General features: G+C 39.2%; 41 protein-coding genes and 2 pseudogenes. 13 read left to right on the top strand and 30 right to left on the bottom strand.

The features are described from left to right. The 12 genes and pseudogenes from A3GS_RS13370 to A3GS_RS0103660 form a co-directional block, all read right to left on the bottom strand. The coding region (locus tag A3GS_RS13370) for an Mbeg1-like protein (RefSeq protein ID WP_476712957.1) at positions 1–563 on the bottom strand (563 nt) is incomplete at its 3' end. Positions 564–961: 398 nt separating this feature from the next. Then, positions 962–1,360 (bottom strand): DUF1310 family protein, encoded by a 399-nt coding sequence (locus tag A3GS_RS0103710; RefSeq protein ID WP_018364078.1) that lies wholly within the window; start codon positions 1,358–1,360, stop codon positions 962–964. Positions 1,361–1,413: 53 nt separating this feature from the next. Then, entirely contained in the window at positions 1,414–1,833 is a 420-nt protein-coding gene (locus A3GS_RS0103705) for a hypothetical protein (protein WP_018364077.1), read from the bottom strand. Further along, a complete protein-coding gene (locus A3GS_RS0103700) occupies positions 1,826–2,242 on the bottom strand; it encodes a DUF1310 family protein (RefSeq protein ID WP_026216258.1) in 417 nt (138 codons plus the stop codon). Before A3GS_RS0103700 ends, A3GS_RS0103705 begins: the two co-directional genes overlap by 8 nt. 81 nt (positions 2,243–2,323) lie before the next feature. Then, a pseudogene (locus A3GS_RS11450) lies at positions 2,324–2,692 on the bottom strand (triacylglycerol lipase); the annotation flags it as partial. Continuing rightward, positions 2,692–3,078, bottom strand: a complete 387-nt coding sequence (locus tag A3GS_RS0103690; RefSeq protein WP_018364074.1) for a DUF1310 family protein — start codon at positions 3,076–3,078, stop codon at positions 2,692–2,694. The gene A3GS_RS0103690 and the pseudogene A3GS_RS11450, both read right to left, overlap by 1 nt. Positions 3,079–3,347: 269 nt before the next feature. After that, entirely contained in the window at positions 3,348–4,127 is a 780-nt protein-coding gene (locus A3GS_RS0103685; protein WP_018364073.1) for a DUF4037 domain-containing protein, read from the bottom strand. An 11-nt stretch (positions 4,128–4,138) separates the two neighbouring features. Further along, complete coding sequence (locus tag A3GS_RS0103680) at positions 4,139–4,975, bottom strand: NAD(P)H-hydrate dehydratase (RefSeq protein ID WP_018364072.1); 837 nt, start codon at positions 4,973–4,975, stop codon at positions 4,139–4,141. Then, positions 4,965–5,828 carry a bifunctional methylenetetrahydrofolate dehydrogenase/methenyltetrahydrofolate cyclohydrolase gene (locus A3GS_RS0103675; RefSeq protein ID WP_018364071.1) on the bottom strand — a complete coding sequence of 288 codons (864 nt, stop codon included), beginning with the start codon at positions 5,826–5,828 and terminating at the stop codon, positions 4,965–4,967. The genes A3GS_RS0103680 and A3GS_RS0103675 overlap by 11 nt, the downstream gene beginning before the upstream one ends. A 64-nt stretch (positions 5,829–5,892) precedes the next feature. Further along, the gene (locus tag A3GS_RS0103670) at positions 5,893–6,630 is read right to left on the bottom strand and encodes an ABC transporter permease (RefSeq protein ID WP_018364070.1); all 738 of its coding nucleotides are present in this window, start codon (positions 6,628–6,630) and stop codon (positions 5,893–5,895) included. A gap of 1 nt (position 6,631) precedes the next feature. Continuing rightward, the gene (locus A3GS_RS0103665; protein ID WP_018364069.1) at positions 6,632–7,384 is read right to left on the bottom strand and encodes an ABC transporter permease; all 753 of its coding nucleotides are present in this window, start codon (positions 7,382–7,384) and stop codon (positions 6,632–6,634) included. 9 nt (positions 7,385–7,393) lie between these two features. After that, on the bottom strand, positions 7,394–8,305 hold the full coding sequence (locus tag A3GS_RS0103660; protein ID WP_018364068.1) for an ABC transporter ATP-binding protein: 912 nt from the start codon (positions 8,303–8,305) through the stop codon (positions 7,394–7,396). 146 nt (positions 8,306–8,451) lie between these two features. On the opposite strand from A3GS_RS0103660, the gene A3GS_RS0103655 reads away from it, so the two are divergent. From A3GS_RS0103655 to A3GS_RS0103645, 3 genes are all read left to right on the top strand, one after another. After that, positions 8,452–9,141: a response regulator transcription factor gene (locus A3GS_RS0103655; protein ID WP_018364067.1), complete on the top strand. Its 690-nt coding sequence runs from the start codon at positions 8,452–8,454 to the stop codon at positions 9,139–9,141. Continuing rightward, positions 9,142–10,446, top strand: a complete 1,305-nt coding sequence (locus A3GS_RS0103650; RefSeq protein WP_018364066.1) for a sensor histidine kinase — start codon at positions 9,142–9,144, stop codon at positions 10,444–10,446. Between the two features lie 350 nt (positions 10,447–10,796). Further along, on the top strand, positions 10,797–12,098 hold the full coding sequence (locus A3GS_RS0103645; protein ID WP_018364065.1) for an HD domain-containing protein: 1,302 nt from the start codon (positions 10,797–10,799) through the stop codon (positions 12,096–12,098). A gap of 63 nt (positions 12,099–12,161) precedes the next feature. Here A3GS_RS0103645 and A3GS_RS0103640 read toward each other — a convergent pair whose 3' ends face one another. Beyond that, the gene (locus A3GS_RS0103640; RefSeq protein WP_018364064.1) at positions 12,162–12,707 is read right to left on the bottom strand and encodes a GNAT family N-acetyltransferase; all 546 of its coding nucleotides are present in this window, start codon (positions 12,705–12,707) and stop codon (positions 12,162–12,164) included. 261 nt (positions 12,708–12,968) lie between these two features. Here A3GS_RS0103640 and yidA point away from each other — a divergent pair, with 261 nt between their 5' ends. The 3 genes from yidA to A3GS_RS0103625 are packed head-to-tail and all read left to right on the top strand — an operon-like array spanning position 12,969 to position 16,227. Further along, the gene (yidA, locus tag A3GS_RS0103635) at positions 12,969–13,778 is read left to right on the top strand and encodes a sugar-phosphatase (protein ID WP_018364063.1); all 810 of its coding nucleotides are present in this window, start codon (positions 12,969–12,971) and stop codon (positions 13,776–13,778) included. Next, positions 13,778–14,992, top strand: coding sequence for an aminoacyltransferase (locus tag A3GS_RS0103630; protein ID WP_018364062.1), 1,215 nt, complete (start codon positions 13,778–13,780; stop codon positions 14,990–14,992). Before yidA ends, A3GS_RS0103630 begins: the two co-directional genes overlap by 1 nt. Further along, positions 14,992–16,227, top strand: coding sequence for an aminoacyltransferase (locus A3GS_RS0103625; protein WP_018364061.1), 1,236 nt, complete (start codon positions 14,992–14,994; stop codon positions 16,225–16,227). The genes A3GS_RS0103630 and A3GS_RS0103625 overlap by 1 nt, the downstream gene beginning before the upstream one ends. 93 nt (positions 16,228–16,320) lie before the next feature. Here the strand turns inward: A3GS_RS0103625 and tpiA are convergent, their stop codons facing one another. From tpiA to ppc, 6 genes are all read right to left on the bottom strand, one after another. Then, on the bottom strand, positions 16,321–17,079 hold the full coding sequence (gene tpiA / locus A3GS_RS0103620) for a triose-phosphate isomerase (protein WP_018364060.1): 759 nt from the start codon (positions 17,077–17,079) through the stop codon (positions 16,321–16,323). 174 nt (positions 17,080–17,253) lie between these two features. Further along, complete coding sequence (gene tuf / locus A3GS_RS0103615) at positions 17,254–18,450, bottom strand: elongation factor Tu (protein ID WP_018364059.1); 1,197 nt, start codon at positions 18,448–18,450, stop codon at positions 17,254–17,256. A 127-nt stretch (positions 18,451–18,577) separates the two neighbouring features. After that, positions 18,578–19,669 (bottom strand): anti sigma factor C-terminal domain-containing protein, encoded by a 1,092-nt coding sequence (locus tag A3GS_RS0103610; protein ID WP_018364058.1) that lies wholly within the window; start codon positions 19,667–19,669, stop codon positions 18,578–18,580. After that, positions 19,653–20,171: an RNA polymerase sigma factor gene (locus tag A3GS_RS0103605; protein ID WP_018364057.1), complete on the bottom strand. Its 519-nt coding sequence runs from the start codon at positions 20,169–20,171 to the stop codon at positions 19,653–19,655. The genes A3GS_RS0103610 and A3GS_RS0103605 overlap by 17 nt, the downstream gene beginning before the upstream one ends. Positions 20,172–20,258: 87 nt before the next feature. Continuing rightward, the gene (ftsW, locus tag A3GS_RS0103600) at positions 20,259–21,539 is read right to left on the bottom strand and encodes a cell division peptidoglycan polymerase FtsW (protein ID WP_018364056.1); all 1,281 of its coding nucleotides are present in this window, start codon (positions 21,537–21,539) and stop codon (positions 20,259–20,261) included. Between the two features lie 98 nt (positions 21,540–21,637). After that, positions 21,638–24,463 (bottom strand): phosphoenolpyruvate carboxylase, encoded by a 2,826-nt coding sequence (gene ppc / locus A3GS_RS0103595; RefSeq protein ID WP_018364055.1) that lies wholly within the window; start codon positions 24,461–24,463, stop codon positions 21,638–21,640. A 177-nt stretch (positions 24,464–24,640) separates the two neighbouring features. Here ppc and pepF point away from each other — a divergent pair, with 177 nt between their 5' ends. Continuing rightward, complete coding sequence (gene pepF / locus A3GS_RS0103590) at positions 24,641–26,440, top strand: oligoendopeptidase F (protein WP_018364054.1); 1,800 nt, start codon at positions 24,641–24,643, stop codon at positions 26,438–26,440. Then, complete coding sequence (locus tag A3GS_RS0103585) at positions 26,433–26,909, top strand: glutathione peroxidase (protein ID WP_018364053.1); 477 nt, start codon at positions 26,433–26,435, stop codon at positions 26,907–26,909. Before pepF ends, A3GS_RS0103585 begins: the two co-directional genes overlap by 8 nt. Positions 26,910–27,258: 349 nt before the next feature. On the opposite strand, the gene A3GS_RS0103580 is transcribed toward A3GS_RS0103585, so the two are convergent. From A3GS_RS0103580 to A3GS_RS0103565, 4 genes are all read right to left on the bottom strand, one after another. Continuing rightward, positions 27,259–27,645, bottom strand: coding sequence for a DUF4430 domain-containing protein (locus A3GS_RS0103580; RefSeq protein ID WP_018364052.1), 387 nt, complete (start codon positions 27,643–27,645; stop codon positions 27,259–27,261). After that, positions 27,642–28,160: an ECF transporter S component gene (locus tag A3GS_RS0103575; RefSeq protein WP_026216257.1), complete on the bottom strand. Its 519-nt coding sequence runs from the start codon at positions 28,158–28,160 to the stop codon at positions 27,642–27,644. The genes A3GS_RS0103580 and A3GS_RS0103575 overlap by 4 nt, the downstream gene beginning before the upstream one ends. 69 nt (positions 28,161–28,229) lie before the next feature. Beyond that, a complete protein-coding gene (locus tag A3GS_RS0103570) occupies positions 28,230–29,360 on the bottom strand; it encodes a 5-methyltetrahydropteroyltriglutamate--homocysteine S-methyltransferase (RefSeq protein WP_018364050.1) in 1,131 nt (376 codons plus the stop codon). A gap of 156 nt (positions 29,361–29,516) precedes the next feature. After that, positions 29,517–30,629 (bottom strand): vitamin B12 independent methionine synthase, encoded by a 1,113-nt coding sequence (locus tag A3GS_RS0103565; RefSeq protein WP_018364049.1) that lies wholly within the window; start codon positions 30,627–30,629, stop codon positions 29,517–29,519. Between the two features lie 316 nt (positions 30,630–30,945). Here A3GS_RS0103565 and A3GS_RS0103560 point away from each other — a divergent pair, with 316 nt between their 5' ends. The 3 genes from A3GS_RS0103560 (at position 30,946) to A3GS_RS0103550 (ending at position 33,045) form a co-directional block, all read left to right on the top strand. Continuing rightward, positions 30,946–31,791 carry a glycoside hydrolase family 25 protein gene (locus A3GS_RS0103560; RefSeq protein WP_018364048.1) on the top strand — a complete coding sequence of 282 codons (846 nt, stop codon included), beginning with the start codon at positions 30,946–30,948 and terminating at the stop codon, positions 31,789–31,791. A gap of 99 nt (positions 31,792–31,890) precedes the next feature. Next, positions 31,891–32,370: an aminoacyl-tRNA deacylase gene (locus tag A3GS_RS0103555; protein WP_018364047.1), complete on the top strand. Its 480-nt coding sequence runs from the start codon at positions 31,891–31,893 to the stop codon at positions 32,368–32,370. Between the two features lie 18 nt (positions 32,371–32,388). Further along, on the top strand, positions 32,389–33,045 hold the full coding sequence (locus A3GS_RS0103550) for a histidine phosphatase family protein (protein WP_018364046.1): 657 nt from the start codon (positions 32,389–32,391) through the stop codon (positions 33,043–33,045). 29 nt (positions 33,046–33,074) lie between these two features. On the opposite strand, the gene A3GS_RS0103545 is transcribed toward A3GS_RS0103550, so the two are convergent. After that, a complete protein-coding gene (locus tag A3GS_RS0103545) occupies positions 33,075–33,977 on the bottom strand; it encodes an HAD family hydrolase (RefSeq protein ID WP_018364045.1) in 903 nt (300 codons plus the stop codon). A gap of 387 nt (positions 33,978–34,364) precedes the next feature. Then, positions 34,365–35,015, bottom strand: a complete 651-nt coding sequence (locus tag A3GS_RS0103540) for a nitroreductase family protein (RefSeq protein ID WP_018364044.1) — start codon at positions 35,013–35,015, stop codon at positions 34,365–34,367. A 233-nt stretch (positions 35,016–35,248) separates the two neighbouring features. Between A3GS_RS0103540 and lysS the strand changes: the two genes are divergently transcribed. Further along, positions 35,249–36,739 carry a lysine--tRNA ligase gene (gene lysS, locus A3GS_RS0103535; RefSeq protein ID WP_026216256.1) on the top strand — a complete coding sequence of 497 codons (1,491 nt, stop codon included), beginning with the start codon at positions 35,249–35,251 and terminating at the stop codon, positions 36,737–36,739. A 187-nt stretch (positions 36,740–36,926) separates the two neighbouring features. Here the strand turns inward: lysS and A3GS_RS12960 are convergent, their stop codons facing one another. The 5 genes from A3GS_RS12960 to A3GS_RS0103515 form a co-directional block, all read right to left on the bottom strand. Continuing rightward, complete coding sequence (locus A3GS_RS12960; protein ID WP_051069773.1) at positions 36,927–37,271, bottom strand: hypothetical protein; 345 nt, start codon at positions 37,269–37,271, stop codon at positions 36,927–36,929. Continuing rightward, entirely contained in the window at positions 37,249–37,593 is a 345-nt protein-coding gene (locus A3GS_RS12955; protein ID WP_205617699.1) for an SMODS domain-containing nucleotidyltransferase, read from the bottom strand. The genes A3GS_RS12960 and A3GS_RS12955 overlap by 23 nt, the downstream gene beginning before the upstream one ends. Positions 37,594–37,967: 374 nt before the next feature. Then, complete coding sequence (locus A3GS_RS0103525) at positions 37,968–38,831, bottom strand: helix-turn-helix domain-containing protein (protein ID WP_018364042.1); 864 nt, start codon at positions 38,829–38,831, stop codon at positions 37,968–37,970. A gap of 39 nt (positions 38,832–38,870) precedes the next feature. Beyond that, positions 38,871–40,067, bottom strand: coding sequence for an MFS transporter (locus A3GS_RS0103520; protein ID WP_026216255.1), 1,197 nt, complete (start codon positions 40,065–40,067; stop codon positions 38,871–38,873). Continuing rightward, positions 40,048–41,067, bottom strand: a complete 1,020-nt coding sequence (locus tag A3GS_RS0103515; RefSeq protein ID WP_018364040.1) for a hypothetical protein — start codon at positions 41,065–41,067, stop codon at positions 40,048–40,050. The genes A3GS_RS0103520 and A3GS_RS0103515 overlap by 20 nt, the downstream gene beginning before the upstream one ends. 362 nt (positions 41,068–41,429) lie before the next feature. Between A3GS_RS0103515 and A3GS_RS11440 the strand changes: the two are divergent. Continuing rightward, positions 41,430–42,453 (top strand): annotated as a pseudogene (locus A3GS_RS11440) (IS110 family RNA-guided transposase); the annotation flags it as partial.

Genomic DNA, 42,453 nt, shown 5'->3' with positions numbered 1-42,453 from the left:
TCTTCGTTGCTCGTCAGACCATGCTTTTCACGCTCTGTTTTGAGGCTATAGTATGCGGACATGCCTGACACAACGAGATTCAGACTCGCTGTCGCTGGATTGGTATTGACAATTTTGATTTGTCCATTTTTATCCAGCTGATAGCCATAGGTCATGTGTTGNTTAACCAANCCAACTTTGTTACTTTTTACTTGATAAACAGTACCAATAGCAGGCAACGGTTTCCCTTGGACATCCGTATAGGCTAAACCAACGATATCCTTAGGGTCGTAATAAATCTGTAGTTTTCCTTTTAGGCTAGTAGCCATCAGCTTTTTCTGCTTTTCAGACAACTCCGTATAGATGTTTGGTCCGTTATAGGCCCAGCCTCCCATAATGCGGTGAGTATCTTTTTCAGGCATATTTGCCAGAGCATACTGGGTATTCATTGCCCCCAACGAGTGACCATAAACTTTTACTTTAGCATTAGGATACTGCTTCAAAATAGCATTAAAATCAGCTGAGGCATCCTCTAATTGAGCGGTGACATCTGTTTTAGAAGGGTTAAGGATGTTATAAGCCATCCCCGCATCAGCCTTTAGCCAATCATTAAGAACATCGGTATTAGTTATTTGTTCAGATTGGGAGAGGGAAGACTGTGTTTGGTCTGGCAGCCCAATTGGAGTGGTACCAGAGGTTAAGATACGAGTCCANTCTATCTTATAATTGCCAAACCCAGTTGACCCACGAAAGAGAACAGTAACCTCTGAAACTTCTTTGGGATCTTTGCCATATTCCTGTTCAGGGACAACCGCATAAACTTGCTCACCATTGCCATGTTCGTTATCGTAAATCTGAGACGTGTATCCGATACTTCTATCATATTGATCAAATAGTTCACGACCGAGAGAGACCTTTCTATACTCCGCCATAGCTATTTGAAGATTTTGTTCATTTAAATACTTTTTAGTGGACAAATTATTTACTCCTTTAATTGTTTCGATAGCTTAGCTGAGATAGTATAGCCGGATGTGGTTAGTATTTCATCATCTTCTCTGATAAGTCCAAATTGAAAATCTAAATCTTTATCACCATTTACGTAGATTGTAACCTCTATTCCCCCCATTGGATTGTAATAAAGACTCTTGGTATCAATCTGATAGGATTTAATGACACCATCTGGAGTTAATGCTTTTGGATCGTGAGCTTTCATATGCTCTTCATAAACTTTCTTTGCTTCCTTACTTGTCGCAATCTTGACCATCTTCTGATATTCTTGTTCTTTTTTGACTTGGTGTTGATGTACCATATAAAATATTCCTCCACTAATGAGACAAACTAAAGTGATTGGCAATAGCGTCTTCCAGATGTTCTTTTTCATTTGTTCTCCCTTATAGTTGGTTTTGTTATTAAATTAGAAATAAGTTACTAACATTATAGCATAATGTCGCGTAGAAGAACCGTATTCGCATCAGCCTTTAGCCAATCATTAAGAACATCGGTATTAGTTATTTGTTCAGATTGAGAGAGGGAGGACCTTGTTTGGTCTGGCAGCCCAATTGGAGTGGTCCCAGAGGTCAAGATACGAGTCCAGTCTATCTTATAATTGCCAAACCCAGTTGACCCACGAAAGAGAACAGTAACCTCTGAGACTTCTTTGGGATCTTTGCCATATTCCTGTTCAGGGACAACCGCGAATATCTGTTCCCCACTGCCGTATTCATTGTCGTAGACTTTGGAGACAATACCTACTGTGTCATCATACTGGGTTTTAACAATTTTATCTTCATGTAAATCTTTATATTCCGTCATTGCAATTTGAAGATTATCTTCGTCAATATATTTTTTACTCATCGCTTTTACTTTCTTCTTTTATCATTCTATAAAGTTTTCCTGATAATGTGTAGGTGCCTGACTTAAGTTTTCCATCATCATCTTCAATGATGGAGAATTGAAAGTCCAAGTCTTTGTTGCCATTTACATAGACTGTAACCTCCATTCCTCCCATAGGATTGTAGTAAAGGCTTTTTGTATCAACATGATAGGATTTGATGACACCTCTTGGAGTCAATGCTCGGGGATCATTTGCTTTCATATGCTCTTCATAAATCCTCTTCGCTTCCTTACTTGTCGCAATCTTGACCATCTTCTGGTGTTCTTGTTCTTTTTTGACTTGATGTTGGTGTACCATATAAAATATTCCTCCACTGATGAGGCAAATCAAAACTATTGACAGTAAAACGAATAGTCGTCTTTTCTTCATTTTCATACCCCCTATTACGTTATATTATAAATAAATTAGATTCTATAATTAACTTATAATATAACATAAAATTGACTCTTCCTCAGTATTTGGATAATCTTTTAAGACCTGATTAAGTGTCTTAGCAGCTGACTTCAACTGTGGCGTCGCTTCCTTACGCCCTGTCACAATATTTTTGGCCATGGGGAGATCGTTAGCAAGCCAGTCAGCTTTTGACCCCTTCTTTCCTGGCCCCTCCGAACCTCGATAGAGTACAGAAACAGTCTTTTTATCTGGACTCTCCACAATGTAAGCTTTTAAGCCGGTCTTATCCGTAACAACTTGGCGGACAGTACCAACTTCTATATATTTTCCTGCATCAGACTTCACTACTACCTTTTTATTAGGCTTGTAGGTCTTGTATTCTGTCTCAGCAATTTTCTGTCTTTCATGTTCTGAATAGTTAACCATCACTTATTCTTATGCTCCTTTACATAGTTTGATAATTCCTCTGAATAATCTAGACTTGAGCTTTGAATGACACCATTATTTTTTTCCAGTATAAAACCAATTTGTAATTTATGATCATTATTTACGTATACGTCAAACATTATCCCTCCCATCGGGTTATGTTCAATAGTAGTAGCGTCAATTTTATATGATTTAATAAAAGCTTTATCTGATAATGCATTCTCATCGAAATATTTTAAATCATCCTCGATAATTTTCTTTACTTCTTTGCTATACACAATGTCAACCATCTTATCATGCTCTACCTTTTGCATCAATTTATAACCTCCAATTGCTATACCTATGACTACTAAAATCGCCGCAAGGATTATCATTAGTTTTTTCATAACGCCTCCTTTATATTATTTTATAAATAAGTTAGAAACTCTAATTAACTTATAGTGTAACATAAATTACTAAAAAGGTTATATATGGATTGGATGGCAAAAAGACCAGCTCTCAAGATAACTTGAAGGCTGGTCTAGGAGATTTATGAAAAAGAAAAGTTTTAGGATGGTTATAGTATACGAAGATTGCCTTAAAGAAAACTGAAAGATATCCTAAAAAACTGTTCTTAAATCAATAAAGATGAGCCTGATATCAGAAGTTTTTTTACCTATTGCTTTCCTTCAACCAACTCACGTATTCCCACTACCATTGCTTCTACAATAGCTGTACTCTGTTCATCAAAGAGATGGGCAAAAAGTGCCGTTAGATTGCTTTCAAAATCTTCAGGTAAATGTGGGCAGGTCTTCTTGGCATAGGTCAACATGCGCTTTTCGCCTGGGTGTGTCTGCTCATTAAATGCAAAAATCAGATCAAAGTAGGAAGCCAGAAATTCAGCCACGCGATGATTAACCGTCACCAAATCGCCACGTTCCAAGGCCTTCTTGATTTGACGAGGATAGGCTGGCAGGTGGGTTGCCAGCAGTTGCATTTGGCGATTGATGATATTGTTTTTAAGCTCTTTTGGAAATGGCAGAGCTAGGTCCTTTTGTAGTTTAGCATAGCGACCAGTGCGGTCAAAGATAATCTTGCTCTTGAGCAGATTATGCCACATGGCTGTCGTGTAACTATTATGAGCCTGATGCTCCAAGACCACTGCCTCCACTTCTCTACGAAAATCATCCAGATTACGGTAGATGAATTCAATCTCAATGCCGTTATTAAGTACACCATCATCTTCCAACTCCCAAAATTGATTGCCATACTCCATATAGGAACAATACTTATCTAGCACATTTCGGCGCTTTTCAACAGCCAAAGGCTCTGTTAGATAAACATAGACATCGTAGTCCGACTGCTCATCAAACATCTCACCTGCCCGAGATCCACCTAGGACGATAGCTTCCACTTCGTCATACAAAAACAATTCTTCAACTAACTGATTAAACATCCTTTTCTCCTTTATTTCTCACTCAATCGTTTCATCCATTTGGAAATATCAGCACTGATGGTTGTTGGCAAGACGACATAGTGATCCTTGGATAAGTCCTCAGCGATGGCTGAGTGTAGGTAGATTGCCGCAGCCGTCGTTTCAAATAAATCATTTTTAAACTGGGCGACAAAGCCTGCTATCATGCCAGCCAAGGTGTCTCCCATACCGCCTGTGGCCTGATATGGACCGCCCACCTGCAACTCACCGATACGAGTTCCTTGATAGACCTTGGTCTGGTGGGACTTGGCTACCAGCACCGTTTCTTTTGGAAAATGAGCTAGCGCTTGTCGCGTGGTTTCTTCTGTTTGATCTGAAATGGACAGACCAGACAGACGTTCCCATTCTTTCTGATGAGGGGTGAGGATGAGTTTTGCTGTTTTCCAGTTGACAGATTGCTTCTTAGCTAGCAAGTTGAGAGCAGAGCCATCAATAATCAAGGTCTGGCTGGGGCTTATTTCGCCCAGGACCAGATCAAAAGTCTCCTTGGCGAGGTCATCTTCGGCCAGGCCAGGACCTATCAAAATCACATCTGCTGCTGACAGTTGTTTGGCCAATCGCGCTTCATCTGCCATGTCAAAGGCCATGGCTTCAGGCAGATGACTGTGAAGAGCAGTAATATTCTCCTTGTGTGTGGCAACCGTCACCAGACCTGCTCCGCTATTTACACAAGCAAGAGCAGCCATGATAATCGCGCCACCATAGGGGTAGTTACCGCCAATAAGGAGGGTACGACCAAAGGTTCCCTTGTGACTGTTAGCAGGGCGTGGCTGGATAACTTTGGCAGCTAGAACTTCATCAATAATCATATTTGGTCACACTTCTAAGAGCGGCTTGGTAAGTTTGCTCCATAAGCATGGTGATGGTCATCGGACCGACACCGCCAGGTACCGGGGTAATGAGGCTAGCGATAGGCTCGACCTCGTCAAACTTGACGTCGCCAATGAGCTTGCCATCCTCGTCACGGTTCATGCCTACATCAATCACTACAGCACCTTCTTTGACAAATTCCTTGGTCACAAAGTGGCCTTGACCGATAGCTACAATGAGAACATCTCCCTGCTTGGCTACCTCGGGTAGACTGCGCGTTCGTGAATGGGTCAGAGTTACTGTAGCATTTTTATCCAAAAGAAGCTGAGCCATGGGTTTACCAACAATATTTGAACGACCAATAATGACCGCGTGTTTGCCCTCTAGATCAACCTCATATTCATGCAACATTTCCATAATACCTGCGGGCGTACAAGGGACCATCTGCGGACGTCCGTTCCAGAGATGGCCTGTGTTCATCGGATGGAAACCATCCACATCTTTTTTAGGGTCAATGGCAAGCAGAATTCTCTTATCATTGATATGAGCTGGCAAGGGCAACTGCACCAAAATCCCATGAAAGGCTGAGTCTTGGTTGTAATGCTCGATGATATTCAGCAGTTCTTCTTCGCTGGTACTGTCTGACAGGCGTACTGTTTCACTCTTAAAACCTGCGGCAAGGGCAGAGCGTTCCTTATTGCGGACATAGACTTGACTGGCTGAATTGTCCCCAACCAAAATCACCACCAAACCAGGTACAATACCGTGTTCAGCCTTCAACTCTGCAACTTTATGAGCCAACTGTCCTTGTATCTTCTCTGCTAACGCTTTTCCATCTATTAACTTTGCCATAAACGACCATCTCCTGAATATTATTAAAACCATTATACCAAAAAAGGAAGCGATGTCACTTCCTTTATTTCATTTGCCTTTTCAGATGCCTTCTTTGCAAAAAGACAGATACAAGCACAATCAGAGCTGAATAGATGACAAAGCGCAGCCACATAGACATAGGCAAGACAATATGAGCGGTATCTGTCTGATTCATAAGAGAAGCCAGTTTTAATGAAGCAAAAACATAGCCAAGCTCTGGAATGAGATTTTGCACTGTGAGAATAAAGCCTCCAAGTCCTACCAGCATTGACAAAGCAACAGGCGGTGCAAAGCTTTTAATCACCAGCGAGAGATAAGACTGGATGGCCACCAAAGCTATAGAGAAGAGCGTGGCGACCAAATTCCAACCTAGCAGCTCCAGCGGATAGGCCATCTGAAAGTGGAAAAAGAAACCACTCAAAGAATACAGACCCAAAAAGTAAACTTGTGACAGCATAACCAAGGCAAGGGCTAGCAGCATTTTTGCCCAGATAATCTGCCTAAGTGAATAAGCCGACGTCAGCAAAAGTTTGATGTTATTATGTTTGTGTTCACCATACCAAATATAGGCGCAGACAATACCAATCATACATGGAAAGAAGAAAGCACCGTAAAAGAGATAAACTTGTGTCCAAAGGCTCAGCCACTCTTTATGTAGTATGCCTTGATTACCAGCATAATTCACGCTGCCATAAAAAACTGACATGAGGGGTAAGATTAAGAGCGGCAGCCATAATCTTGCCCGACGTAATTTTAAGCATTCAATTTTTAATAAAGTCATCTTAATCTCCAATCTTAACGCGCTTGCCGACTTGATAAAGGACAAGTCCTAGAATAATCGAGGCTATCAAAGGATAATAATCAAATGCAGCGATACGGTAAATAAACTTGTCTCCAACTTTCTCAGGCTGACTGGCTATGAGAAAAGCATACCAAGTATAAGGAATGACATACATAGTAGCTTTTGAAATGAAAATCATAATCACACTCATCAAACTAGCTAAAACAGCTACTGACAAGCTGATGAGCTGATTAGCCCATTTGAGAGACAAGATATAGTGAATGAGCATGATGACCGCAGAGATTCCTAAAATGGACAAGCCATACAGAACCAGACGCCCTATTGGTAGACTGACAGTGTAACCTCGCCATTTGATTAAAGCAAGCGTAAGCAACCACTCCAATACCTGCATAATGAGATAAGCACCATAAGTATAGATAAATTTAACCGCGTAGATAGACTTATAATCCACACCGCTGCTAGTCAAAATTTTCCACATCTTATGACGATTTTCCAGCTGAACAGCTATACTAACCAGACTAGCCAATATCACCGGCTGAACAATAATTTTGACCATAGCAACTGCATCCCAAACCCCATAGAGTTTGGCCAGACTCGCCAAATCTGCCGCGGTTTTATGATCAAAAATCTGTATGCAAGAAAATAAGATAGATATGACAAGAGAAATAAACAAAAGTCTAAAGATGGGTAACCCCCGATACTTTTTAGTTTCAATCTTAAAAAGTTTCAACATATCTACCTCCTACAAGACATCACTAGCTGTGAAGTCGATAAAGAGCTCTTCTAGCGACTTGCTAACTTCAAACACACGATAGACAGCTACATCAGCAAGCACCAAGCGTTTCACGACTTGTGCCAGTTGGGCATCAGCATAATGCGGCAATAAAATGCCCTGCTCCGTTAGTTGGATTTGACTGGCATCAAGCCCCAAAAGCGCAGCCACCTTATCATTGGCTGACGTTCTCAGACAGATATTACTGCTATGTTTGCTCTTGAACTGTTCAATGGTTCCTTGGTAGAGCAGTTTACCTTTTCCTATGATACCAATCTGAGTCACCATCTTTTCGATTTCATCTAGCGCGTGAGAAGAAATCATGACCGTAGTGTGAAACTTCTCAGGCAGGCTGCGAATAAGCTTACGAATCTCTTCACGCGCCTGCGGGTCAAGGCCGTTAGTTGGTTCATCCAAGATAATCAATTTAGGACGTCCCATGATGGCCATGGCAATACCCAAACGCTGCTTCATTCCTAGGGAATAATGCTTGACTCGCTTATCCTGATGATCCGTCAAACGAACAATAGCTAGCGCTTCTGCCACATCATGATTCGTCAGCCCCTTCAATTCTTTCAGAATCTGCATATTCTCAAAGCCTGTTAGATTATCGTAGTAAGCGGGCTCCTCAATCAGAGAACCAATCTGATTTAGAATACCCACGCGATTAGCCTCCGTCATGGGAACTCCTGCCACTGTAACCTGACCAGAGCTTGGCTCCAGAAGACCACAAATCATTTTCATGATAGTTGACTTACCAACACCATTTGGTCCGATAAGTCCGTAAATCTCTCCTTGTTCAATATGCAAATCGCTTAAATCAACAGCAATCTGCTTTCCAAAAACTTTCTTGACTTCTTTTAAACGAATCATTGTTGTCATGTGTGTGCCTCCTTTTTCTTGACACCTCTAGTATAGCGTCTGCTCCTTACCTCTTCTTACTCTCTACCTTAATTCTTCCTTAATTTTTAGGAAAATGGCAGAGCGGGCTTTTTGATTATGCTATACTAAGATTGAGGTGAACTGATATGAAAGAAAAAGAGAGAAAACTACTCTTCTTAGATGACAATCCTGAGATTTTAGACATAATCACAGAAAGTCTATCTATTGCTGGTTTCAGTCATTTGACACGGGCTGCCAGCAAAAAAGAAGCTTTGAAACTTCTGGAAAGGGAAGCCTTTGACTTAGCCATTTTGGACATCATGCTGCCAGATGGTTCAGGTTTCGAAGTTTTGCGGGAAATTCGTAAAAATTCCAACATGCCTGTGCTCTTTCTGTCTGCGGTGTCTGACATTGAAAAGCAATACCAAGGTTTCGAGCTGGGAGCGGATGACTACATCGTCAAACCTTTTCGTCCTAAAGAGTTGGAGTTACGACTACTATCCATTCTCAAGCGCAGCTATCCGCCGCAAGATGACGTGGTGCAACTAGATAGTTGTCAGATCGATTTTGAGCGCGCAGCCATTCTCAAAGAGGGTCAAGAAATTCCGCTAACCGCTAAGGAATACAGCCTGCTCAAGGTGCTATACAATCACAAAAATAAAATCGTCACCTTCGACCAGCTCTTGAGTAAGGTCTGGGGTGACAATTATCAGGGCTATGAGAATACGCTAATGGCACATATCCGTAAGGTGCGGCAGAAGATTGAGGCTAATCCGTCTAAACCTGTCCACCTCATTACCATTAAGGGGCTGGGCTACCAGCTGCGGGTGGATTAGATGACAACCTTTAAGTATTTTTCTAAGGTACTACTGACCTATTTTACTACGGTGGTTCTTCTAGGGCTGACTGCCATTTTTATCTTTTTATTTGGCAGCTATCACATCATTGATAGCATGCAAAACAGTCATGAAGAGCCGACAGCTATCGTCAAAACAATGGTCAGTCATAGCCAGTTACAGCTAACCACTCAGAATAAGAAAGTTCTAGACAAGCAAAAAATCTGGCTTATGCTATTGTCAGAGCAAGGGAACATTGAACAATCCTACCGCTTACCAGACAAGCTTAAGCGCCACTACAGCATGGCAGATGTGGCTCGTTCGTCACGCTGGTATCTAGATGATTACCCTGTTTTTACCTTTGTCGTTGGTGAAAAAGTTCTCATCTTAGGCTATCCCAAGGGGTCTTTTGAAAAATATCCTGCCAACTACTACAACGTCCAAAATTTCTTTAGCATCGCAAAGCTGGTTGCAGGTATTTTTGTGGGACTAATCATAGCCTTATTGGCTATTTACCTGCGGTCGCAAATGAGGCTGCGTAAGGAATTCAAACCGATCACTCAAGCCCTTGCTGACTTGTCTGATAACCGACCTGTCCTTCTTGATGAAAAAGGCAACCTGTCTGAAATCAAGTCTGCTCTTAATCAGACCTTGCAGCTCTTGATTGAAACCAAGGAAATGCGTAGCCATTGGATACGCGGTATCAGTCACGATCTGCGCAACCCTCTGACCCTTATCCTTGGGTACACTAACCAACTTGAAAGTCTGCAAGGTCGCAGTCATCAAACTCAGCAAATCGAAGCTAATATTCATAAAATGGAGGGCATCATCTCCAACCTTAATATGAGCTATCTGCTGGAAAATCAAGATATTGAACAGGAAATGACCATTTTTGACCTTAATGGTCTCCTCAGACAAATCATAGCTGATCTCTACAATAACTATGAAGGGATTGATTTGAGCTTTAAACTGCCAGAAGAAGCAACTCCTGTTCTGGGTAATAAAACGCTGCTAACACGCGCCATCAACAATATTCTTCTCAACAGCCTAATGCACAACACCTCGCCACAACTGAAACTCAACTTACAGCAGGTTGAAGACCACGCACAACTGATAATCACAGACAATGGTTCTATTAGTGATGAAAAAATCCAAGAGCTCAATCAAAAATCCCGCAATTATGACACTCATGGAATGGGGACAGTCATCACTAAGCAAATCATTGCCCTACACCGCGGAGAGATTCAGTTTGGTAGTAACCATCCAGGCTTACTTGTTAGTATTCAACTGCCTATCTTAAAGTGATTGCCGAAAAAAGATCGACGAGATTACTTTACTTGAAAGTTATCAAACCTAAACTGTTACAAAGACACTTCTTGTTTAAGTAATCCAAAATAGTGTTATTGACTTCGCTTTTCGCTGAAGTCAGTGAGTGGAAATGACAGCAAATTATACGACTTGACTCCTATTTCATTGGTGCATTGACATCAAACTAAACAGTTTAACGCCATCTCTCTTGTGCAACATCTCCTTTCATAGTTTTGAGATGGTAATATTTTCTGTCAGAGGCATCAAGTTCTTTCCTTTCTCCCGCAGATTTATGGGAGAATGCTCTAGACAAAGCTAAATCTAGCAGATTTTGCTATAATAGCAGTATGAATGAAAAAGTATTTCGTGACCCTGTTCACAATTATATTCACGTTAATAATCAGGTGATCTATGATCTCATCAATAGTAAGGAATTTCAGCGGCTGCGTCGTATTAAGCAGGTACCGACAACGGTCTTTACCTTTCATGGGGCAGAGCACAGCCGTTTTTCTCATTGCCTAGGTGTCTATGAGATTGCCAGACGGGTAACTGAAATTTTTGACGCCAAGTATAGTGACATTTGGAATCCTGACGAATCCCTTCTCACCATGGTTGCTGCTTTGCTGCACGATATTGGACATGGAGCCTATTCGCACACCTTTGAGCGCCTCTTTGAGACAGATCATGAGGCTTACACGCGCGACATCATTACTAGTCCCGAAACGGAGATCAATGCCATCCTAGTTAAGGTAGCACCTGACTTTCCAGAAAAAGTGGCCAGCGTTATCAATCATACTTATCCCAATAAACAGGTCGTGCAACTGATTTCTAGTCAGATTGATTGCGACCGCATGGACTATCTGCTGCGCGATTCGTATTACACAGCTGCTCATTATGGGCAATTTGATCTGACGCGAATTTTACGGGTTATTCGTCCTGTGGAAAATGGCATCGCCTTCTCACGTAATGGCATGCACGCCGTCGAAGACTATATTGTCAGTCGTTTTCAAATGTACATGCAGGTTTATTTTCATCCTGCCAGCCGTGCTATGGAGGTATTGCTGCAAAACCTGCTCAAGCGAGCCAAGCTGCTCTTTAAGACCCAACCAGAGTTTTTCGAGAAATACTCGCCACACCTTCTTCCCTTTTTTAAGAATGACTTTGCTTTAGCCGATTATCTAGCGCTTGATGACGGTGTCATGAACACCTACTTCCAGTCTTGGATGACTTCTGAAGATGATATTTTGGCGGATTTGGCTAGTCGCTTCATTAATCGCAAGGTTTTCAAGTCGGTCACTTTTGACCAAGCATCTGAAAAGGAATTGCACCATCTGATTGACCGAGTTGCTGCTGTCGGTTTTGACCCTGATTACTACACAGGTATCCATATCAATTTTGACTTGCCTTATGATGTCTACCGACCTGATGTCCACAACCCTCGCACACAAATTGAAATCATTCAAAAAGACGGTAGCCTAGCAGAGTTATCCACTTTATCCCCCATCGTGACAGCCTTGACAGGCTCTAATTATGGTGATCGTAGGCTCTATTTTCCAAAAGAAATGTTGCAGGTTGACGACCTCTTCACAGCAGACAAAGAAATCTTCCTCAGTTACATTTCTAATGAACATTTTGAGTATAACAAGTAAAACCTGAGAATCACCTCAGGTTTTTATGGGTAGAAAAAGCATGTCCTCAACAATACCCTATGCTTATACTGCTGCTAATTCATAGGTGTAAGTCACACAGATCTCGCCCCGACTGTTAGTTGTTTGCTGATTTTCATCAGTCTTTTGAAAACCGCACTTTTCAAGCAGAGCAATTGAGGCTTGATTATCGGACACAACGGTTGCTCGAACAGCCTGCGCAGCCAATTCTTCAAAAGCCAAGTGACAAAGAGACTGGAGTACTTCGGTCCCCATACCTTGTCGCCAATAAGTTTTGTTAAGCGTGTAGCCAACCTCTAAAATCCCTTCTTGACTTGGTCTTAGGCTGGCGTTGCCAATCAATTTTTTCTCAGCCAGCAACTCAATCCCATAGCGACCAAGAGGCTGTGACAAATTCCATTTGACAAGTGACAACTCACTTTCAGCCATATCCTTATGCGGAAAATAATCATATCTCAGCACTTCATCATCGGAAGTGTACTCATGATAGTCTGATAAGTCTTTGATTGACATCGGTCTCAACAGCAAACGTTCTGTTTTGACCTGTCTATGTTTTGCAAATCCAATTAAGACCTTATCTTGCCAATCCATCGCTGACCTCCTTTATTTTCCTCAGTATAACATAGTTCTTGACTATTTAGCAAAACAGCTGCTTTGCCGTCCAATAAACTCAAAAAATCTAATCCAAGCAGTTTTTCTCTGTAGGAAAGGTTGTTTAACTTTTTTACCAATTCCCCTTAAAATAAAGGATAACCAAGTCTAGTATAAGGACAAATTTTCCATATCAGCCATGACAAATAGGGCATTTTTTAGTAAGATAGTAGGGAGAGAATTTTTAATAGGGAGAAGACTATGTCAATAAAACTAGTGGCTGTCGATATCGACGGCACATTGATTACCAAGGATCGCAAGATTACTCCCGAAGTTTACGATGCGATTCAGGAAGCTAAAAAACAAGGCGTCAAAGTTATCATCGCAACAGGTCGTCCTATCGCTGGTGTCCAAGATTTACTTGAGGAACTTAATCTCAAAGACCACGGCGACTATGTAATCACTTTTAACGGGGGGCTGGTGCAGGATACCTCTACTGGCGAAGATATTGTCAAAGAAACCATGAAATACGATGATTACCTCGACATTGAATTTCTCAGCCGTAAACTAGGTGTTCACATGCATGCCATCACTAAGGAAGGTATTTATACAGCCAACCGCAACATTGGCAAATACACAGTTCACGAGTCAACTCTGGTCAATATGCCTATCTTCTACCGTACACCCGAGGAAATGACAGGTAAAGAAATCGTCAAAATGATGATGATTGACGAGCCAGAAGTTCTGGACGCAGCTATTGCCAAGATTCCACAAGAATTCTATGACAAGTACAATATCGTCAAATCAAGGCCTTTCTACCTTGAATTTATGAACAAAGAAGCCAGTAAAGGTAATGCCATCATTCACTTGGCTGCAAAGATGGGGCTTGATATGAGTCAGACCATGGCTATTGGTGACGAAGAGAATGACCGTGCCATGTTAGAAGTTGTTGGTAATCCTGTTGTCATGGAAAATGGTATTCCTGAACTCAAAAAAATCGCCAAATACATCACCAAATCAAATGAAGAAAGCGGTGTTGCACATGCCATTAGAGAGTGGGTCTTAAAATAATGTATACCTATAAAATTGGAATTTCAGCTCAAGAACACGACGAATTTGTCAAAAATAGTTCGCAAACTAATCTTCTGCAAAGTTCAAGCTGGGCCAAGGTTAAAGATAACTGGGGCAATGAACGCCTTGGCTTCTATGACGGGGAAAAACTAGTCGCAGCTTGTAGCATTCTCATTCAACCCTTACCTCTGGGATTTACCATGCTTTATATTCCACGTGGTCCTATCATGGATTACGAGAATAAAGAACTAGTTTCCTTTGTCATGGCTAGCTTGAAAAAATTCGGCAAAAGCAAGCGAGCACTCTTCATCAAATGTGACCCTTTCATCTTACTTAGTCATCATCAAATTGACCAAAATCCTATTGACAATCCGCAGGCACAGACTGTTATTGCTAATTTGCAAGCGGCTGGTTGTGAGTGGGTTGGACGCACAACTGACATGGCTGAAAATATTCAACCACGCTTTCAAGCTAATATCTACGCAAACAATTTTTCCGAAGGTAACCTATCCAAGAAAATCCGTCAAGAGATTCGCACAACTCGCAATAAAGGCGTTGAAGTAACCTTTGGTGCCCATGAATTGTTGGAAGATTTTGCCTACCTGATGAAAAAGACTGAGGATCGCAAAAGTATTCACCTACGTGGTCTTGATTACTACAAAAAACTACTGGATACCTACCCAGACAGTTCTTATATCACTCTAGCCACACTTAATCTAAAAAAACGTTATGACGACTTAGAAGCACAGAAGGCCAAGGCTGAACAGACGCTGGCTAATTTTGGAGAAAATACCAAACCTGGTAAGATTGACAATACTAAGAATGAGATTAAGCGTTTAGCAGATGAAATGACTTTTCTCCAAGAACACTTGGCTCAAGGCAAGGAAATTGTTCCCCTTTCAGGAACCTTATCTCTAGAATTTGGCAAAACCTCCGAAAATGTTTATGCTGGTATGGACGAGGAATACCGTCGTTATCAGGCTCCTGTCTTCACTTGGTTTGAAACTGCCAACCATGCCTTTGAACGTGGCAATCTCTGGCAAAACATGGGAGGCATCGAAAATGATCTCTCAGGTGGACTTTATAACTTCAAATCTAAATTCAAACCTGAAATTGAAGAATTCATCGGTGAATTTAACTTACCAGCCAGCTCACTCTATAAAGTTGCCAACCTAGCCTATACTTTACGTAAGAAACTAAGGAGCAGACACTGATGCCATTAGAAAAAATTTCAAAAGCAGATTTCAAAATGCACATCCAATTGGCTGAACAAAAATCTTTCATGCAGAGTTTGGAAATGGCTGAGCTTCTTACAAAAAGAGGCTATGATATTGACTATGTTGCTTGGAAAGAACAAGAAACAATTGAAATTTCAGCTATTTTATACAGCATGCCAATGATCGGCGGCCGTTATTTTGAAATTAACTGCGGACCTGTTATTACTGACATGTCCCATCTAGCTGATTTTTACGCAGCTTTGAAAAACTATGCTAAAAGACAAGGTGCTCTGGAACTGGTCATCAAACCTTATAATACCTATCAAACCTTTGACAGCGATGGACAGCCAAGCAGTCAAGAAGAGACAGCTTTGATTAGCATGCTGACAGAGCTAGGATATCAATATGACGGCCTTCAAACAGGCTATCCTGGTGGTGAACCTGATTGGCATTATGTTAAGGATTTGACGGGCTTAACTGACGATAATCTCCTTAAATCTTTCAGCAAAAAAGGTCGTCCCTTGGTCAAAAAAGCCAAAACATTTGGCACTAAACTGCGTAAGTTAAACAAAGACGAATTAAGCATTTTCAAAGAAATCACTTCTTCTACGTCTGATCGCAGGGATTACAGTGATAAGAGCCTTGATTATTATCAAGACTTCTATGATAGTTTCGATGATACTGCTGAGTTTATGGTGGCAAGCCTCAATTTTCAAGACTATCTTGACCATCTTATCAAAGATCAAAATAAGCTTGGTAAACGTATGGCCAAGCTGGAAAAGGATTTGGAAAATAGCCCACATTCTGAGAAAAAGCAGAATCAGCTTCGCGAATTGACTAGCCAGTTTGATACCTTCACAACTCGTCAAAAAGAAGCCAAGACTTTAATTGCAAAATACGGTCAAGACGATGTTATACTAGCAGGTAGCCTCTTCATCTATACACCACAAGAAGCCGTTTACCTCTTCTCTGGTTCTTATACTGAATTTAACAAGTTTTACGCGCCAGCTCTTCTCCAAGAGCATGTTATGCTAGAAGCTATCAAACGAGGAATCACCTTTTATAACTTCCTTGGTATTACTGGGGAATTTGACGGATCAGATGGGGTTCTTCGTTTCAAACAGAACTTCAATGGTTACATTGTCCGCAAAATGGGGACCTTTCGCTACTATCCAAGTCCTATTAAATACAAATTTATTCAAGGAATTAAAAAACTCCTTGGACGTCATTAACCATATCTCTCCTTTATCCAAGGAGAGATTTTTTATAAAGCAAGAATACAAAAAAGCCCTAGCCTAGCTAGGACTCTCCTATTTAATTAAAACTTATTTGACAAAATCAAGCAATGCAAGGAAACTTTCTGGGTCAAGTGATGCACCACCAACGAGGGCACCATCCACATCAGGACAAGCCATGTATGAAGCAACGTTTTCAGGTTTAACTGAACCGCCATATTGCACACGAACTTTGTCAGCTACAGCTTGACCAAAGTCTTTCGCAACTACATCACGAACAACTTTACACATTTTTTGTGCATCGTCTTGGCTAGCTGATTTACCAGTACCGATAGCCCAGATTGGTTCGTATGCGATAACAAGTGATGAAACTTGCTCTTCAGACAATCCTGCAAGTGCTGCTGATACTTGAGCACCTACAAATTCTGCTGCTTTACCAGCTTCGTAAGTTTCAAGCGTTTCACCACAACAAATGATAGGAAGCATACCATTTGCAAAGATTGCTTTTGCTTTTTTATTAATATCTTCATCAGTTTCGTGGAAGTATTCACGACGTTCTGAGTGACCAATAACAACATAGTTAACGCCCATTTCAGACAACACTTTTGGAGAAGTTTCTCCAGTGAAGGCTCCAGCGTCTTCAAAGTAACAGTTTTGTGCAGCAACCTTAAGTTCTGAGTCTTTAGCGAACCAAAGCAAAGCATTCAAATCAACTGCAGGCGCTGCGATAGCTGCTTCTACTAAGTCAGCAGAAGGCAATTTTCCTGCAATGGCCTCAACAAAAGCTTGTGCTTCTTGAGGGTTTTTGTTCATTTTCCAGTTACCAGCGATAAATGGTTTACGTGACATTTCACATACCTCTTCTTTTTTTATTTACCCTTTTATTTTACCACAATTCTATAACGATTTAAAGGATTAGTAATAGTTTCACAAAGATTTATAAAAAGAAAAGAGCCTCATTCGAGACTCTTTCACAATTTAAGTTGTCTGACTTAAAATTGTTATCTGGGAAAACTTAATTTCTTAAGCTTCGATTTCTGAAACGATACCTGAACCAACAGTACGTCCACCTTCACGGATTGAGAAAGTAGTACCTTGTTCTACGGCGATTGGGTGAATCAACTCAACATCGATAGTCACGTTATCACCAGGCATAACCATTTCTGTACCTGCAGGAAGTTCGATAGAACCTGTTACGTCAGTTGTACGGAAGTAGAATTGTGGACGGTAGTTGTTGAAGAATGGAGTATGACGTCCACCTTCTTCTTTAGTAAGAATGTAAACTTCACCTTTGAATTTAGTGTGTGGGTGGATTGAACCTGGCTTAGCAAGAACTTGACCACGTTCAATTTCATCACGTTGGATACCACGAAGAAGAACACCAACGTTATCCCCTGCAAGACCTTCATCCAATTGTTTACGGAACATTTCAACACCAGTAACAACAGCTTTTTGGATGTCGTCACGGATACCAACGATTTCAACTTCATCGTTGACACGAACAGTACCACGGTCGATACGTCCTGATGCTACAGTACCACGACCAGTGATTGAGAATACGTCTTCGACTGGAAGAAGCAATGGTTTGTCAGTATCACGTTCTGGTTCTGGAATGTATTCATCAACAGTATCCATCAATTCCATGATGATATCTTCATAGTGAGTGTCACCTTCAAGGGCTTTAAGAGCTGAACCTTGGATAACTGGAAGATCGTCACCTGGGAAATCGTATTCTGAAAGAAGGTCACGGATTTCCATTTCAACCAATTCAAGCAATTCTTCATCATCAACAAGGTCGATTTTGTTCATGAAGACGATAAGGTGTTTAACACCAACTTGACGTGAAAGAAGGATGTGTTCACGAGTTTGTGGCATTGGTCCATCTGTAGAAGCTACTACAAGGATAGCTCCGTCCATTTGGGCAGCACCAGTGATCATGTTTTTAACGTAGTCCGCGTGTCCTGGAGCGTCGATGTGGGCATAGTGACGTTTAGCAGTTTCGTACTCAACGTGTGCAGTGTTGATTGTGATACCGCGTTCGCGTTCTTCAGGAGCAGCATCAATTGAAGCGTAGTCTTTTGGTTGGTTAACTGCGCTTGGAAGACGACGAGCAAGAACTGTAGTGATTGCAGCTGTCAAAGTAGTTTTACCATGGTCAACGTGTCCGATTGTACCAATGTTAACGTGTGGTTTACTACGATCGTATTTTTCTTTTGCCATTTAGGAAAAGCCTCCAATAAAATATATTTTATAGATAGACGGTAGGCAATACAGTCTAACTTTACCTTACTATTTTAACAAATTATAATGGAAATGCAAGTGTTTTGCTGCTTTTTTGCTTTTTTCTTTACTTATCTAGCTTGTGATAAGGCTGTATTTGAACGGATTGACCAAGGTTGGATGCATAAATCCAACTAGCATTTTCCAGTTGTTTGAAGTTTTCAGCACGACCGGTTAGAATAACACCGGCGAATGTGGCAGTTTTAGGATCAGGATTGGCTTTAAGGTAGGCCCCGATATCTTTCTTCGAATCTAATTCGTTTCCGTCTGCACCACCATATGTGCTACCTATATAATCTTTTTCCAATGCTTCCTTGGCAGATTCTTGGAAAAACGTATAACTGTTTTGTACTCCAGTTAAAGCATCTACAGAATCTGGAGCATCTGTATCAATTTTTGACAAATCAGCTTTCTTGTCTTTCTTTACTGCCTCATCTGCTGCTGTCTCCCATTTCTTTGCTTGCTGATAGGTCATGGTGGCTTTTTCATTATAAGCCATACCAAAAACATCACTCAATTGTATCGTACTAGTATCATACTTGCTTGTCGTACCAATCCAATACCAATTCGTCTTGAGGTTGTCTGGAACCATTTTCATGATTTCTTCTAACGTATAACTTTTATCAAAAGTAATAGCCATCTCCACTGCTTGACCAGACATTTCTGAAGTGAGTTCAATATCCTGTGTCACTTTTACGTAACTATCTTTACTATTATAATTATATTTTATATTGTAGAACATAGGAACTTTGTTACCACTTCCTCGTGTATAATTTGAGCGATTATCATCACCTAACATCGTCCCTGCACCATTATTACTACCACCCAATATGCGAAGGGAGTAGCTAGCTTCAAAAGGTTCAAATGGAACAATGATTCCATCAATATCTTTGAAGCGGTCAGAATAAAATGTCCCTGTAAATTGCGAGGTTGGATTAAACCCCCAAGTACTATAAGAAATATTTGGATAAGCAATCTGGCTTTGAAGTACATAGCGATCTCGAATGCCTTCACCATTTCGGCTAGTTAGAAAATTCAAACCCATGTAAGTTGCAACCAGAATTCCCAGAGCTAAAACAGTGCTTAATACAATATTTCGGAGGGTGGTTCTCCGTTTGCTTTTCTTAGCAATTTTTTCAAAATCATTTGAAATCTTCATAAGTATAACCTTCCTTCTCTAAAATCTTAACTAATTGCCTTCTTCCGCGCATGAGATCAATTTTGACCTTGCTGATGGAGATGTGGAGAACTTGACTGATTTCTTTGACAGACAAGTCTTGAAAATAGTATAAATCAATGACCAAACGATAGGCTTCTTTCAGCTGCATAACAGCGTGATAGAGTGGTTCATAGTCGGGACTATCAAACTTGACAAAGTTTTCTTTATGGAAAAATTCTCTCTGCAAAATATCCAAATATTTTTTATCTCTGCGATAACTATCAATGTAGGTTCGAACGGCAACACGATACATCCAAGCCCTCATTTTCTCATAAGGTAAAACAATGTCGCTCTCCAACATTTTCAACAAAACATCCTGACTAATATCAACAGCTATTTCGGCAGCCACACCTGATTTTTGAAGGTAGAATGCAATTTCCCTTGCAAAGTCAACCAATTCTTTTTCATAATCATCTAGTTTGATAAGCCTTTCTCCTTTCAACTAATTTGACAATCGTTTCTCCTCCTTCACCAATAAAACGAACGTACTCTATTTTGGTTACAAAAAAACCTCCCCAAAAGGAGATTCTTAATAGAAGCTACTGATGTCAATGACATTACTTGCTTTATTTTCTTTTTTTAATTTATCTTGATAAGTTTGTTGAGCCTCTTGGTAAATGGCTCGCCGCTTCTCATTAGCATCAATATTTAAGACGAAGCCAATAGCAACAGATAAGACTAATAAACTATTTCCTCCTTGCGATAGGAAAGGAAAGGTTACGCCCGTTGATGGAATTAAGCCTGAGATACCACCAATATTGACAAAAACTTGCATAAGAATCATACTGCCTAGACCTAAGGCAATCATGGAATTGAAGGGATCCTTTGCTTTGATGCCAACATTCATGATACGAAGAATAAGGAAAAATAGCAGAGCTAAAATCAGGGCTGCACCAATTAAACCTAACTCTTCAATAACGATTGAAAAAACAAAATCTGTTGTTGCCTCAGGTAAATAGCCCTTCTTCTCAATAGAATTACCAAGCCCACGTCCAAACCAACCACCATTACTCATAGCATAGTATGAATTCGCTAACTGGTGACCAGAATCGCCCAAATCCTTGAAAGGATTGAAGAAAGCGCTAAATCGCTTAGCAACATAACCAAATACGGGCACCTTTTCCATCGTCTCGACACCAACGGCTGCTATAATTCCTAAAAAGAGTGCTGAGAGGCTGACAGTTGTTGCCAAGATGGCCGAAAACCAACGATAACCAATCCCACTGAGAGAATACATGATTAAAGCTGTCAAAACGATAATAGCCGCATTCCCTAAGTCGGGTTGAGCAGCTACTAAAAGAATCATAACTAAGGCATAAACCCGCCAATCCTTCAAATCACTCCACTTTCTGGGGTACCATTTACGCTTGGTCAAGGCCTGATAATCATAAGTTTGGATTAGTTCCTGTCTTCTGGCAAATGTAAATGCCAAAAACCAGACGATAATAACTTTTAAATATTCCGCTGGCTGAAAGCTAATCGGTCCTAGCACAATCCAACCGTGGGCACCGTTGACCTCCTTGGTAAAGAAGCGTGCGATTAGCAAAAGAATGATTTCTATCAGCATGACCATGGTTAGAACTCTGGAATTCTTCAAGAAATTCAATTTCAGCTTATAGATAAACAAGATTGCAATCAGACTGACTATCCAAAAAGCGCCTTGATTGATAACTGAACGAAATGGATTCAAACCATACTGGATCAAAGTCGTGCTGGTTGTAGAATAAACAACTATCAAACCAAGAACCGATAAGATTAAATAAGGCAATAGGATAGAATAATTTAATAGATGCCTTTTATCAATTTTCATAATTACCCCTAAACATTCGAGATTAACATTAGCATTATACCATCTTTCCTAACTAAAAAAAAGAAAAAGCGGCTCTTTCGAGTCGCCTCTTCACTTTATCAGCCTGAGTTGCGCAAACCTGTAGCAATACCATTGATGGTAATATGAATCAATTTTTCGTAGTCTTCATCGAGCTGGTCATTTCTTAACCGTTTAATCAATTCAATTTGAACATAGTTCAAAACGTTGAAGTATGGCAAACGATAATCTAGACTTGCTCGTAGGGATGGGCTTTCTTCAATCAAATTATCGTGCTGTTCAATAGCCAAAATGGTATTTTTAGTCAATTGCCATTCATCCAAGATAGTGTTGAAAACATCTCTCACTGCTTCATCTTGCGCTAATTGGGCATATTGGAAGGCAATATTCATATTAGATTTAGACAGAACCATATCAACATTTGACAGTAAAGAATTAAAGAATGGCCATGTTTGATACATGTGCTGCAATTTAGCAAGGTTATCTGGGGCTGCATCGATAAAATGCTTGAAAGCAGAACCGACACCATACCAACCTGGGAACATGATCCGGTTTTGCGACCATGAGAAGACCCAAGGAATAGCACGGAGACCTGAAATTTCAGTGATAGTCTTGCGGGCTGCCGGACGAGATCCAATGTTAAGGCTGGATACTTCCTTAATTGGACTGGCCTCGAAGAAATAATCATAGAAATGAGGATTGCCAAAGACAAGATCTCGGTAAATGACATTAGAATCTGCCACAATACTATCCATGGTTGCTCTGAAATCATCAATTTCATTTGGATCCGTAATCATGCGGGTCACCATACGATCAATAGAGGCAGAAATCAGCATTTCCAGATTATAATAAGCTGCATCCTTATTACCATATTTATTTTCGATGATTTCGCCTTGCTCTGTCAAACGAATGCGGTCCTTAATGGAGCCGAAGGGTTGGGATGTTATGGCTTCATAAGATGGGCCGCCACCACGACCGACTGTTCCTCCACGACCATGGAAGAAAGTGATTTTAACGCCGTGCTCTTCGCCAATTTTAGTTAGTTCATTTTGAGCTTTATAGAGAGTCCAACCAGATGACAGGTAACCACCGTCTTTATTAGAGTCTGAATAGCCTAACATAATTTCTTGATAGTTATTTTTTGAAGCAATCCATTTTTGAACAATATCGTACTCAAGGTATTGTGTCATGATCTCACGTGAATTGTCCAAGTCCTCAATGGTTTCAAAAAGTGGAACAATCTGAACACGAGCTTTTTCTGTGTCAACCAAGCCAACCTCTTTGAGCAGGATAGCCAACTCAAACATGTCAGACACACTTTCCGTGTGAGAGATGATATGTTGCTTGATCACTTCCTCACCAAGCTTATCTTTAAGTTCACGCGCTGTTCTAAAAATGGCCAATTCTTTTTGAAGTTGCTCAGATTTTTCAACATGAGTTGATGACAAGGTACGTGGATCTTCAAGCAATTCTTTCAAGAGCACCTGACATTTTTCCTCTTCAGACAAGGCACTGTAATCATCAACAATATTAGCTGATTTGAGCAATTCTGCCACACAGGCTTCATGCACGCTGGAATCTTGACGCATGTCAATGCTTGCCAAGAAGAAGCCAAAGACATCAACAGCCTGCAAAAGCTCAGCAAAATCACCAGTAATCAAGGCATCATCTCCGTTTTCCAGAAGAGAATTCTTGATTAAAAGAAGGTCTGCTTTAAACTCAGCAGCTGTTTGATAAGATGCAGCCGCCTCTTCATCAAACTCAGAGGCCACCTCTGCCACCTTATTTTGAACATATTTGGCGACTACACTAGCATTAGTAGAACTTGTGTAAATATCAGCTGTCATATTTAATTGATCAAAGCGACGTTTTGGAGATTCATCTCCACGCTTCAAATCAATCATGGTTTGAATCAATTTTGACTGGATATAATGGAATGCCTTACGATAAGGTTCATTTTCACGATAAATTGATTTATCAAAAGAACGAGCAGCTAATGCTTCAACTTCTGGGCTAATATGCGTCAGACTAGTTGATAGCGAGAAGGAACGATAAAGCCCTGTTAGTTTTTCAATGTAATAATTGAAAATAACTTCACTTTGGACAGTGGCCGAAAGGCGAAGCGTTTCAGCTGTAACGTAAGGATTTCCATCACGGTCACCACCAATCCACATCCCCATTGTGATTGGCTTAGGATTGTCCAGTTCAATACCACGTTGTTGAGCCAATTTTTTATATTCAAGCGTTAATTTTGTAATGGCCTTAATCAAGGAAGTGTTGTAGTACTCCATGACATTGGTGATTTCATTTTTAACCTTGAGTTTCTTTTCACGGATAATATCAGTTTGCATGATGATTTCGACATAACGACGAAGATCTGCATACCATTTTTCCTTGTTAACCACACCAGTTTGTACGTCGCGATATTTACGAAGTAGATTATGGATTTTGTTGGTTAATTCCAAGACTGTCTTACGTTGAACTTGTGTCGGATGGGCTGTTAATACCGGAACAACATTGACATGTTCAAGAATGTCTTTTGCATTATCATTTTCAGAGACAAGATCAATAGTCGTTGACATTTTTCCTAAGTAGTCAGCGTTGGTATTGTTTTTGTAGTTAATCTCATAAGCCAAATCCACGTCTTCTGAAATATTAATCAAAAGTGGGAGAGTTGAGAAATAGCGTGAAACAATAACCATCTCATCATTGCTCAGCTGAGCAATGAGTTTTTCGAGATTGGAGTAGTCTTCCTTTGTAGATAGTTCAACGATCTTTTGAACCTTAGCAAATGCTTCTTCCCCAACCATGTGCTGTGTTGTTTCATCAAGTATTTCTTTTAAAATTTCAACTTCTTCAGTAATGATACTCTGGTTGTCATTACTTTCCAGTTTTTTAATTGCCACACGATCACTCCTTCACTTGGTGTACTGTTCTATCATACCATTTTTATATAAAATGTAAACTAAATTGTCAAAAATAGTCAGATTTTTTAGGAATTTTCAGACTTTTTGCCATGACTTTCATTTGATACCCTTTTCATCTTTTTGTTATACTAGTAATACTAACTAAAGGAGATCACCATGGAACTAAAAAAACGCTCAGAATTTCCTGAAAATGAATTGTGGGATTTAACAGCCCTCTACAAAGACAGGCAGGATTTTCTTTTAACATTGGAAAAGACACTAGAAGATATCAATGTCTTTAAACGCAATTATCAAGGCCAATTAAAAACAGTGGATGACTTTACTTCAGCCCTGATGGAAATCGAACAGATTTATATTGAGATGAGTCACATCAGCAGCTATGCTTTCATGCCTCAGACCACTGATTTTAGCAGTGAAGAATTTGCACAAATAGCCAAGGCTGGTGACGATTTCTGGACCAAGGCCTCTGTCGAGCTCAGCTTTTTTGACACAGCACTCATTTCAGCAGATTTGTCCATTCTGGATAAACTGGAAAGCAACCCTCACTTCAGCTCTGCTATTCGCCAGGCAAAAATTCAGAAAAAACATTTTTTGAACCCAGAGGTAGAGAAGGCACTGACTAATCTGCAAGGCATTTTTAACAGTCCGCAGGATATCTACACCAAAATGCGTGCTGGTGACTTTACCATGGATGATTTTGAGGTAGACGGTAAACGTTATAAAAACTCTTTTGTGACTTACGAAAACTTCTATCAAAATCATGGCAATGCAGACATTCGCGAGAAAGCCTTTCGCTCCTTCTCCGCTGGCTTGCGCAAGCATCAAAACACTGCCGCTGCTAGCTACCTCGCCCAAGTCAAAATGGAAAAAACTTTAGCAGACATGCGTGGTTATGACACCGTTTTTGACTACTTGCTAGCTGAGCAGGAGATGGACCGCGCCATGTTTGACCGTCAGATTGATCTCATCATGACCGAGTTTGCCCCTGTTGCTCAACGCTATCTCAAACACGTTGCCAAGGTCAATGGCCTTGACAAGATGACTTTTGCCGATTGGAAACTAGATTTAGATGGTGAGCTCAATCCTGATGTCACCATTGATGACGCTTATGATTTGGTCATGAAATCGGTAGAGCCTCTGGGACAAGAATACAGCCAAGAGGTTGCCCGCTACCAAAGCGATCGCTGGGTGGACTTTGCTGCGAACGCCAACAAGGACTCTGGTGGTTACGCTGCTGATCCTTATAAGGTTCACCCCTACGTCCTCATGAGCTGGACTGGTCGCATGTCTGATGTTTATACCCTTATTCACGAAATTGGTCACTCAGGCCAATTCATCTTCTCGGACAATAACCAATCCTACTTTAACACTCACATGTCTACCTACTATGTGGAAGCACCTTCAACCTTCAATGAATTGCTGCTCAGCGATTACTTGGAAAATCAATTTGATGACCCTCGTCAAAAGCGCTTCGCTCTTGCTCACCGCCTGACTGATACCTACTTCCACAACTTCATCACTCACCTGTTAGAAGCTGCTTTTCAACGCCGAGTTTATTCCTTGATTGAGGAGGGTAAAACCTTCGGTGCTGAGCAATTGAACAATATCATGAAAGAAGTTCTAAGCCAATTCTGGGGCGATGCTGTGGAAATCAACGACGATGCTGCTTTGACTTGGATGCGTCAATCCCACTACTACATGGGACTCTACAGCTACACCTACTCTGCTGGTCTGGTCATCTCAACGGCTGGCTATCTCAACCTCAAAAATAATCCTAATGGTGCTAGCGACTGGCTCAATTTCCTTAAATCTGGTGGCAGCCGCACACCACTAGACACCGCCCTTCTCATCGGTGCTGATATTTCTACGGACAAACCGCTGCGCGACACTATCCAATTCCTAAGCGACACCGTTGACCAGATTATTGCTTACACAAAGGAGCTTGAAAATGCCTAATCTTTATGATTTTACTGTCAAGGCTCAAGATGGCAGTGATAGCCCGCTTAGCCAATACGCTGGCAAGGTTGTGCTCGTTGTTAATACGGCAACGGGTTGTGGGCTTACACCGCAGTATGAGGGGCTTCAAAAACTTTACGATACCTACAAAGACCAAGGATTTGTCATCTTAGACTTTCCTTGTAACCAGTTTGCTGGTCAAGCACCTGGTAGCGCAGAGGAAATCAATACCTTTTGCAGCCTCAATTACCAGACAACTTTCCCACGTTTTGCCAAAATCAAGGTCAATGGCAAGGAAGCCGACCCTCTCTATGACTGGCTCAAGTCAGAAAAAAGCGGTCTGCTGGGCAAACGTATCGAATGGAACTTTGCCAAATTTCTCATCAACCGCGAGGGCAAGGTCGTTGAGCGTTTTGCGTCAAAATCAGCACCAGCTCAAATGATTGAGGCCATTGAGGCTCTGCTCTGAGGACAACAAATAGGAGATTCTTTTAACCAAAAATAAAAAATCCTCCCGCTATATCCCATCCCTCAATGCCTCTGAAAATCATATCAAACTATTGATTGATTGATTTGATTAAATAAGACTATAAAAGTTAAAACTTATCAGTAAATGGAGCTTACTAATAAGTTTTTTAATAAGGATACGCATACAAGTCTGCATAAAAAAGACTTTCTAAAGAAAAGAGATGGACAGAAAAAGTTTCCTGTTTCCACCAGCGGGTTAGAGACTCAGTTTTCTAGCTTATTTTTGTCGGTGTATAGTATAAAAGGAAGCTTGTCACTATTCTGGACAAACTTCCTTTTTTGACTATGATTTAGTTCTTGTAGACTTCTTGATAGAATTCAATCTTATCGTTCTTCTTCACTTTAATCTGGTCAGCAGCTTTAGGGGCCACTTTGTCATTAACCTTAAACATCCAATAAAGACCTTTTTCCTTATCTTGACTGATACCATCAATAGCTGTGATAAAACCATCTTTTTCCTTGACTTTGTAATTAGCTTTGAGAACTGCCATCACAGTGTCGCCTTTTTTGAAGCTGACCTTCTCATCAATGGTGTTGGTGTCTTCTTTAACAATCAAGCGTACCCTACCAGCACTGGATGAAGCTGTCGTCTTGCTCTTATCAGCTCTGCTATTGCCACAGGCCACCAAAAGCACCAAAGAAAGGGCTAAAAACAATAGTTTAAGAAACTTTTTCATAGGTAAATCTCCTTCATAATGGGTAAAATGAGCGGGTAAAAGAGGAATGTTGAGAGGGCATGGGCTAGGTTGAAGCTAGCGCCTGCTAAGACATAAGTCCACCAAGGCATACCGTAGAGAAAAGCATAGCAAGAATCAATGACTACACCATAGATAATCCCAAGTAAACCCGCAAAAAGCGACTGTAGTACAATCTCATTTATTCTAGCAAATTTTAGAGCCTTTGTCAGCGGATAAAGAAGAGATTTCCATACTACAAGGATGACCGCAAAGGAAAAGATTTGCCAAAACACCCATGGACCAAAGCCTAACAAAAAAGAAGAGACCATCATAGTCACTGCCATGATTAAGATGCTTTCAGAAAGAGAGAAAACAAGGGCAGAAATCAGGAAAATAGCAGTGATGGGCTGCACATTGGGCAGAGCCGCAAAGGCATAGCGCAAAACCACACAAAGAGCGGATAAAATAGCGATACGACTGATTTGCTTTAAAGGAAGAACCGTCTTTTTCATAATCTCAGTCTAACCAAAAGCCGACAGGCTGTCAAGATAAGAAAAAGCAGGCAACCACCTGCTTTTTAATGCTTATTTCCAAACTTCATCAATAATTTCCTTAACAAGGGCCAATTTTTTCCATTGGTCTTCTTTAGTCAGGATGTTACCTTCTTCAGTTGAAGCAAAGCCGCACTGGGTTGATACCCACAGTTGGTCAAGCGGTAGGAACTTTTCAGCTTCGTGGATACGAGCGATGACAGTGTCCTTATCTTCCAAGGTTGCTTCTTTTGAGGTAATCAAGCCAAGTACTGCAACCTTGCCATCTGTCACTTCTGCCAATGGCTCAAAACCTCCCGAGCGGTCGTTGTCAAATTCTAAGAAATACTCGGTAACGTTTTCTTTGCCAAAGAGTTCTTTAGCTACTGGGTCGTAGCCACCTGATGATGCCCATGTTGAATGGTAGTTACCTCGGCAAACATGAGTGTTGACTAAAAGTCCTTCTGGAACATTATCATAGACATCATTGTTAAGAGTCAAGAAAGCTTCACCAAGCTCCGAACGAACCTGCTCAGCTGTTCTACCAGTCAGAGATCCCCAAGCATTCAAAAAATTATCATCAACCAAGGTTCCCCAAGTACAGTCGTCCACTTGAAGAGTCTTCAGACCAGCTGCCACTAGATCAGCAATAACTTGAAGGTAAGCAGCCTTGATGTCAGCACGAAGATCTTCAAAGTCTGGATAGACAGCGTTAGTAGCTGCGACGTGATCTGCATCACGAATGAGTTCAAAATAGAATTGTGCCGGCGCTGGAATGGTGTATTTAGCTTCAACAGCCGCTCCTGTTTGGTCAACATAGGCCTTCAAAAACTTGTAGGCTTCAACAAATGGATGATTTTCCCCAGTGATTTTTCCAACAAGAGAAGCTGAATCAGGCTTGGTTGTTTCATCATGGAAATGGTAGCCTTCTGCTGCCTGCACATGATCCACACCATTGAATCCCCAGAAGAAATCCAAATGCCAGTAAGCACGACGAAATTCACCATCAGTCACTTTTTCAAGACCTGCTGCGATTTGTTTATCAACCAAATCTTTGATAGCTTGATCTTCAACAGATTTCAGTTCTTGAGCTGTTACTGTACCAGCTTCAAAACCTGCACGCGCCTCTTGCAATTCTTGCGGGCGTAAAAATGAGCCAACGTGTTCAAAATATTTCTTAGTCATATATCTTTACCTCTTAAAACTTGATAGACCCATTGTAACAGACTTTCTTATAGTTGGAAAATATATATTTCCTATACTTAGCTATAGGAAATAACTAAGAAACCAGTTAAGTACCTACAAAAAACTCGGAAATAGTTCATTCCAAGCTTTTTACTTTTATCCCCAAACCTTGTCGGTAATGGATTTGATGAGTTGTAACTTGTTCCATTCATCTTGTTCGGTCAAGATATTACCTTCTTCGGTTGATGCAAAGCCACATTGAGTAGAAATACCAAGATTTTCAAGTGGCACTGACTGGGCCGCTTCTTGAATACGAGCAATGACTGCATCAACATCTTCTAATTCAGGCTTCTTAGAGGTGATAACACCTAAAATCAATTCAACATTTGGGCGATTATTCCAAATGTCCGCAAGTGGAGCAAAATCTCCCGAACGCTCATCGTCGTATTCTAGGAAGAAAATATCATAGTTTAGCTGTCCCAGATATTTAGCAACGGTATGATAGCCGCCTTCAAAGAGATAAGTAGATTGGAAATTACCGCGGCAGATGTGCGTTGCCACAGTCAAATCCTCTGGTAGGCCTTCCAAAATTTTATTAATCACATAGACATCATCTTGAGCAATTTGTTCAAATTCTGAACGAAGCTCAGGATTGTTTTTGTTGTCTTCTAGCTGTTGGATTAAATAAGCCCAAGTAGTGTCATCTAATTGTACGTAACGTGCTCCCAAGTCATAGAAATGCTTGATTGTGTCTTGATAAGCCTGTGCCAAGCCATCCAAGAAATCTGTCCAACTGTCATAATAATCAGCATAAAGATCACTGCGATGGTCACGTTTGATAACCAAAGATGGACTAGGAATGGTCACCTTAGGCGTCACTCCTTCTGGTGTAATGGATTTCAAATAAGTGAAATCACGATAGAAAGAATGATTAGGATTTTCAGCCAATTTGCCAACAATGCGAACATTAGTTGTTCGTGTTTTGGCGCCATGGAACTTGTAAGAATCTTCTTGCAAGTAGCTTTCAAGCCCAATCAACTGCCATAGAAAGTCCAAATGCCACCAAGAACGGCCAAATTCACCGTCAGAAACAACTTGAAGACCGTTCTCAACTTCATGGTCAACTAATTCCTTGACTAGCTTGTCTTGTACAGCTTGCAATTCTTCCCGTGAAATCTTGCCGGCAGCGAAGTTTTCGCGCGCTGTCTTTAATTCTTGCGGACGGAGGTAGGAACCTACGTGGTCAAAATGAAAATGTGGTTTTGTCATGAGTTTTCCCCTTATCTCTTATTTGGCCTTATTCTAGCACTGGATTTCCATCTTGTAAATTAGCTATTTTTTATAAGCTAATATAGTTTTAAACTATATTAGGCGGGAGAATTCACAAACTTTTAACAGATGACAGCCTCTGCTCTCTTCTAAAAATAAGATAAATAGAAAAATGTTGAGCGTTTCCAATCCTATTTCTACTCAAATTTCCGAAATCAACTTCATTTATCAAAATAATAGTTTATTTTTCCAAAATGTCAATTAAAAAAGTTGTGAAATTTTGATTTTTTAGGAATTTTAGGTTACAATATGACTAATGAGAAGAAGAATTAAGCCAGTTATTGTCTTTGTTTTCTTCAGTTTACTTGCTATACTATTTTTAATTGGTAAAACTCACTCTGACAATGTTCTCAAAGAACAGCTCAGTCAAGCTGAAAAATCCATTCCTTCTGTGAGTAGCTCAAGTACAACAAAGGCATCAACTAAAGAAAAAGAAGAGTTTGTTCTTAATCCAATTATCGATGTGTCTGGCTGGCAACTTCCTAGTGAGATTGACTATGATACTCTCTCAAAAAATATATCTGGTGCTATCGTGCGTGTTTATGGAGGCTCACAAATCAGCAAAGATAGCAATGCAGCCTATACGACCGGTATCGATAAATCATTTAAGACACACATTCAAGAATTCCAAAAGCGCGATGTTCCTGTGGCCGTATACAGCTACGCTCTCGGTCGAACCGAAAAGGAAATGCGCTCAGAAGCTAGGACTTTCTACAAAAATGCAGCACCTTACAAGCCTACTTATTACTGGATTGATGTGGAAGAAAAAACCATGTCCAACATGAACAAGGGAGTTAAGGCCTTTCGGGAGGAGCTTAAAAAACTAGGCGCTAAGAATGTCGGAATTTATATTGGTACTTATTTCATGACCGAACAAAATATTTCTGTTAAGGGATTTGATGCAGTATGGATTCCAACCTACGGCTCTGATTCAGGATATTATGATGCTGCTCCTCAGACAGAGTTGGATTATGACCTGCACCAATACACCTCACAAGGCTACCTAAGTGGATTTGATAATCCTTTGGACCTCAACCAAATTGCAGTAACCAAGGATAAGAAGAAAACCTACCAAAAATTATTCGGTAAAATAAAAGAATAAGAAGGCTAAGTCGTGTATTACTGGTCTTCTTTTTCTTGTCAAGCTCTGCATTTTTTTATAAAATGTAGTAGGTAAATGAAAGGCATTTAGAGAAGGAAAATGGCAAAGAAAAACAAACTAAAAAAGACCCTGGTGGATCAAATTTTAGATAAGGCAAAGATTGAGCACGACAGTTTAGCCCTCAACGCCCTGGAAGGCAAGCTTCCCCAAGACATTCAAAGAGAAGATATTTTTAAAACGTTAGCATTGACTGGTGACAAGACAGGTCCCCTCATTGGTATTGTTCAAATCACTGAGCATCTTTCAGAGAAAAAACTAGCCAAAGTATCAGGAAATAAAAAAGTAAGCATGATTCCTCAAAAAGACCTCCAAAAAACAACAGGCTATATTCATGGCGCTAACAATCCTGTGGGTATTCGTCAGAAGCACCATTTCCCTATTTTCATTGACGATCGTGCTTTGGAAAAGGGTGAGATGATTGTTTCAGCTGGTGAAGTCGGTCGCTCAATAAGAATCAACAGTCAAGTGTTAGCCGATTTCGTTCAAGCTAGCTTTGCAGACTTAATTGACAACAATTAATAAATCACGGGAGAAAAAATGAAATTATATTTTATCAGACATGGAAAAACCGAATGGAACTTGGAAGGTCGTTTTCAAGGTGCCAAGGGTGACTCGCCCCTTCTAGATGAATCCATTGAAGAGCTGAAAAAACTGGGGCATTATTTGAAGGATGTTACATTTGATGCTGTTTTTTCCAGTGATTTGAAGAGAGCTCGTAAGACAGCTCAGATTATCGTAGCCGAAAATGAGCATCCTCACGAAATCATTCTGACCCCCGCTCTTCGTGAATGGCAGTTAGGCAAGTTAGAAGGCAACAAAATTGACATCATGAAGTCCATCTATCCTAAACAGATGACAGCCTTTCGTCACAATCTGGCAAATTTTAACGCGGCAATGTTTGAGGCGGAGTCAGTTTATCAGACAACCAAACGCGTGCGTGACTTTGTACGTTCTCTCGAAAAGTATTCTTATGAGAATGTCCTTCTTATCGGACATGGTGCGAATTTTACAGCTTCAATTCATAGCTTATTAGGTTTTGAACCTGGCTTCCTACGTCACAAAGGTGGGCTGGACAATGCCAGTCTGACTATTTTAGAAACCAAGGATTTCAAACACTTTTCTTGCCTGACTTGGAATGACAAATCCTATTTAGAAGAAAGCACTCATACTCATATTCAAACAAAAAAAGGGTAAAACTCCAAAGTTTTACCTTTTTCTTTATCTTATCTAGCATATTTCAAACGAAGTATCTTCTCCTGCTGCTTATCTAACCTTAAGAGGATGACTACTTTATCAATACTCATATTGCTTTCCAATAAACGCTCTGCTGCCATCATGAGACCATTGTTAATCCCCATTTGTAGAACAGGATTTTCCTTATCATTGACATCAAAGATGAACTTATTATCAGGCAGGTCAAAGAGCACCTTGACTGCGCCGAAGAGCTGCTCAAAGTTGTCAATCGCCACATCATAAACTGGCTTAATTCCAGCTCGCAAACTACGGCCTCGGTGATTAAACCACATGGAATGCCAGCCACCATTGAAAGCACCCATGATGTCGTTATCATAAGAATCACCAACATAAAGTGTTGTCGCTGGGTTCATGTCAAATTGCTCCGCTGCCAAGTTGAAGATTTCCTTCTCAGGCTTTTGAAAACCCGTTGCCTGACTGACAAGAATACGCTTGGGCTCAATATAATCGTACAAGCCAAGCTTTTTAACTTTTTTAAGCTGGTGCTCGGTCGGTCCATTGGTGATAATTCCCATAGGCACATTTTTTTCTTTGAGGAAATCTAAGGTCATGCGCATTTCTTCTAGCATGGTAATATTTTCAAGCTCATGCTCATAAACTTCTTGAAAGTAAACACCAGTTGCTTCGTCTATTTCACGGTAACCAAACTCTAACAAGGTTTCCTTACAACGCCAAAAACGGAAATATTCTGTTGTCCATTCTCCAGCCATGACACGTGGAAAACCAGTGTCAGAATAATGACGGAAGCGAATATAAGCTTGATTGATCTTGGTCATATCAAAATCAGGGAAACATTTCTCAACTGCAATACGATAGGGCGCCTGCTGATCATAAATCGTATCGTCAACGTCAAAAACAATAGAAGTAATCATGATTAACCTTTCAATTTATCCATTTAACCATGCTATTATACTATCTTTTCCCTTTTTTATCAATTGAACATCAGTGTTCCAAAGTTTTCCTTTATAACATTTTCTTCTATTTCTTTGATACAAAGGCCATTTGTTATTAGCGAGTAAAGACTGACTTCTCGTAAAAAAATAATGATGAATGCTGTGTATATGGTTATTCACAATAATTCAACACTTGATAGACTGCTTATCAACAGATGATTACTCATCTAATCGATTCTACTACTACCAGTCAGTCACATTATTTCTCCTTCACCTTATCTTCTTAAATTATATTATACTATTTTACTGTATCTTTTGATTTAGCATAAAATAAGCTGAGCGAAAACACCCAGCCTTGTTATATTTTTATAAAAATTGACTGACTTCGTCAACAAAATAACGTTCAGACTTGACTTCATTTGTCACATGATTCAAATCGGGTTTACCGATTGCGATAGCCATATTAGGCACAAATCGTTTTGGATCAAGACCCAAGGTTTCTGCAGCAACTTTTGCATTATAACCTTGGATAGCATTAGTTTCATAACCATGGCCACGAGCTACCAACATAAATTGCATAGCGGCAAGAGAGCTATTTGTCTTGGCATCATGCACCAGACCGTCATAAGAAGCCGCTTCATAAAGCGGCAAGAAGGTGCGCAGGACCTCATCTCTTTTTTCTGGAGTAATACGGCCATCTTCACAAGCCTTATTCCATAAATCGCGGTATGATTTATACGCCTGAGTATCTCCAAAGACAAAAACAATAGCTGACGCGGTCTCCAACTGAGGCGTATTAAATTTCATGAAAAAAGAACGCAATTTTTCCTTTCCTTCAGGCGTATCAATAATCACAAAACGCCACGGTTGCAAATTGCAGGCAGATGGAGAAGTTATAGCCTCTGAGATCATTTCTTTCATTTCTTCTCGACTAATTTTGACATCTGTATCAAACCAGCGAACCGAGTGACGATTAAGTAAAACATCTTCAAAATTATTATTGTTAAAATGTGACATGATTTGCTCCTCTTTTCTAAAATAAATTTTTCTTTTTGACAACGTTTACACAAATTATTTTAGCACTCAAGTCCTCAATTATCAATGTTAAACATTTTATCTCTAAAATTATTCATCAAATATTGTAAGAATAGTAATTTGTTTGAATAAAAATATGAAAATTCCTAGGTCGTTTTCGCCCTAAACACTTGATTTTATGATAAAATAGGAAGGAAAACTTATTGGAGGAAACTATGTCTAACGAACACATCGAAGAATTAAACGACCAACAGATTGTCCGTCGTGAAAAAATGACGGCTTTGGCTGAGCAAGGAATCGATCCTTTCGGAAAACGTTTTGAGCGTACTGCCACTTCTGGTCAACTAAAAGAAAAATACGCAGACAAGACAAAAGAAGAACTGCATGAGATTAACAAGACAGCTACTATCGCTGGACGCCTTATGACTAAACGTGGTAAAGGGAAAGTTGGATTTGCTCACATTCAAGACCGCGACGGTCAGATCCAAATTTATGTCCGTAAGGACGCCGTTGGCGATGAAAACTACCAAATTTTCAAAAAAGCCGACCTTGGTGACTTCCTTGGTATTGAGGGCGAAGTGATGCGCACAGATATGGGTGAACTTTCTATCAAGGCCACTCATATTACTCACTTGTCAAAAGCGCTTCGTCCACTGCCTGAAAAATTTCACGGATTGACAGACGTTGAAACGATCTACCGTAAACGCTACTTGGACTTGATTTCAAATCGTGAAAGCTTCGAACGTTTCGTCACACGTTCACAAATCATTTCTGAAATTCGTCGTTATCTTGATGGCCTTGGTTTCTTAGAGGTGGAAACACCTGTTCTTCACAATGAAGCTGGTGGCGCTGCTGCTCGCCCATTTGTTACTCATCACAATGCTCAAGATATGGATATGGTGCTTCGTATCGCAACGGAACTTCACCTTAAACGCCTCATCATTGGTGGTATGGAACGTGTTTACGAAATTGGCCGTATTTTCCGTAATGAAGGTATGGATGCAACTCATAACCCTGAATTCACTTCCATCGAAGTGTATCAAGCCTATGCTGACTTCCAAGATATCATGGATTTAACCGAAGGCATTATCCAACATGCAGCTCGCGCTGTCAAAGGTGATGCACCTGTTGTTTACCAAGGTACTGAAATTAAAATCAACGAGCCATTCAAACGTGTTCACATGGTAGATGCCATCAAGGAAGTAACAGGAATTGATTTCTGGCAAGAGATGACTGTTGAAGACGCGCAAGCTATTGCCAAAGAAAAAAATGTTCCGCTTGAAAAACACTTCAACACTGTTGGCCACATCATCAATGCCTTTTTTGAAGAGTTTGTTGAAGAAACCCTCATTCAACCGACCTTTGTTTACGGACATCCAGTTGAAGTTTCCCCGCTGGCTAAGAAAAATGCTGATGATCCACGTTTCACAGACCGTTTCGAGCTCTTCATTATGACGAAAGAGTACGGCAATGCCTTCACTGAATTGAACGATCCAATCGATCAATTATCACGATTTGAAGCCCAAGCCGCTGCCAAGGAACTCGGTGATGATGAGGCAACAGGCATTGACTACGACTATGTTGAAGCCCTTGAGTATGGTATGCCACCGACAGGTGGACTTGGAATCGGTATTGACCGCCTTGTTATGCTCTTGACAGATACAACAACAATCCGCGATGTACTTTTGTTCCCTACAATGAAATAAATTAGATTAAAAACGTTGATAAATCAACGTTTTTAGTTTATAAAGAACAAAACTTACGACCAATTTACGACAAAAATAAAAAAAGCCGAACTATCTTATAACTAGAATAATTTTCTAGATAAGATGTTCGGTTTTATCTATATTATACTTTTTGAAATTGATATAATTTAGGAAATTCTTTAAACTTTTATTCTGCTATGTATTTAAGAACCTTTTCTAAACATTCAATACTCTTTTCCGTATCAATATCATCTCCACTACCAGGAGCTTTTAAAGATTCAAAATCTAATCTCCACCAAAGAGCTTTTTTATTAAAATGTTCTAATAGATTTTTCTCATAAGTCCCTTCATTACTAGAACCCTTGCTTGTTGAAGCAAATCTCCAATTACCTATCACTTCATAAACAAAGCTATCAATAACTATATCAGACAGATGATAGCTTTTAAAATTATTATCTCTAATATCCCTAAGGTGCTGACAAGTTGCAACAAGTAAACCATTTGATGATTTATTTTTTTTTGCGCATTTCATCTTGCTCTGCCTTAGGATTTGTTGACAACCAATTACCACCTAAATTAGAATCTGGATAAATATAAGTTCCATCAATATTTTGAAAAGCTGGTAAAATTTCAAACAAAATTCCATCACAAAAGTTAATTTTTACAATTTGTCCATCTGCTCTAATATCACTTGTAGGATAAGATTGCTTGATTGCACTACGAACTGCCTGTAACAATCTAGATTGTACATTTCCAGAAAGATTATTATAACTATCAAATAAATGTGAAGGAAGACTAACTAAGATATCAATATCACTAGTATTTATTGCAGTTCCGCGCCCATAAGACCTCACATAAGAGCTATATCTTGTTTAGCTATTCTAGCAATTTTAAAATAATTTCCATTCAAAATTAACATCTCCAATTCTATCACAGACTAGCTTTCAATTATTTAAATTGTATAAAAATTAGAAAACGTTGTCTATTTTTAGAATGGCTCTTAACAACTTTGTAATGAGTTCGTATTGTAAAAATAATTTTGGTAATTATTCATAAAAAGTAATCTAAAAAGCAACCTTCACAAATAGGTTGCTTCGTATTATACTAAATAATCAATGCTTTTAATTAAAAATAATAGCAAATAATGTAAAAACTACTTCGTTTACAATTAATTAAAAAATAATTGGTGGAACAACGACAAGTAGAGTCATCATAATACTTAACACTTTCATATCTTCTTCTCCTCTATATCTATTAATAACTTTTGTGCCATATTTTTGAGTAATTCTTTATTTTCTAATTCAAAAATTGTGATTGCATTACGACAGTATTTTTTAGACTCGTCATACAATTTAGCTTCATTTAAAATATATGCCTTCATTAACAAAGAGTCACCCAATAAATAAATAGATTTTTCTTCCAAAATCTCGTCTATAGCTTTTGAAATATACATTAAAGACTTGTTTAAATCTTCTTTTATGAAATAAGCACGAGAAATACTGTACAAAAAAGTAACTTGATCTTGAAAATCTTCACTCGCTTGATAATCATCAATAATTGACTCAAAATATTGCAAAGCTAAATCATCATCATGATTATCACTGTAAATACTTGCAATGGCCGATACAACCTTTAAATACAGTTGAAAATAATTATCCTTAGACTCAGACAAAATTTCCTTCAATTCTTGAATAGTTTCTAAGAAAGTAGATTGTCTTGTCATATAATTAGTAACTGAAATCAACCACTCATAATACAAAATCTCTTCCGGTGTCATATCTAGTTTATTTAATGTTTTTAAAACATAAGCTAAATTTTCATAATCTCTCATATAAAGTAGCTGCTTCACTTTATCAGAATATACTAAATTTTGATGAGGTGTATTATTCAATTTAAAAATCTTAGAAACAATCGACATATCAATTTCTAACTTTTTGACTATTTTAAAGAAAATATCTACCGAAGGAGTCGTTTCTCCCTTTTCGATTTTACTAATAACCGCTTGAACGCAAATGCCATCAGCTAATTCTTTTTGAGTTATTCCTTTTTCTTTACGCTTTGTTTTTATTAATGTCGCAATATCAGTTATCATTTCCCCTCCATTATCACTATTATAACAAGAAATACAAGTTTAGGAAACGTCATACTGCCTTAATTTTTTATTTGAAAAATAAAGGAAACTTACTAAAAGGAAGAAAATTGTAAATACTATAAGAAATAAACGCCATGATAAAAACTTAGCAATGTAACCAAAAACTAATGAACCAATCGCAAGAGTTGGAATTGTCACCGTATAAAAAGCACTGAAAACTTCTCCAAGTTTTTCATTTGGAATTTCAGTTTGTAAAATAGGCTTTTGAGCAACGTGTGTGATACCCAAAAACATACAAGAGACAAACCAGATCAATAATAGCACAAAACAACTATGTACCATTGCCGAGAAACCAATCCCAATACCAAAAATAGCAGTAGCAAGCCAAAAAGCTTTACCTAAATTAAGCTTTTTTAATGCAAAATTAGCAGCAACTGTTGTCCCTAATAAGGTTCCAACAGCACAAGCAGAAACCAAAAGACCATAAAATGTTGAATTTCCAACATCTTTTGCAACTAATAATTGATAAACGTTAAAACCTCCAAAAAGAAAATTGGAAATAGCACCACCTAATGTAATAGAGAATACGACTTTATTTTGCCAGATAAAACGTAAACCACTTAAAAAGTCTGTCTGTTCATTTTCATTTTCGATTTTTTCTTTAAAGCTTATTTTTCGAAATAGCAAAATCGAACTTAAAAACGTGAAGACATCAACCAATAGCAGCGGAATATAACTTAAAACAGAAAGTAAAAAACCACTGATAGCAGTAAATACATATTCTGTACCATTGTAAGCTACAGACATATACATTTCTGCTTTTGCTAAATCTTTAGTGGAAATAATTTTAGGAACTAAAGCATCTTGGACAGTATAAGTATTAAGCCCAGCTATCGAAGCTAAAAAAACAGCGATAAAGATAACGGCTAAACCAACATTAGCATTAATACTTCTTAAAGTAATTCCCAAAATAATCCCTAGAACAGCTAACAATTGAGCCCATTCTAGAAAAATCAGTAAATTTTTTTTAGGTAGAGAATCAATCTTCTTACCAAAAATAAAAGAGAAGGTATTTGGAATAAAGATTAAAAAGTTTAATAGCCCGACATACCAAGCACTATTAGTTGTTTCTAACACATACCATGATAATACAATCGTGTAAATTGAATCTCCACAATTGCTGATAAGACGACCCAAAAATAATCGACAAAAATCTCTATACTTCTTTAATATCATAAATTACCCTCTCATAAAGAGATTGAATATCATTAACAGTTATAGTATCAATAAGTGACAAAAAATCATCAAATAAAATCTGTGTTTCATTTGAACAACATTTTAAAATATCTTTACAAAAATCATATTTAGAAACATACAATCCAACATAAGTTTTAAATCCATTCAATTGTCTTTGAAATTCTTTGCCAGTTATTTTCTTAAATGTATTTTCTTTAAAAATGTCACCAATCTCCACATTATTAACATTTTTTACATCTAATAGTCCTAAAATATGTGCATCATTATTATACATTAAATACTGTGTGTAGCCTAAATATTTACTATTCTTCAATAAATACTCTTTATGTATAATACTATCTTCCGTCATACCTAACATAAATGCTAAAAAGTAACCAATTAAGTATTCACGCAGATTAGTTATTTTTAACTTGAGATCAAATGTTAAAAAAATAGAACTTTGAGATAGTGCAAAATTAGGATACTTCTTACTAATCAAAACAATATTTGATTCAGTTGTAAGTGTTAATCTATTATCTGAGAAGTCAGCTATTTTTACGTCTTCTACCAATTGTGAAAATTTTGGAATCACTTCTTCAACAGATAAATTAATATTTTTATAAAGATTTAAAATATTATCATTTTCAGTAATTTTTAAACCATCATAAACAGCTTTCTCTTCATCATTGATATCTACATAACTTATCTCATCAGAAATAATCGAAATTTCGTGTTCAATTATTTCTCTCGGAATATCTTTTATAACCATTTGAACAATTGATAAGATAACTTCCCTTAAACTACTTATAGAATAAAAAATCTCTATACTGGTAGAATCCAAAAAAGTAGCACCATTAATTATAATACCCTGACCATCTAAATCATGTTGAATTAATTTTTTTTCAAAATTACGTACTACACAATGCTCCCAAAGATGCAGTAACCATATATGATTATTTTTTTTAGGTAACTGAATGAGTATCTCATTTATCACTATCATTTTCTCCTCGTAAAATAAGTTTATGGGGATTTTTCAATCCAAAATTTTTAATAATTGTTCTTACGTTAACTTGACTATTGCAAGGTTTTCCAGAACAATAGAGTCATGGAATGGACTCATGGTTGTTTCTTTTTCTCCTTGTTGCTTAGACTTCATTAAATAGTCTGTTACCCAAGCGTTGTCCCTACTTCCAACACACTAGCTGTTTCCATAAAACGACTTCTGCACTTAGTGGCGTGCAGGCGGCAAGTCAGTTCTATGATAATAATTCTATTAAGCGAGGCTGTTGGTCCAACGTGTTTCTGGGGAACCTTACAGTAGTCAAGAAAACTTCCAAATCCAATTGAAAGGAGACCTTCCAAATGAAATGTTTTGTCGGTTTAGACGTTAGCTCTACCAAACTAGATGGCTGTATCATGCTTAGTGATTCAACAACTCCCTTTACAGCTTCTCTTCCCAATGACCTAACAGGTGCTCAAGAAATCAAAAATCAGATTCTTGAATTAAATGACACCTATTCATTTGAACGCATCGTCATTGGAATGGAAGCCACCAGTCTTTATAGCTTTCACCCTGCCATGTTCTTTCATGAAGACAGCGACTTGAAAGCTCTAAAGGTTGAGGTCATGGTCGAACAACCCAACAAAATCAAGAAATACCGGGAAGCCTTTGAAGAAAGCAAGAATGATACCCTTGATGCCTTCTATATTGCCGATTATTTCCGTATTGAGCGATTCTCACCTGCTTTTCTCAAGGAAGAGAAATACATGGCTCTCCAACACTTGACCAGAACCAGGCTTCAACTCATTGAGCAGTTGACCAAGACCAAGCAGCACTTTATTGAGAACATCTACTACAAGTGCAATACCTTATCTACTGAAATCAAGAATGAGAGCCTCACAACTTCTCTCTGGTCTAGCACCATTATTTCCTTAATGACAGAAGACTATACCCTCGACGAGTTAGCGACCGTTCCTCTCAATGACCTAGCGGACTTTATCCAAAAATTGGGGAGAGGACGATTCAAAGCGCCTGAAAAATTAGCTAAAGCTATTCAATCAGCTGTCAATGGCTCTTATCGTCTGCCTAAGCTCCAACAAGATTCCGTCAATGTTGTTCTCGGGCTATTAGCTCGAGAAATCCGAAATCTGGAACAAATGATTAAGGATATTGATAAAGCTATTGAANANATGGTNGAAGTCATNCCTGAATACCAGTGTTTAACTTCTGTGCCTGGTGTTGGTAAAGTTTACGCTGCAGGAATTATCGCTGAAATTGGACAGATTGAGCGCTTTAAAGACCATCCTCAAGTCGCTAAATAGGCAGGATTGAATTGGAAACAGAATCAATCTGGGAACACTAACTCTCAAAATACGGAACTTGTCA

Origin of the sequence: Streptococcus caballi DSM 19004 (genome assembly GCF_000379985.1) — a bacterium.
GTDB lineage: Bacteria > Bacillota > Bacilli > Lactobacillales > Streptococcaceae > Streptococcus > Streptococcus caballi.
Note: the sequence above shows the minus strand (reverse complement) of the source record. Positions and strands in the feature narration are given on the sequence as shown.

Coding starts and splice junctions, on each gene's coding strand:
- A3GS_RS0103710 (WP_018364078.1), bottom strand. CDS start 1,360: ATGAAAAAGAACATCTGGAAGACGCTATTGCCAATCACTTTAGTTTGT.
- A3GS_RS0103705 (WP_018364077.1), bottom strand. CDS start 1,833: ATGAGTAAAAAATATATTGACGAAGATAATCTTCAAATTGCAATGACG.
- A3GS_RS0103700 (WP_026216258.1), bottom strand. CDS start 2,242: ATGAAGAAAAGACGACTATTCGTTTTACTGTCAATAGTTTTGATTTGC.
- A3GS_RS0103690 (WP_018364074.1), bottom strand. CDS start 3,078: ATGAAAAAACTAATGATAATCCTTGCGGCGATTTTAGTAGTCATAGGT.
- A3GS_RS0103685 (WP_018364073.1), bottom strand. CDS start 4,127: ATGTTTAATCAGTTAGTTGAAGAATTGTTTTTGTATGACGAAGTGGAA.
- A3GS_RS0103680 (WP_018364072.1), bottom strand. CDS start 4,975: ATGATTATTGATGAAGTTCTAGCTGCCAAAGTTATCCAGCCACGCCCT.
- A3GS_RS0103675 (WP_018364071.1), bottom strand. CDS start 5,828: ATGGCAAAGTTAATAGATGGAAAAGCGTTAGCAGAGAAGATACAAGGA.
- A3GS_RS0103670 (WP_018364070.1), bottom strand. CDS start 6,630: ATGACTTTATTAAAAATTGAATGCTTAAAATTACGTCGGGCAAGATTA.
- A3GS_RS0103665 (WP_018364069.1), bottom strand. CDS start 7,384: ATGTTGAAACTTTTTAAGATTGAAACTAAAAAGTATCGGGGGTTACCC.
- A3GS_RS0103660 (WP_018364068.1), bottom strand. CDS start 8,305: ATGACAACAATGATTCGTTTAAAAGAAGTCAAGAAAGTTTTTGGAAAG.
- A3GS_RS0103655 (WP_018364067.1), top strand. CDS start 8,452: ATGAAAGAAAAAGAGAGAAAACTACTCTTCTTAGATGACAATCCTGAG.
- A3GS_RS0103650 (WP_018364066.1), top strand. CDS start 9,142: ATGACAACCTTTAAGTATTTTTCTAAGGTACTACTGACCTATTTTACT.
- A3GS_RS0103645 (WP_018364065.1), top strand. CDS start 10,797: ATGAATGAAAAAGTATTTCGTGACCCTGTTCACAATTATATTCACGTT.
- A3GS_RS0103640 (WP_018364064.1), bottom strand. CDS start 12,707: ATGGATTGGCAAGATAAGGTCTTAATTGGATTTGCAAAACATAGACAG.
- yidA (WP_018364063.1), top strand. CDS start 12,969: ATGTCAATAAAACTAGTGGCTGTCGATATCGACGGCACATTGATTACC.
- A3GS_RS0103630 (WP_018364062.1), top strand. CDS start 13,778: ATGTATACCTATAAAATTGGAATTTCAGCTCAAGAACACGACGAATTT.
- A3GS_RS0103625 (WP_018364061.1), top strand. CDS start 14,992: ATGCCATTAGAAAAAATTTCAAAAGCAGATTTCAAAATGCACATCCAA.
- tpiA (WP_018364060.1), bottom strand. CDS start 17,079: ATGTCACGTAAACCATTTATCGCTGGTAACTGGAAAATGAACAAAAAC.
- tuf (WP_018364059.1), bottom strand. CDS start 18,450: ATGGCAAAAGAAAAATACGATCGTAGTAAACCACACGTTAACATTGGT.
- A3GS_RS0103610 (WP_018364058.1), bottom strand. CDS start 19,669: ATGAAGATTTCAAATGATTTTGAAAAAATTGCTAAGAAAAGCAAACGG.
- ftsW (WP_018364056.1), bottom strand. CDS start 21,539: ATGAAAATTGATAAAAGGCATCTATTAAATTATTCTATCCTATTGCCT.
- pepF (WP_018364054.1), top strand. CDS start 24,641: ATGGAACTAAAAAAACGCTCAGAATTTCCTGAAAATGAATTGTGGGAT.
- A3GS_RS0103585 (WP_018364053.1), top strand. CDS start 26,433: ATGCCTAATCTTTATGATTTTACTGTCAAGGCTCAAGATGGCAGTGAT.
- A3GS_RS0103580 (WP_018364052.1), bottom strand. CDS start 27,645: ATGAAAAAGTTTCTTAAACTATTGTTTTTAGCCCTTTCTTTGGTGCTT.
- A3GS_RS0103570 (WP_018364050.1), bottom strand. CDS start 29,360: ATGACTAAGAAATATTTTGAACACGTTGGCTCATTTTTACGCCCGCAA.
- A3GS_RS0103565 (WP_018364049.1), bottom strand. CDS start 30,629: ATGACAAAACCACATTTTCATTTTGACCACGTAGGTTCCTACCTCCGT.
- A3GS_RS0103560 (WP_018364048.1), top strand. CDS start 30,946: ATGAGAAGAAGAATTAAGCCAGTTATTGTCTTTGTTTTCTTCAGTTTA.
- A3GS_RS0103555 (WP_018364047.1), top strand. CDS start 31,891: ATGGCAAAGAAAAACAAACTAAAAAAGACCCTGGTGGATCAAATTTTA.
- A3GS_RS0103550 (WP_018364046.1), top strand. CDS start 32,389: ATGAAATTATATTTTATCAGACATGGAAAAACCGAATGGAACTTGGAA.
- A3GS_RS0103545 (WP_018364045.1), bottom strand. CDS start 33,977: ATGATTACTTCTATTGTTTTTGACGTTGACGATACGATTTATGATCAG.
- A3GS_RS0103540 (WP_018364044.1), bottom strand. CDS start 35,015: ATGTCACATTTTAACAATAATAATTTTGAAGATGTTTTACTTAATCGT.
- lysS (WP_026216256.1), top strand. CDS start 35,249: ATGTCTAACGAACACATCGAAGAATTAAACGACCAACAGATTGTCCGT.
- A3GS_RS12960 (WP_051069773.1), bottom strand. CDS start 37,271: ATGAAATGCGCAAAAAAAAATAAATCATCAAATGGTTTACTTGTTGCA.
- A3GS_RS0103525 (WP_018364042.1), bottom strand. CDS start 38,831: ATGATAACTGATATTGCGACATTAATAAAAACAAAGCGTAAAGAAAAA.
- A3GS_RS0103520 (WP_026216255.1), bottom strand. CDS start 40,067: ATGATATTAAAGAAGTATAGAGATTTTTGTCGATTATTTTTGGGTCGT.
- A3GS_RS0103515 (WP_018364040.1), bottom strand. CDS start 41,067: ATGATAGTGATAAATGAGATACTCATTCAGTTACCTAAAAAAAATAAT.